General features: G+C 62.7%; 50 protein-coding genes, 1 tRNA gene and 1 riboswitch (1 of these 52 running past the window's edge). Of the genes, 24 read left to right on the top strand and 27 right to left on the bottom strand.

Features of this window, described 5'->3' with window-relative positions; all coding sequences use genetic code 11:
* The 3 genes from RA19_RS14955 to RA19_RS14945 form a co-directional block, all read right to left on the bottom strand.
* Window positions 1–29: the 5' end (the start) of a DUF6525 family protein gene (locus tag RA19_RS14955; protein WP_039163981.1), read on the bottom strand. 241 nt of this gene lie to the left of the window's left edge; only the first 29 of its 270 coding nucleotides appear in the window; it begins with the start codon at window positions 27–29; the stop codon falls past the left edge of the window.
* A complete protein-coding gene (locus RA19_RS14950) occupies window positions 22–1224 on the bottom strand; it encodes a GTP-binding protein (RefSeq protein ID WP_039163980.1) in 1203 nt (400 codons plus the stop codon). Before RA19_RS14950 ends, RA19_RS14955 begins: the two co-directional genes overlap by 8 nt.
* A gap of 214 nt (window positions 1225–1438) precedes the next feature.
* A complete protein-coding gene (locus tag RA19_RS14945; RefSeq protein ID WP_039163977.1) occupies window positions 1439–2284 on the bottom strand; it encodes a LysR family transcriptional regulator in 846 nt (281 codons plus the stop codon).
* 125 nt (window positions 2285–2409) lie between these two features.
* Between RA19_RS14945 and RA19_RS14940 the strand changes: the two genes are divergently transcribed.
* Window positions 2410–3876 (top strand): sulfatase-like hydrolase/transferase, encoded by a 1467-nt coding sequence (locus RA19_RS14940; RefSeq protein ID WP_039163976.1) that lies wholly within the window; start codon window positions 2410–2412, stop codon window positions 3874–3876.
* A 53-nt stretch (window positions 3877–3929) separates the two neighbouring features.
* Window positions 3930–4322, top strand: coding sequence for a hypothetical protein (locus RA19_RS14935; RefSeq protein ID WP_039163975.1), 393 nt, complete (start codon window positions 3930–3932; stop codon window positions 4320–4322).
* Between the two features lie 10 nt (window positions 4323–4332).
* Here the strand turns inward: RA19_RS14935 and RA19_RS14930 are convergent, their stop codons facing one another.
* From RA19_RS14930 to RA19_RS14890, 9 genes are all read right to left on the bottom strand, one after another.
* Window positions 4333–5085, bottom strand: coding sequence for an amino acid ABC transporter ATP-binding protein (locus RA19_RS14930; protein WP_039163974.1), 753 nt, complete (start codon window positions 5083–5085; stop codon window positions 4333–4335).
* The gene (locus RA19_RS14925; RefSeq protein ID WP_039163973.1) at window positions 5082–6365 is read right to left on the bottom strand and encodes a Coenzyme F420 hydrogenase/dehydrogenase, beta subunit C-terminal domain; all 1284 of its coding nucleotides are present in this window, start codon (window positions 6363–6365) and stop codon (window positions 5082–5084) included. The genes RA19_RS14930 and RA19_RS14925 overlap by 4 nt, the downstream gene beginning before the upstream one ends.
* Before the next feature lie 61 nt (window positions 6366–6426).
* Window positions 6427–7218, bottom strand: coding sequence for a substrate-binding periplasmic protein (locus tag RA19_RS14920; protein ID WP_039163971.1), 792 nt, complete (start codon window positions 7216–7218; stop codon window positions 6427–6429).
* A gap of 49 nt (window positions 7219–7267) precedes the next feature.
* Window positions 7268–7927, bottom strand: a complete 660-nt coding sequence (locus tag RA19_RS14915; protein WP_039163969.1) for an amino acid ABC transporter permease — start codon at window positions 7925–7927, stop codon at window positions 7268–7270.
* Complete coding sequence (locus RA19_RS14910) at window positions 7924–8613, bottom strand: amino acid ABC transporter permease (protein WP_039163967.1); 690 nt, start codon at window positions 8611–8613, stop codon at window positions 7924–7926. The genes RA19_RS14915 and RA19_RS14910 overlap by 4 nt, the downstream gene beginning before the upstream one ends.
* Window positions 8610–9371 (bottom strand): aspartate racemase/maleate isomerase family protein, encoded by a 762-nt coding sequence (locus RA19_RS14905; RefSeq protein WP_052261813.1) that lies wholly within the window; start codon window positions 9369–9371, stop codon window positions 8610–8612. Before RA19_RS14905 ends, RA19_RS14910 begins: the two co-directional genes overlap by 4 nt.
* A gap of 27 nt (window positions 9372–9398) precedes the next feature.
* Window positions 9399–10841 (bottom strand): aldehyde dehydrogenase family protein, encoded by a 1443-nt coding sequence (locus tag RA19_RS14900; protein WP_039163966.1) that lies wholly within the window; start codon window positions 10839–10841, stop codon window positions 9399–9401.
* A gap of 3 nt (window positions 10842–10844) precedes the next feature.
* Window positions 10845–11870: a succinylglutamate desuccinylase/aspartoacylase family protein gene (locus tag RA19_RS14895; RefSeq protein ID WP_039163964.1), complete on the bottom strand. Its 1026-nt coding sequence runs from the start codon at window positions 11868–11870 to the stop codon at window positions 10845–10847.
* 12 nt (window positions 11871–11882) lie between these two features.
* The gene (locus RA19_RS14890; RefSeq protein ID WP_052261812.1) at window positions 11883–13085 is read right to left on the bottom strand and encodes an aminotransferase-like domain-containing protein; all 1203 of its coding nucleotides are present in this window, start codon (window positions 13083–13085) and stop codon (window positions 11883–11885) included.
* Window positions 13086–13187: 102 nt separating this feature from the next.
* Here RA19_RS14890 and RA19_RS14885 point away from each other — a divergent pair, with 102 nt between their 5' ends.
* The 14 genes from RA19_RS14885 (at window position 13188) to RA19_RS14820 (ending at window position 28674) form a co-directional block, all read left to right on the top strand.
* The gene (locus tag RA19_RS14885; RefSeq protein WP_039163961.1) at window positions 13188–14360 is read left to right on the top strand and encodes a M24 family metallopeptidase; all 1173 of its coding nucleotides are present in this window, start codon (window positions 13188–13190) and stop codon (window positions 14358–14360) included.
* Between the two features lie 55 nt (window positions 14361–14415).
* Window positions 14416–15174 (top strand): maleate cis-trans isomerase family protein, encoded by a 759-nt coding sequence (locus RA19_RS14880; protein WP_039163959.1) that lies wholly within the window; start codon window positions 14416–14418, stop codon window positions 15172–15174.
* A 132-nt stretch (window positions 15175–15306) separates the two neighbouring features.
* On the top strand, window positions 15307–15972 hold the full coding sequence (locus tag RA19_RS14875; protein WP_039163957.1) for a GntR family transcriptional regulator: 666 nt from the start codon (window positions 15307–15309) through the stop codon (window positions 15970–15972).
* Between the two features lie 109 nt (window positions 15973–16081).
* Window positions 16082–17722, top strand: coding sequence for a choline dehydrogenase (locus tag RA19_RS14870; protein WP_039163954.1), 1641 nt, complete (start codon window positions 16082–16084; stop codon window positions 17720–17722).
* A 103-nt stretch (window positions 17723–17825) separates the two neighbouring features.
* Window positions 17826–19565 carry a helix-turn-helix domain-containing protein gene (locus RA19_RS14865; protein ID WP_039163952.1) on the top strand — a complete coding sequence of 580 codons (1740 nt, stop codon included), beginning with the start codon at window positions 17826–17828 and terminating at the stop codon, window positions 19563–19565.
* Window positions 19566–19661: 96 nt separating this feature from the next.
* The gene (locus tag RA19_RS14860; RefSeq protein ID WP_193748280.1) at window positions 19662–20657 is read left to right on the top strand and encodes a flavin reductase; all 996 of its coding nucleotides are present in this window, start codon (window positions 19662–19664) and stop codon (window positions 20655–20657) included.
* A complete protein-coding gene (locus RA19_RS14855; RefSeq protein ID WP_039163949.1) occupies window positions 20654–22162 on the top strand; it encodes an aldehyde dehydrogenase in 1509 nt (502 codons plus the stop codon). The genes RA19_RS14860 and RA19_RS14855 overlap by 4 nt, the downstream gene beginning before the upstream one ends.
* A 10-nt stretch (window positions 22163–22172) precedes the next feature.
* Entirely contained in the window at window positions 22173–23222 is a 1050-nt protein-coding gene (locus RA19_RS14850; protein WP_039163947.1) for an LLM class flavin-dependent oxidoreductase, read from the top strand.
* A gap of 51 nt (window positions 23223–23273) precedes the next feature.
* On the top strand, window positions 23274–24350 hold the full coding sequence (locus RA19_RS14845; RefSeq protein ID WP_052261810.1) for an ABC transporter substrate-binding protein: 1077 nt from the start codon (window positions 23274–23276) through the stop codon (window positions 24348–24350).
* Window positions 24351–24560: 210 nt separating this feature from the next.
* Entirely contained in the window at window positions 24561–25385 is an 825-nt protein-coding gene (locus RA19_RS14840) for an ABC transporter permease (protein ID WP_039163945.1), read from the top strand.
* A complete protein-coding gene (locus RA19_RS14835) occupies window positions 25385–26188 on the top strand; it encodes an ABC transporter permease (protein WP_039163943.1) in 804 nt (267 codons plus the stop codon). Before RA19_RS14840 ends, RA19_RS14835 begins: the two co-directional genes overlap by 1 nt.
* A 17-nt stretch (window positions 26189–26205) precedes the next feature.
* Entirely contained in the window at window positions 26206–27279 is a 1074-nt protein-coding gene (locus RA19_RS14830; protein ID WP_039163941.1) for an ABC transporter ATP-binding protein, read from the top strand.
* A complete protein-coding gene (locus RA19_RS14825) occupies window positions 27272–28081 on the top strand; it encodes an alpha/beta fold hydrolase (protein WP_039163939.1) in 810 nt (269 codons plus the stop codon). Before RA19_RS14830 ends, RA19_RS14825 begins: the two co-directional genes overlap by 8 nt.
* The gene (locus RA19_RS14820; protein WP_039163937.1) at window positions 28078–28674 is read left to right on the top strand and encodes an amino acid synthesis family protein; all 597 of its coding nucleotides are present in this window, start codon (window positions 28078–28080) and stop codon (window positions 28672–28674) included. The genes RA19_RS14825 and RA19_RS14820 overlap by 4 nt, the downstream gene beginning before the upstream one ends.
* A 66-nt stretch (window positions 28675–28740) precedes the next feature.
* On the opposite strand, the gene RA19_RS14815 is transcribed toward RA19_RS14820, so the two are convergent.
* The 7 genes from RA19_RS14815 to RA19_RS14785 form a co-directional block, all read right to left on the bottom strand.
* Window positions 28741–31938 carry a 2Fe-2S iron-sulfur cluster-binding protein gene (locus RA19_RS14815; protein ID WP_039163934.1) on the bottom strand — a complete coding sequence of 1066 codons (3198 nt, stop codon included), beginning with the start codon at window positions 31936–31938 and terminating at the stop codon, window positions 28741–28743.
* Between the two features lie 17 nt (window positions 31939–31955).
* Complete coding sequence (locus tag RA19_RS14810; RefSeq protein ID WP_039163932.1) at window positions 31956–32408, bottom strand: MarR family winged helix-turn-helix transcriptional regulator; 453 nt, start codon at window positions 32406–32408, stop codon at window positions 31956–31958.
* A gap of 68 nt (window positions 32409–32476) precedes the next feature.
* Window positions 32477–33490 carry a FecCD family ABC transporter permease gene (locus RA19_RS14805; RefSeq protein ID WP_039163930.1) on the bottom strand — a complete coding sequence of 338 codons (1014 nt, stop codon included), beginning with the start codon at window positions 33488–33490 and terminating at the stop codon, window positions 32477–32479.
* A gap of 1 nt (window position 33491) precedes the next feature.
* Window positions 33492–34436, bottom strand: coding sequence for an ABC transporter substrate-binding protein (locus RA19_RS14800; RefSeq protein WP_039163927.1), 945 nt, complete (start codon window positions 34434–34436; stop codon window positions 33492–33494).
* A gap of 16 nt (window positions 34437–34452) precedes the next feature.
* Window positions 34453–35241, bottom strand: a complete 789-nt coding sequence (locus RA19_RS14795; RefSeq protein ID WP_039163924.1) for an ABC transporter ATP-binding protein — start codon at window positions 35239–35241, stop codon at window positions 34453–34455.
* Entirely contained in the window at window positions 35238–35594 is a 357-nt protein-coding gene (locus RA19_RS14790; RefSeq protein WP_039163918.1) for a DUF1636 family protein, read from the bottom strand. The genes RA19_RS14795 and RA19_RS14790 overlap by 4 nt, the downstream gene beginning before the upstream one ends.
* Window positions 35595–35696: 102 nt before the next feature.
* Window positions 35697–35914: riboswitch (cobalamin riboswitch) on the bottom strand.
* 32 nt (window positions 35915–35946) lie between these two features.
* Window positions 35947–36603 (bottom strand): GntR family transcriptional regulator, encoded by a 657-nt coding sequence (locus RA19_RS14785; RefSeq protein WP_039163916.1) that lies wholly within the window; start codon window positions 36601–36603, stop codon window positions 35947–35949.
* A 180-nt stretch (window positions 36604–36783) separates the two neighbouring features.
* Here RA19_RS14785 and RA19_RS14780 point away from each other — a divergent pair, with 180 nt between their 5' ends.
* From RA19_RS14780 to RA19_RS14755, 6 genes are all read left to right on the top strand, one after another.
* On the top strand, window positions 36784–38226 hold the full coding sequence (locus tag RA19_RS14780; protein ID WP_039163915.1) for an NCS1 family nucleobase:cation symporter-1: 1443 nt from the start codon (window positions 36784–36786) through the stop codon (window positions 38224–38226).
* A 369-nt stretch (window positions 38227–38595) separates the two neighbouring features.
* Window positions 38596–41460: a LamG-like jellyroll fold domain-containing protein gene (locus tag RA19_RS14775; RefSeq protein ID WP_039163913.1), complete on the top strand. Its 2865-nt coding sequence runs from the start codon at window positions 38596–38598 to the stop codon at window positions 41458–41460.
* A gap of 790 nt (window positions 41461–42250) precedes the next feature.
* Window positions 42251–42877: a MotA/TolQ/ExbB proton channel family protein gene (locus tag RA19_RS14770; RefSeq protein WP_446720288.1), complete on the top strand. Its 627-nt coding sequence runs from the start codon at window positions 42251–42253 to the stop codon at window positions 42875–42877.
* Between the two features lie 4 nt (window positions 42878–42881).
* Window positions 42882–43259, top strand: coding sequence for an ExbD/TolR family protein (locus RA19_RS14765; protein WP_039163909.1), 378 nt, complete (start codon window positions 42882–42884; stop codon window positions 43257–43259).
* Window positions 43260–43269: 10 nt separating this feature from the next.
* Window positions 43270–43653: an ExbD/TolR family protein gene (locus tag RA19_RS14760; RefSeq protein WP_039163907.1), complete on the top strand. Its 384-nt coding sequence runs from the start codon at window positions 43270–43272 to the stop codon at window positions 43651–43653.
* Entirely contained in the window at window positions 43650–44501 is an 852-nt protein-coding gene (locus RA19_RS14755; protein WP_039163905.1) for an energy transducer TonB, read from the top strand. The genes RA19_RS14760 and RA19_RS14755 overlap by 4 nt, the downstream gene beginning before the upstream one ends.
* Window positions 44502–44943: 442 nt before the next feature.
* On the opposite strand, the gene RA19_RS14750 is transcribed toward RA19_RS14755, so the two are convergent.
* On the bottom strand, window positions 44944–46464 hold the full coding sequence (locus RA19_RS14750; RefSeq protein ID WP_052261808.1) for an HAL/PAL/TAL family ammonia-lyase: 1521 nt from the start codon (window positions 46462–46464) through the stop codon (window positions 44944–44946).
* A gap of 278 nt (window positions 46465–46742) precedes the next feature.
* Between RA19_RS14750 and RA19_RS14745 the strand changes: the two genes are divergently transcribed.
* Both RA19_RS14745 and RA19_RS14740 read left to right on the top strand, forming a co-directional pair.
* Window positions 46743–47426: a UTRA domain-containing protein gene (locus RA19_RS14745; RefSeq protein ID WP_241479075.1), complete on the top strand. Its 684-nt coding sequence runs from the start codon at window positions 46743–46745 to the stop codon at window positions 47424–47426.
* 40 nt (window positions 47427–47466) lie between these two features.
* Window positions 47467–48411, top strand: coding sequence for a LysR family transcriptional regulator (locus tag RA19_RS14740; protein ID WP_039163902.1), 945 nt, complete (start codon window positions 47467–47469; stop codon window positions 48409–48411).
* A 2-nt stretch (window positions 48412–48413) separates the two neighbouring features.
* Here RA19_RS14740 and glmS read toward each other — a convergent pair whose 3' ends face one another.
* From glmS to RA19_RS14700, 7 genes are all read right to left on the bottom strand, one after another.
* Window positions 48414–48935: a methylaspartate mutase subunit S gene (gene glmS, locus RA19_RS14735; protein ID WP_052261807.1), complete on the bottom strand. Its 522-nt coding sequence runs from the start codon at window positions 48933–48935 to the stop codon at window positions 48414–48416.
* A gap of 349 nt (window positions 48936–49284) precedes the next feature.
* A complete protein-coding gene (locus RA19_RS14730) occupies window positions 49285–50793 on the bottom strand; it encodes a peptidoglycan-binding domain-containing protein (protein WP_039163901.1) in 1509 nt (502 codons plus the stop codon).
* Between the two features lie 410 nt (window positions 50794–51203).
* Window positions 51204–52766 (bottom strand): methyl-accepting chemotaxis protein, encoded by a 1563-nt coding sequence (locus RA19_RS14725; RefSeq protein WP_039163900.1) that lies wholly within the window; start codon window positions 52764–52766, stop codon window positions 51204–51206.
* Entirely contained in the window at window positions 52754–53053 is a 300-nt protein-coding gene (locus RA19_RS14720) for a hypothetical protein (RefSeq protein WP_039163899.1), read from the bottom strand. The genes RA19_RS14725 and RA19_RS14720 overlap by 13 nt, the downstream gene beginning before the upstream one ends.
* Window positions 53054–53547: 494 nt before the next feature.
* Window positions 53548–54933 carry an insulinase family protein gene (locus RA19_RS14715; RefSeq protein WP_241479074.1) on the bottom strand — a complete coding sequence of 462 codons (1386 nt, stop codon included), beginning with the start codon at window positions 54931–54933 and terminating at the stop codon, window positions 53548–53550.
* Window position 54934: 1 nt separating this feature from the next.
* Window positions 54935–56224 carry a M16 family metallopeptidase gene (locus RA19_RS14710; RefSeq protein ID WP_039163897.1) on the bottom strand — a complete coding sequence of 430 codons (1290 nt, stop codon included), beginning with the start codon at window positions 56222–56224 and terminating at the stop codon, window positions 54935–54937.
* A gap of 715 nt (window positions 56225–56939) precedes the next feature.
* Window positions 56940–57016 (bottom strand) — tRNA-Met (locus RA19_RS14700).
* Window positions 57017–57068: the final 52 nt, after the last annotated feature.

The raw sequence follows: 57068 nt of genomic DNA, 5'->3' as shown, positions 1-57068 counted from the left end.
AGGTTGCGGCGCGCCCGGCGGTCAGCCATTGCGGCGCCAGCTGGGGAACGGGTCGTCCAGATCAGCCCAGGCCGGGTCGAAGCCCTTGGCCGTTTCCGGCATCAGGCAGGCATCCAGGCGCGCGGCAGTGGCTTCTTTGTCGAGACCTGCGCCGATGAACACAAGCTCCTGGCGGCGGTCGCCCCAGGTCTCGTCCCAATTCTGCAGAAACTCGCGCCGGGCCTCGGGATGGCTGGGCCAGCGTTCGGTTGGCACTGCCGCCCACCACAGCCCAAGCGGGCGGACCGAGGAGATTGCACCGGCAAGGGAAAACTCAGCAGCCCATTCCGGGCGGGTGGCCATCCAGAAATGGCCCTTGGCGCGGATCACGCCCGGCAGGTCGCCATTCAGCAGCGCATGGATCCTGGCCGGATCGAACGGGCGTTTGGCGCGGTAAACGAAGGAAGAGATGCCGTATTCCTCGGTTTCGGGCACATGGTGTTCAAACCCGTAAAGCTCTTTTGCCCAGAGCGGGTGCTCGTGGGCCTTGTCAAAGTCAAAGCGGCCGGTGTCGAAGATGCGGTCCCCGTCCACCTCGGAGAAGTCGGCCTGGATTACCTCGGCATCCGGATTCAGCGCCTTGATGACCAGCATCGCGGCCTCGGTCTGGGCCGGCCCCGCCTCACTCACCTTGTTCAGGATGATGACGTTGGAAAACTCGATCTGATCGGTCAGCAGGTTGACCAGGGTGCGGTCGTCCTCCTCGCCCAGGCTTTCGCCGCGGTCGCTGAGGAAATCGTGGCTGGAGAAGTCCTTGAGCAGGTTCACCGCATCCACCACAGTCACCATGGTATCAAGGCGGGCAACGTCCGAGAGGCTCTGCCCTTCGGCATCGCGGAAATCAAAGGTTGCCGCCACCGGCAGCGGCTCGGCAATGCCGGTGCTTTCGATCAGGAGGTAGTCGAAGCGGCCCTCGGCGGCGAGGCGGCGTACCTCTTGCAGCAGATCGTCGCGCAGGGTGCAGCAGATGCAGCCGTTGGTCATCTCCACCAGCTTCTCGTCCTGGCGCGACAATTCGGCCTCGCCCCGCACCAGATCAGCGTCGATGTTCACCTCGCTCATGTCGTTGACGATCACCGCCACCCTGCGGCCTGCGCGATTGTTCAGGACATGGTTCAAGAGCGTGGTTTTGCCGGCTCCAAGAAAGCCGGAAAGCACCGTTACCGGCAGCCTGCTGTCTGACATGCGGATCTCCATTTATGTTATATCATAACATTTTCTTTAACGGAGATAGCAGCCAGCCTGCCCGCCTGCAAGACGGAAACCGGCGGCCTGCCCCTTCCCGGGCATCCGCTTGTGCTGCCACCTTTGGAAGTTTGAGTATTTTCAGAAAGATGAAACGGTACAGATCTTTCTTCTAACCGAAAAATCTCACTGTAGCGGCCGCGCCTGGGCGCACTCAATCCTTAACGGAGGACACCTCGGCAGAGATCCAATCGCAAAAAGCTTCGGCGGCAGCGCTGGGGCGGTCTTTCAATTGCAGCCAGTAGGCCCGCTTGGAAGCTGCCACGCCTGCTTCATCCGCAAGAAGCCGTCCGGCCTGCACGTCCTTGCGGACCAGGAAGGACGGACACAGGGTCCAGCCGAGGCCGTCGGCGGCCAGGCTGACTGCAGCGTGCACGCTGTCCACTTCGAAGACTTGACGGGCCGTGGAGGCCGCAAAGCGCGGGGTCTTGAGCCAGTCCTCGAACAGGCTTTCCTGGCCGCTGATGCGGATCACAGGCAGCTGCCCCTCTTCCGGGCAGCCCGGTGCCCGAACCGCGGTCATTTCGCAGTGCACGATGGCCTTGGCGGGGGCCGGCTGCACCGGGCCGCCCAGGAAAATCTCGGCATCCGGGTCGTAGCCGTGCCGCTCCGGCCGCCAGAGTGCGGTACGGGTTTCCACCTGGATTTCAGGATGGAGGGCGTGGAACCTGGGGAGATTGGGGATCAGCCAGCGCAGGGCAAAACTGGCGTTGCAAAGGATGCGCAAACGGCTGCCCTGTGGCTGCTGGTAGCGTTTCAGCGCGTTGCTGATCTGCTCCAGCCCAGGGGACACATCGCTGTAAAGCTGCGCGCCGGAGGCGGTGAGAGACATCCCGCGCGGCTCGCGGGTGAACAGCTGCAGTTTCAGGTGGGTTTCCAGCGCCTGCATCTGCTGGCTGAGCGCGGCTTGGGTCAGCCCGACCTCCTGCGCAGCCAGGGTCATGTTGCCGAGCCGCGCCACGGCTTCGAAATTGTGCAGCCACTTCAGAGGTGTCGCCATGCCAAGCCATAATTTTTCTTATCGAAGAGTAGAAAATTTATCTATTGGATTGCGGCGCGGATTTCCAGAACAGTGTGGCCTGCCGTCCTGGCCATGGTGGTGCGGGCGCCGAATAGGAGGACCCGATGAGCGAGCAGCCGAATTTCCTGGTCATTATTTCAGACGAGCACCGCAAGGATGCGATGGGCTGCGCGGGCCATCCGATTGTGAAGACGCCGAACCTGGATGCGCTGGCGGCGCGGGGCACGATGTTCACCTCGGCCTATACGCCGTCGCCGATGTGCGTGCCGACACGGGCGGCGCTGGCCACCGGCGACTGGGTGCACAAGACCGGCCATTGGGACAGTGCCACGCCTTATGCCGGGGAGCCGCAGAGCTGGATGCATGCGCTGCGCGAGGCGGGCCGCGAGGTGGCCTCGATCGGCAAGCTGCATTTCCGTTCGAACGAAGATGACAACGGGTTCTCTGAGGAGATCGTGCCGATGCATGTGGTGGGCGGCGTCGGCTGGGCCATCGGATTGCTGCGGGAGAACCCGCCGCCCTACGACTCGGCGGCGGAACTGGCGGGCGATGTCGGCACCGGCTCCAGCACCTATACCGACTATGATCTTGCCATCACTGAAGCGGCCGAGGCTTGGCTGACCGATCCCAAGCGGAAGGAACAGCCCTGGGCGGGATTTGTCTCGCTGGTCAGCCCGCACTACCCCCTCACCTGCCCTGAGGAGTGGTACAACTTGTACGACCCGGCCGAGATGGACCTGCCGGTCGGCTATGGCGAAGGGCTGCCGGATCATGAGGAGCTGCGCAACATCGCTGAGTTCTTCAATTACGATGAGTATTTCGACGAACAGAAGATGCGCGAGGCCAAGGCGGCTTACTATGGGCTCACGTCTTTCATGGATCACTGCGTGGGCCGGGTGATTGCTGCATTGGAGGCCAGCGGCCAGCTGGAGAATACCGTGATCCTCTATGTCTCGGACCATGGCGACATGATGGGGGACCAGGGGTTCTGGACCAAGCAGGTGATGTATGAGGCCAGCGCCGGGGTGCCGATGATTGCCGCGGGGCCAGGCGTGCCGGAAGGGCAGAAGGTGGCGACTTGCACCAATCTGACCGATGTTGCCGCCACCGCAAAGGAGGTTTGCGGGCTCGCGGAGGACACCGGCCTGCCCGGTGTTTCCCTGCGTTCAATTGCCAATGCGCCGTATGACGCGACCCGCTCCGGCTTCAGCGAATACCATGACGGCGGCTCGAAAACCGGCGCCTTCATGGTGCGCTGGGGCAAGTGGAAATATGTCTATTACGCCGGGATGCAGCCGCAGCTGTTTGACCTGGAGACCGACTCGCATGAGCAGGTGAACCGGGCAATGGACGGGGTGAACGACCCGGAGATCAAGGCGGCGCTGACCGAGGGCGAGCGGCGGCTGCAAGCGATCTGCGACCCGGAAAAGGTGAACGCCCGCGCCTTTGCCGATCAGCGCCGCAGGATCGCGGAACTGGGCGGCGAAGAAGCCTGCCGCACCGCTTATGTGTTCAACCACACACCGACACCCTCGGAGCAGGACAAGATGCGCGAGGGATCGCCGCTCTGACCCTTGCCGTGCACCCGGCCCTTTCTTAGGGTCGCAGCAGGGAGAGGCATGCGATGACACTGGAAGAGGCAATTGCAACCCAGCCGCAATGGGGGCAGATCTGGCTGAACGTGCTGTTTGTCGGCGGCTTCATCCTGCCGCTGGCGCTGCTGATCTGGAAACCCAGCCGAATTGCCGGCGCGGTGACCGTGGCTGTCAGCCTTGCAGCCGCAGGCGGGGTTTACTGGATTTACGGCCAGCTCGGCTATGTCCGGCTGCTGGGGCTGCCGCATGTGCTTTTGTGGACGCCGCTGGTGATCTGGCTCTGGCGCCAGCGCAAGCGGCCGGACATGCCCGCCTGGCCCCGGCGTATCCTGCTGGCAGTCTGCGCCGTGCTCGCGGTTTCGCTGGCGTTTGATTACACCGATACGGCCCGCTACCTGCTGGGCGAGCGTCAGCCGTTCTGAGCGGCACCGGTCAATGGCCTAGGATCTGGCTCAGGAAGGCCTGCGTGCGCGGGTTTTGCGGGTTGCCGAAGAATTCCTGCGGCGGGTTCTGCTCGACGATCTCGCCCTGATCCATAAAGATCACCCGGTCGGCGACCTGACGGGCAAATCCCATCTCGTGGGTGACACAGAGCATCGTCATCCCCTCTTCCGCCAGTTCCACCATGGTGTCCAGAACTTCCTTGATCATCTCCGGGTCCAAGGCCGAAGTCGGTTCATCAAACAGCATGATCCGCGGCTTCATGCACAAGGAGCGTGCGATTGCCACCCGCTGCTGCTGGCCGCCTGACAGCTGGCCGGGGTATTTGTCTGCTTGGTCTGGGATGCGCACCTTTTTCAGGAAGTGCATCGCCACCTCCTCGGCCTCGGCCTTCTTCATCTTGCGAGCCCACATCGGCGCCAGGGTGCAGTTTTCCAGGATCGTCATATGCGGGAACAGATTGAAGTGCTGAAAGCACATGCCGACTTCGGAACGGATCTTGTCGATGTTCTTGGTGTCACTGGTAAGCTCGGTACCGTCGACGATGATCTGGCCGTTCTGATGCTCTTCCAGCCGGTTGATGCAGCGGATCAGGGTGGATTTGCCCGACCCGGACGGACCGGCGATTACGATCCGTTCGCCTTGGGAGACGGTCAGGCTGATGTTCTTCAGCACGTGAAAGGAGCCGTAGAATTTGTCCATGTTGCGGATCTCGATGACCGCTTCGGGGGTTCGGGTGCTCATTGGGTTTCTCCGGGCTTGAGGGCGTCCGCATCACGGGCAGGCGGTTCGCTGAGGCGGCCTGCATGGCTGCGCTGGCGGCTTCCGCGGGCGGCGGCGAGGTTGTCTGAAAGGGGCTGAGTGCGGGCCAGCGCTTCCAGGCGCAGCCCCTCGACGTGAGGGATGCGGTGGCCTGCGGCACGCATGCCGGCAAAGCGGGCCCAAAGCGCCTGTTTCTTGCGGACCTGATGCGGCTGGGTGTCGTCCATATCGCGAATGTCCAAGGCCCGGGTGATGGTCAGGTTGCCGTCTTCCACCGCCCCGGCCACCAGTGCCTCGCCCGCTTTGGACCGGATCAGGATGGAGTTGAAACCCGCGTCCTCGCCAACCGGCGCCCCGCCGGGCCAGTAATCCGCCGCGGCCACATCGGCGCTTTCACCAATCGCGTCGGGGCAGATCTTGCAGCGGGGCTGGATGCACCATTTGCCCTCATCCGCCCACAGCTCCAGGTAACTGCGCTCCTCGGCGTGGCCGTCGGCGAATTCAATCCGGGCGCGGCCCGGGTTGCCGTAGCCGCGGTAGCGGAACAGGGTGACGTCGTCTTCGCTGTAGCCAAGCTCCTGCACCAGATCGCGGGACTTGCGGAACTCCGGGGCGCCGCCGCAGACCATGGCCAGCATGGCTTTGCACTGCTGATCAACCCGCGCGTCCTCGCGGGCATAGAGCCTGAGCGCCGTCACGTCGCAGGGCTTGCCGATGAAGGCAAAGGGCTCGCCCGTGTCCAGCGCCGCGCGGATTGCGGCCAGCGGGGTTGCCGGGCCGTAGCGGGAGCCTGCGGCCTGGATCACCTCGCCCTCGGTGCGCGACATCACGGTTTCGCTGCGCATCGGGCGCTCTTCAGAGGCGCGCACCTGCAGGATGTACTTCACTTGGCCGCTTTCCAGCAGTTGTTTCGCCAAGGCTGTCAGCACCCCGCCTGAGGCGGCGCGGTAGCGGATGTCCTTGTCGCTGGCATGGGCCAGCTGAACCTGCCGGTACGGTCCCCAGACCGGATCTATTTCTGCGCCCTCGGTTTCCGCCAATTCATCCCGGCCAATCACATGAGTGCCCGGGCAGGTCCGGGTGATGGCTTGCCAACCTTCGGCAACAATCTCCGCCTGCTGCAGCGGGCGCTCGCGCCCCTCTGGCGTGGTGACGAATTGCACCGCCTCCGGCCCGGCAATTGCCTGGCACAGGCCGCAGCCGACGCAGAGGCCGCTTTCAACGATGTCAGAGAGTGTTTGGGGCTGGGATGCGCAGGCCATTGGGGTCTTCCATCAGGATAACGGCTGCGGCAGCAATGCCGCAGCCAGAGGGGCCGTCAGATCAGTCCTGAAAATTGTCGATCCACTTGCTTTCCATCTCGCCCGACAGGCCGGTAGCATTGGCGGAGCGCACCCAGGTGTTAAGGAACTCCAGCAAGTGGGTGTCGCCCGGGCGCACCGCATAGGAGAAGCCCTGCGCCTCGATACCGCGGCCGTTTTCGATGATGTGCAGCGGCGCGTCCGGGTTACTGGCGATGTAGAGCTTGATGTTGAGCTCGGAGGCAATCAGCGCGTCGGCGCGGCCGCCGGCCACTTCCAGAACGGTTGCGGCCAGGCCTTCAGCCACCATCGGGCGGGTTTCGGCGTTGGGAAATTCTTCCTTGGCTACCGCTTCATCAGCAGTACCGGCCAGCACCACGATGGATTTGCCCGCGCTGTTCAGCTCGTCCCAGGTGGCGATATCCGAGCGGGAGTTGCCCAGCACCACCTGGCGGGTCTGGTAGTAGGGGTCGGTGAACATCACCTTCACCGCGCGCTCGGGCGTTGCGAACATGTCGACAAAGGCCACGTCCCAGCGGTCGCCTTCCAGGCCCGGAATCAGGGTCGACCAGGTGGCGTCGACGATCTCCAGCTCGACGCCCATGGCTTCGGCCATCCTGCCCGCCATGTCGACATTGTAGCCGCGCCATTCGCCCGAGGCTGCATCCTTCCACTGGAACGGCAGCGAGTCCGCCATGCCGACGCGCAGCACGCCGTCCGACTGAATGCCGTCCATGGTGGTCTGGGCCGCAGCGGCGCTAGTCATGGCCAGGGCCGCAACCGCAGCGGCCTTGAGGGTGTTGAGCAGTTTCATTGTGGTGTCCTCCCTTGGAAACTGTTGGTTTTGGGTTTGCGGGGGCCCGTCAGGCGCGGGCATCCCGTTTGCGCTCCAGCCGCCGGGCCAGCAGCGTGACCGGGAAGATCATGCAGAAATAGGCGATGGCGACGGAGGTGAAGAACTCGTTGTATTTGAAGGTCTGACCGCCCAGCACATTGGCCTGATAGGCGAGTTCGCCCACCGAGATGGCGGCCAGGAGGCTGGTCATTTTCATCAGCTCGGTAACGAAGTTGACGATGGTGGGCAGCACCAGTTTCAGCGCTTGCGGCAGCAGCACCTTGTACCAGCGGGCGATTAAGCCGAGGCCCAGCGCCTGGGCGGCCTCGTTCTGGCCCTTGGGCAGGGCGACGATGCCCGCACGGAAGATCTCGCCCAGGAAGGCGCCCGCCACCAGCGAGATGGCGATGGTGCCCGAGGTGAAGGCAGACATGCGGATGCCCAGCACCAGTGGCATCGCCAGGTAGACCCAGAAGATCAGCGCCATTTCCGGCACCGTGCGGAAGATATGGGCGTAGATCCGGGCGGGCAGCCGCAGGGCGCGGTTGGTCTGCAGGTTGCCCGCGCAGACCACGCCGCCAATCACCGAGCCGATCAGCAGCGACAGCACCAGCACCAGCGCCGTGTTCATCGCGCCCTGGGCAAGGATGTCGATATTGTCGGCCAGAATGCCCCAATCGAAGATCATGACTTGCTCCTTTGCGGGCCGTATTTGCGTTCCACCCAGTCGGCGCCGAAGGCTAGAACCGAGCCCATCACCAGGTAGATCAGCGCCGCGGCGGTGATCAGCTCGACCGGTTTGAAGGTGGAGTTGGCGATGCGGGTGGCGACGCGCATCAGGTCGTCCACGGCCAGGATCGAGAGGATGGCGGTGGCCTTGAAGATGTTGATGATCATGTTGGCCAGCGGCGGGATCATCACCCGCAGCGCCTGCGGCAGCACCACCTTTACCCATACCGGGAACCAATGCAGGCCCAGCGCGCTGGCGGCCTCCCACTGGCCTTTGGGGACCGAGTTGATACCGGCCCGGGCGATCTCGCAGAAATAGGCGGTGACGTTGAGGGTCAGCGCAATCAGGCCGGAGGTGAGCGGCGTGGTGTTGATGCCGGTGGCCAGCGGCAGCACGAAGTGGATCCAGGTGAGCTGCACCAATAGCGGCGTGTTGCGGAAGAACTCCACATAAGCCAGCACCAGGTAGCGCACGCCGCGGTATTTCGAGCGGATCACGATGGCCAGCAGGATGCCCAGCAGCAGCCCAACTACTGAGGCGATAAAGGCGAGATAGAGGCTGGTGGCGGCGCCATCGAGCAGCTGCCAGCGGTATTTCCAGGGTATGGAGAAATCCAGCGAGGCGAGATAGTTGAAATCGATCATAGGATCTTTCCCTCCGGGCAAGTCTGGAAGCGATGAAAGGGCGGCAAGCGGGTCAGCGGCGCAGCCCGGCCGATCAGCGCGGCGCCTTCAAAGACGCAGGCCTGATTGACGGTCAGCACCGGCTGACCGGCCGCAGCCTCCAGCTCGCCGATCAGCGTCAGCGAGTTGACGGCGGTGTCCGGGATCAGCAATGCGCCGCCTTTGAGCCGGCCGGTTTCGGCATAGCGGCGGCATTCCTCTGTCAGCGGCAGATTGGCCGAGGCGGTGGCGCCGGGCGAATGCAGCATCCGCATGGAGGCCACCTTCAGCCCTGCATCCCGCAGGCAGCTGCGGAAGATTTCCGAGACGTCTTCGGGGTACGGGCTCAGCACATCGACGGTTTGGAACCCCAGCCGCAGCGCTGCGGAAATCAGCGCCAGGGTGCCGCTGGTGACCGGGCAGCCAATCTGGCGGCGAAGGCTGCGGCGCTGCTGCAGGCTCCACTCCAGCCCGCCGATGAAACTGCCGGAGGTGCAGGCCCAGACCACCGCCTGCGCCCCCTGATCTGAGAGGTGCGCGCCAGCCTCGGCGATGCTGTCCACTTCGCCTACGCCTTTCAGCGCCTCAACCGAGTGGCCCGCGGGGCCTTTCGAGGAGCCAACGCTGTAGCTCAGCCCCGCACAGCCCGCGGCGCGGGTCAGCGCGGCGCTGCTGGCCATTTCGAACCGCTCCAGCGCGTCGCCGGTATCGGGCCAGACAAATCCGATCTGTGCTTGCATGGTCTCTCCTCCCAGATCACGCATGGCTCAGACCGCTTGCGGTTCTGCGGGAGGCACCGCCACCAGGCGCGGGAACAGGTATTCACGCATCGCCGAGGCGCCCCCGACGGTGCCGAGGCCCGAGGATTTGATGCCGCCGAACGGCGTGTCGATGAAGGCGGTGACCATCTGATTGGCGCCCACTGAACCAACTTCCAGCCGCTGGGCAACGGCCAGGGCTCCGGATGTGTCCGGCCCTTGCACATAGCCGCTGAGGCCGATGTTGCAGGTGTTTACCCGGGCGATGACTTCGTCGAGATCGTCATAAGGGCGGATACAGGCGATGGGGCCGAAGATCTCTTCGCGCATGCCAAGGGCATCCTCAGGCACATCCGCCAGCACCGTGGGTTTCCAGAAGAAACCAGTTTCGGAGGGGCGGGTCTGGCCGGTGAGCATGGTGGCGCCGCGCTGCAGCGCGTCCGCCACGATTTCCGCCATCCAGGTGCTGCGGCGCTCGTTGGCCATCGGGCCGACGTCCACGCCATCCGCAATGCCATCCCCGACGGTCAGGCTTTCGGCATAGTCCACCACCGCACGGGTGAAACCGTCGTACTGCGCCCGGTTCACATAGATCCGGTTCGGCGCGGTGCAGACCTGGCCTGCGTTCCAGAAGCGTTTACCGGCATAGGCCTTGGCCGCGGTTTCAATGTCCGCGCCGGGCAGCACGATGGCGGGGGCGTTGCCGCCCAGCTCCAGGGTGCAGCGTTTCAGCTGGCCCCCTGCCCTGGCGGCCAGCGCCCTGCCGACGGAAACCGAGCCGGTATAGCTCACATGGGCAATGGCCGGGTCGTCCACCAGCTGATCCGACAGCTGCGAGGAGCGACCCGTCACCAGGTTGATCAGCCCCGGCGGCAGGTCCAGTTCGTCCATCGCCTGGAAGAATGCTGCCACGCAGCCCGGCGCGTCGCGGTTGGCCAGCACCACCGAGGCGCAGCCTGCCGCCAGCGACGGCGCCATGTGCGAAACCACCGCTTCGACCGGGAAGTTCCAGGTGTTGATGATCAGCACCGGTCCTTTGGCGGTTTCGCGGATGTGCCGGTCGGCGCCGCCTGGCACCACGTAATTGAACTCATACGTCTCTGCCGTATCGGCGTAGAAACGGAAGATTGCGGCGCAGCCGTCAAGTTCTTCGCGGGCCTCGGGCAGCGGCTTGCCCTGTTCCCGGGTCAAGGCCCGGGCGATGGGTTCGCGGTGCTCCAGCAGTTTTACTGCCATCATCTGCAGGGCGGCAGCGCGGTCCCGGGGAGCGCGTTGGGACCACGCCTGGTGCGCCCGCCTCGCGGCAGCCGCAGCCGCGGCGGCATCTTCCGCCGTGGCGCAGGTTAGCGCGGCGCAATCCGCACCGGTGGCCGGGTTCAGCACCGGCAGCACCTCCCGGCCATCGCCAGCCAGGAAAACACCATCGATATACAGGGGATGCACCGCGCTCATTGATCAGCCCTCGTAATCGCTGAGGGTGAAGAACAGGGTGTCGCCGACCTCGCACAGTGCTGGCGTGCGCTTGCAGAAGACCACGCCGCCTTTCTTGAAATGCAGCTCGGCCGGGTCTTTCCACGGCGCCTTCAGGTTCCAGATGTAGCCCGCGAGCTGGCCGTCCTCGACCACATCGCCCAGGTTCACCACTGGCTCGAACATGCCGTCCTCATAGGCGAAGATGTAGTTGTCGCCGGACTGCATGCCCTTGAGCGCCACCTTGTGCTCGGGGTCGGGCAAGGCCATGGCTGCCGGCAGAATACCCATCTCGCGCAGGCAGCGCTTCGTGCCGTTGAAAGCGAAGTCGCGGATCCAGGGGCGGATTTTGCCGGCGCCGCCGAGCTCGGTCGAGAGATACATGATCTCGCGCCGCGCGGTGGCAGAGGAGAAAGTGGTTTCGGTCACCCGGTCGCCGACGATGCCCAAGGGCGCGCCGAACAGCTCCAGGAATTTCATCTGCAGCGCGTCCTTTTCCGGATCACCGATCAGCCGGATCTTGACCGAAGGGTGGTGGTCGATGGATTTGCCGGCCGAGTGCAGGTCAAACACCGCGTCGACCTTGGGCAGCAGCCGGTTCACCACCCACCAGCAGATCATCTGCGTCGGGCTGCCATTCTGCACGCCGGGGAACATCCGGTTGAGGTTCGCTTCGCCGCTTTCATCCAGCGGCGAAGTGCGCTTGCCCGCATAAAAGGCCGGGGCGTTCAGGGCGGGCAGGAAGATGATCTGGCCTTTCACGTCCTCAACATTCAGGTCGCGGAACAAGCCGGTGGTGACCGAGACGCCCTCGTATTCATCGCCATGGTTGGCGCCGACGACAACGGCAACCGGGCCGTCGCCGTTTTTGATCGACATGATCGGCACTGGCTGCCAGCCATAGGCGGAGCGGTCCGAGGAGAACTGGATGCGCACGTAACCGGTGTGCTTGCCCTCGGCCTCCAGGTCGATTTCGCAGACAGGTTCGTTGCTGACGATGGGGGTTGCCATGGTGTCCGCTCCTTAAGCCTGCGATTTGTACTGGGTGTAGGCGGCGCCGAGGTTTTTGATCCCCTCGGTGATCAGCTCGGGCGAGACAAAGCTGTAGGCCATGCGCAGGAAGTTCGTCGGCCCGGCCTCGGCAAAGCAGAGGCGGCCGGTTGACACCTCGACGCCGTGTTCGATGCCCAGCTCAGCAACCCGTTCGGCGTCAGAGCCCTCGGGCAGTTCGGCCCAGAGGAAATAGCCGCCGTTGGGGCGCCGGATTTTGGCGTCGGGCAGGTATTTGGCAAAGGCATCCATCATCGCGTCACGGTGGACGCGCATCTCTGCGGTGACCTCGTCGATGTGGTACTGCATCTTGTTTGAGCGCATCAGGTCGACAACGATCCGTTGCGCCATCGGGTTGCAGCCGCCGTCGGCCTTTTGCATCGCCATGCGCCGGATGATGCCGGCATCGCCGATCGCCCAGCCCAGCCGCAGGCCCGGCGCCAGGATCTTGGAGACGGTGCCCAGCGACACCACGACGCCGGCATCATCCAGCGCTTTCAGCGGCGGGATCGCCTCGCCTTCAAAGCGGATGCGGCGGTAGGGGTCGTCTTCCAGGATGATGAAGTTGTATTCCTTGGCCAGTTCGATCAGGCGCTGGCGGCGGGCCAGCGACATGGTGATGCCGGTCGGATTGTGGAAGTCGGGGATGTCGAACAACAGCTTGGGCATCCGCTCGCCATTGGCGCGCAGGCGCTTGAGGTTTTCCTCCAGCTCATCGGTGTTCATGCCCTCATCGTCCTGGCTGATGCCCAGGAAGTTGACGCCGTGGCTGCGCATGATCTGCAGCGCGGTCATGTAAGAGGGATTGGCGACGATCATCCGGTCGCCCGGCTCCAGATACACCCGGCAGGCCAGGTCCAGCGCATTTTTGGCGCCATAGGTGACCAGCACATTGTCGACGCCGATCTCGACACCGTCTTCTTTGACGAAATCGACGATGGCTTCGCGCAAGTCCGGCAGCCCCATCAGCGGGCCGTATTGCATGGATTCGCTGATGAAGTCGCTGGCCGCCACCGAGGCCTCGCGCACCACATCGGGCAGGCAGGGCGGATAGGCCAGGCCGGAGCTCAGCACCGTCACCCCCGGCGGGTGGTCATAGATCGATTTGCCAATGATTTCCGCGCGCCGCGCATAGCGCTGACCCAAATCCAATGTGCCCATGGTGTTGGCGGACATGTGCTTGCCTTTCCGTTCGAGGTCCAAATGGCCCCTTGTCAATTATCATATATGATTTATTGTTTATCAAATATGATGAGTCAAGGTGATGGAGAAAATTTAATGACACCGGCTTTCCCGGACTTTCCGAAGGACGAGTATGAAGCGCGCTGGAACACCGCCCGCGCGCATATGGCCAAGCATGATCTGGATGCGCTTTGGATTACTGAGCGGCTGAACTACGAGTATTTTTCGGGGCACCGTTCGGCGCAGAACCCGATCGACAAGATCCGGTCCTACATGTTCATCCTGCCCAAGGACGACGATCCAATTCTGATCACCATGCCCTTTGAAGTGGCGCAGGTGGTGACCACCACCTGGATCCAGCAGGACCGGATCGAGGTGATGGGCGGGCTCACTGGCCATGTGGAATTTGTCTCGAACGTGCTGAAGAAGCGCGGCCTGGCCCATGCCCGGATCGGTACCGAGATGGGCCGCGAGCAGTACCTTGGCATGAACTACAAGGGCTTCAACGAGGTGATCGCCTCGCTGCCCGAGGCAGAGTTCATTGACGCAGCACAGGTGATTCTGGATACGCGGCTGATCAAATCCGCGCGCGAGATCGAATACCTGCGTCAGTCGGCCCGGCTGAACGCGCAGACCCAGCAGGACATCCTGCCGCAGATCGAGGCCGGGATGACCGAAAACGAGGTCGCCCGCATCCTGCGCACCGAGCTGTTCAACAAGGGGGCCGAGACGCTGACCCTCTTGTCGGTGATCTCCGGCGTTGCGCCCGAGGGCGCTTCGGGCATGATCCTGTCGCCCACCGACAAGGTGATCCAGAAGGGCGAAGCGCTTGGCTTTGACGTCGGCGTCACCATCAAAGGCTATACCTCCGACCTGGCCCGCACCTTCTGCATCGGACAGCCTTCGGACGAGATGGCCGAGTTCTACGACTGGATGATGCAGCTGCGCCGCAAGGCAGATGCCTGCCTGAAGCCCGGCAAGAGCCCGGCCGAGCTGATCGACGTGGTCGAGCAGGAGCTGGCCGCGCGCGGCATGAAGACTTCAGGGGTGGGCCGGGTCGGCCATGGCGTCGGCTTTGAGACCACCGAATACCCGTCTCTGGCGGCGTTTGAGGACATCCAGTTCGCGCCGGGCATGGTGTTTGCCTGCAACCCGAACTTCTCGAACGAGTTTGGCTTCATCAATGCCGAGGACAACTGGGTGATCACCGAGGACGGCGCCGATCTTTTGTCCGATCCGATGGCAGACCTGCAGATGCGGGCAATCTGATACCCTTCCCTCACTGGCCCGGCTGCGGCCGGGCCGCTTTCTCGACGGAGGACACATGAGCGCATATCACAGGCCGCCGCAGGGCTATGCCTTGGACCACGGGCAGGGGCGCTGCCGCATCGGGCTTTTGGCGCTGACCAACGACTATGTGGTCGAGCGGGACATGATGTCGATGCGCCCGGACGATGACCAGGTGCATCTGTTTGTGGCGCGGGTGCAGTTTGAAGGTGAATGCGATCCCGAAAGCCTGGCTGCCATGGCCGGGCGGCTGACTGCGGCCACCGATACCATCCTGCCCGGCGGGCGGCTGGATTCGGTGATCTACAGCTGCACCTCCGGCACCGCGACGATTGGCGCGGATAAAGTGGCGCAATGTATCAACGCCTCCCGCCCCGAAGCCGCCTGCATCACCCCGATTACCGCGGCCCATGCGGCGTTTGAAGCATTGGGAATGAAGAAAATCGCCGTGCTGACACCCTACACGGATGAGGTGACGGCCACTACGGTTGCCGCGCTGGAGGCTGGCGGGGTGGAGGCGGTGAAAGTCACCTGCCTCGGCATCGAGGTGTCGGACGACATCAGCGCGGTCACCCCGGAGTCGATCCGCGCGGCGGCGCTATTTGCCGCGGATGAAGGGGCGGACGGGCTGTTCATCTCCTGCACCGACTTCCGCGCCGCGCAGGAGATCGAGGCGATTGAGGCGGCCACCGGCAAGCCGGTAGTCACCGCCAATCAGGCGACCTTCTGGCAGGCCATCCACCAGGGCGGCTACACGCAGGCAATTCCGGGCTATGGCCGCCTGCTGCGGCAGTAGCACATGCAAATCACACGCCCAGGGCATGGGCAAAAGGCGGAGAACGTGACAAAAGACATTGCAGCAGCAACAGAAACCAGCGCCGGGCGGGTGCCGATACGCACCCCTTCCCCGGCTGCGCAAGGGAAGCAGATGGAACGGCCTGTACTTGATCTGGGCGATGTGCCCCGCCTCATCTACACCCGCCTGAAGGACCGGATCCTGTCGGGCGAGCTGGCGGCGGGCGAGCAGGTCAAGATCCAGGATGTGGCTGACGAGGTCGGCGCCAGCGCGGTGCCGGTGCGCGAGGCGATCCGGATGCTGGCGAGCGAAGGCCTGATGGAGCTCCGCCCGCGCCGCAGCCCGATTGTGGCGCCGCTGGAGCTGTCCGAGATCCTCGACATCGCCCATATCCGCATGGCACTGGAACCCTATGTGCTGGGCCTGGCCTTGCCGCATCACACCGCCGAGACACTGGCCGAGTGCAAGGCGCTGATCCGCAAGGATGTACTCTCCGAGAGCTTTGCCGAGAAAGTGGTATTGAACCGGCAGTTCCACCTGGCGCTGCTGGCGCCGGCCAATCAGCCCCGGGCGCTGAAGCTGATCGACGACCAGTACGAAAGCATCGCCCGCTTTGCCCAGATGCTGGTGATGCGCGGGGTGGCCGATCTGCGCGGCCATCCGCATGTCGAGCATGAGGACATCATCGCCACCATTGAGGCCGGTGACGGCACACGGGCGGTGGAGATGCTGCGCAGCCACATCGGCCATGCCGCCGAGCGGATCGAGCAGGAGCTGAACAAGCTCGCCAGAAGTTAACCCGCGTCCAGGCCCCGCCTGTTCTGCTGCGCGCCCCGTCACCGGCGGCGCCCGGAACAGCTGTGCCTGCGTATCCGCCCCGCCTCAGGCGCGGGCCAGAGGAAAGACCATGACCGCATATGACTATATCGTCGTCGGAGCCGGCAGCGCAGGCGCCATCATCGCCGCGCGCCTGGCCGAGGACCCCGGCCTTTCGGTGCTACTGCTGGAGGCCGGGCCAAGGGACACGAGCCCCTTGTTCCACATCCCCGCGGCGATGCGGTACGCCTATAACGCGCCGCGCTACAACTGGAATTACGAGACCGAGCCGGAGCCTTTCATGAACCGCCGCCGCCTGGTGCAGCCGCGCGGCAAGGTGCTGGGCGGCTCCTCCTCCATCAACGGCCAGCTCTATCTGCGCGGCCACCCGCTGGACTACGAAGGCTGGGCCGATGCGGGGGCCAAGGGCTGGTCCTACGCCGAGGTGCTGCCCTATTTCAAACGGCTGGAAACAAGGGTGGACAACGGGTCCGAATACAAAGGTTCCGAAGGCGCCATCCGCGCGTCGGTGGCGGAGCTGGGGCCGCTGGAGCACGCTTTCATCAAGGCAGGTGAGCAGGCAGGCTACAGGCTGACCGACGATGTGAACGGCAGTCAGCAGGACGGCTTCGGGCATTTCCCCAAGAACGTCGCCGAGGGGCGCCGCTCTTCCACCGCGAAATGCTACCTGCGCAATGCGCCGAAGAACCTGCATATCATCACCGGCGCCCATGCCCGCCGCGTCCTGATCGAAGACCGCCGCGCCACCGGCATTGAATATGAGCACCGCGGCGGCGCTGTCACTGCCACGGCCCGGCGCGAGGTGGTGCTGAGCGGCGGCGCCTTCAACTCGCCGATGCTGCTGATGCAATCCGGGATCGGCCCTGCGGCGCATCTGCGGGCTCTGGGCATCACAGTGCTGCACCACCTGCCCGGCGTCGGCGAAAACCTGATGGACCACCCGCTGACCTCGATCCAGGCGGCCTGTACCCAGCCAGTGACGCTTTACAAACACCTGAATCTGCTGAGCCAGGCCAAGGGCACGCTGGATTGGCTGCTGACCCGCAAGGGGCTGCTGGCAAACAACCATTTCGACGCGGTCTCCTTCATCCGCTCAAAGGCCGGGGTGAAGTTTCCCAACCTGCAGATCGCGCTGTTTGCCATCGCGGTGGCCGAAGGCTCGGCGGATTTTGTGCAGGAGCACGCCTTCCAGCTGCAGATCTCCAACCAGCGGCCGCTGAGCCGCGGCTATGTGCGGCTGTCGGCGGCGGACCCGCACGCCAAGCCGCTGATCCGCTTCAACATGCTGGAGCACCCGCAGGATTTGGAGGAGCTGGTGGCCGGCTTCCACCTGGGCCGCGAGCTGCTGCAGCAGCCGGCGCTGACTGCCTTTACCGGCCGCGAGCTGTCGCCCGGGGCGGATGTGCAGAATGACGAACAGATTGCCGCGTGGCTGCGGGAGACCTGCCATAGCTCCTATCACCCCTGCGGCACCTGCAAGATGGGAATTGATGACTTGGCCGTGGTCGACCCCGAATGCCGGGTGCGCGGGATTGACGGGCTGCGGGTGGCGGATGCCTCGGTGATGCCGGTTATCCCTTCGGCCAACCTCAACTGCCCGACGATGATGATTGGCGAGAAGGCGGCGGACATGATTGCCGGCAAGGCACCGCTGCCGCCGTCGAACCTGCCCTATTTTGTCGACCCGGCTTGGGAGACAGCGCAACGCTGAAAAACGGGGCCAGTATTTTGCACTCGCATTGCGGGGCCGATTTTTCCAAAGTGAAGCCCTGCCCCAATCCGAACCGGAGCCCTCCTTGCCGCCGCCTGCCCCATTGAACCCTGCCGCCTCCTTCCGCAACATCTCGGCGCTGGCGCGTTTCATCGACGAAAGCCAGGACGCCGAGGAGACCTATCTGCTGCTGACCCGCGGCGTCTGCGCCCATTCGCAATGGGACCTGAGCAGCATTCAGGTGCTGGACCCCGAGGCCGGGCTGGCGATCCCGGTGGTGCGGCATGACCCCTTCAACAAAAGCGATCTGAGCAATTTCCCCGGCTGGGATGCGCGCTACAGTCCGGTGGGCAGGGTGCTGGAGGAAGGCGAGCCGCTTATCCTGGAAGACGCCGCCGCACAGGATGAGTTCCCTGGCTTCCGCGAGGATGCCCAGCGCCGCAGCTACCACACCACGGTGATGATCCCGCTGGAGGTGCGCGATGCGCAGCGGCGCCAGATGGTCTATTCGGTCGCCTCGCGGCAGATCATCGGCGTCGATGAGACCGATCTCAGCTTTCTGCAATGCGTGGCCGAGCTGGTGACCATCGCGGTGCGCAAGATGCGCAAGCTGGAGGAGCAGCAGAAACAAGCCGCGCGGATGCGGGCCATTCTCGAGAACATGACCGCTTCGCTGACCAAGACGCTGGATACCGAGGCCGCGGGTACCCTGGCCGCAGGACTCAGCAGCCTGTTTCCAGCGGGTTGGCTGGCGGTGGATCTGACATCGGGGCGCGGGCTGTTCGACCCGGAGGTGCCGCCGCCGGTTGCGCTGGCCTCGGCACGGCGGGTGCCGGAGGATTTGATTTCCGCCGCAATTTCCGCGCGCGGGCTGGCCAGCGGCACGGTGATGGATCTGACGGTGGCGGGCTCCACCATCCGCGCCGAGGTGAGCCCCTTGCAGATCGACGGCAGCCATGTGGGAGCGCTGTTTTTCTTTCGCACCGAGCCGCTCAGCGATCACGAGCGCATCGCGGCGCAGGCCGGGCGGCTGGCGCTGTCGTCTTTCATCCTGCGCAGTTTCATCGAATTCAAATCGCGCCGGGTCACCGCGCGGCGGCTGCTGTCGCGGCTGTTCAGCGGCGACTGGCGCGACCGCGAGGAGATGCTGGACGAGGCGCATAGGCTCGATTTCGACCTGCAGGCGCCGCTGCGGCTGGTGGTGCTGCGGCTGCCCGGCGGCAGCGTTGACGACGGAACCCACAGCTTCATCCTGCGCAGCGCGCAATCGGTGTTCGGGGCCTCGGTCTCCTGCTTGCTGGATGGCGATCTGATGCTGCTGCTGGATGACCGCGCCGGTGAGGCAGTGCGGCAGCAGGGGCTGTTCCTGTCCCGCATCCGCTCGCTGCTGCCCGAAGGCACGGCGCTGGTGATGTCGGAGAAGGTGGAGGTGTTCGAGGACCTGCCAAAGGCGCGGGAGACATGCGCCAACACGCTGGAGGTGGCGCAATCGATGCAGGCTTCCGGCTGGGTGACGCCAGTGAACGTGGGGGAGTTTCCGGCGCTGATGGCCTCGGCCGAGATGGTCAAGGTCGAGGCCTATCTCGGCAGCGTGCTGCCTGAGGTGCTGAATGGCACCGGGCGTAAGGCGCAGGTGGCGGCAGAGACCATCGAGACTTTCCTGAAGACCGGGCGGCGGTATCAGGAGGCGGCGGATGCCTTGGGAATCCATGTCTCTACCTTACGCTACCGGCTGGAGCAGCTGAGCGATCAGCACGGGTTAGATTTCGACGATTCGGACAAGTGTTTCGAGCTGGACCTGGCAATCCGGCTGCGAAGGCTGCGTGATTCCTATGAACCGTAGGAAAAATACTTCCTGACCTAGATCAAACCGCCGGAGGACCGCGGGCGCTTTCCACTCCTAATCTGTGTGCAACAGAACCAGGAATGGACCGGACCCGTGAGCACTTTGGCCACAGACAGCGAAGACAGGCGGCGGCAGCTGCGGCAGGCGTTTGGCAGTTTTGCCACCGGCGTCACCGTGGTGACGGCGCGGGATGCAGACGGCAATCCGATCGGCTTCACCGCCAATTCCTTTACCTCGGTATCCCTGGAGCCCCCCCTGCTCCTGGTGTGCCTCGCCAAGACCTCTTCCAACATTGGCCATTTCTCCCGGGCCAGCCGCTTTGCGGTCAATATTCTTGGCGAGGCACAGAAGGATGTGTCGAACCGGTTTGCCTCGAAAGTGGAGGACCGGTTTGCAGAGACCAACTGGCGCGAAGGTGCTGAGGGCACACCGCTGATCGAGGAGGCTGTGGCCTGGTTCGATTGCACCACCGACAATCTGGTGGATGCGGGCGATCATGTGATCCTGATCGGGCAGATCGAGGATTTCGGCCAGACCGACGGGCGGCCGCTGGCCTATTTGCGCGGCCATTACCTGGACCTCGGCCTGGCCGAAGAGGCCGCCGACTCCGTCTCGCATCATGGCGGCGTGCGGGTGGGCTGCGTGCTGGACCGCGGCGGCGAGGTGCTGCTGCGCAAGACACCGGACGGCTGGTCGCTGCCGATGGGCGATGTCTGCGCGGGCTTCCGCGAGGGGCGCGCGGCGCTGGAGAAATCGCTGGCGGGGCAAGGCATCGCGGCGGAGCTGGGCTTTCTCTACTCGGTCTTTGATGCGCCCTCGGGCAATGCCACCTGGCTGATCTTCCAGGGCGATATGGAGTTTGGCGCTGCGGAGGGCGATCTGCGCCTGTTCCCGGTGGACAGCCTGCCCCTGCAAGAGGTGGCGGTGCCGCAGGTGCGCTCGATCCTGCGCCGGTTCCAGAGCGAATACGCCCAGGCGCGGTTCGGACTGTATGTCGACGGCTCCTCCAGCGCCGGGCAGATCAACCCGATTGAGCGCAGCGCCACCCCCTGGACCAAATTCATCACCGATCAGGAGAGCGCCAAGTGACAGCTTTCACCGTAGATACCCTTAGCGACACCTGCCTGCCGGTTTACATCGGCGGCGAATACATGGCTTCGGCCGGGACGCCGATCGACAGCTATGACCCGGCAACCGGCGAGGTCTGGTGCCAGGTGCCCGATTGCACCGATGCCGAAGTGGACGCTGCCGTCAAAGCCGCCAATGCGGCGATGCAAAACCCTGCCTGGCGCGACATGACGCAGAGCCAGCGCGGATCGCTGATGCTGAAGCTCGCGGATCTGCTGGACGCGCATGTGGAGCGGCTGGCCGAGGTCGAGACCAAGGACAACGGCAAGCTGCTGCGCGAGATGCGGGCGCTGAGCCAGGCGCTGCCGGTCGCCCTGCGCTATTTCGCGGGCATGGCCGACAAGATCGAGGGCACCACGATCCCGGTCAACAAGCCGGACATGCTGAATTTCACCGTGCGCGAGCCGCTGGGTGTGGTGGCGGTGATCATCCCCTGGAACTCGCCGCTGTTCATGATGATGCGGGCGCTGGCGCCCTGCCTTGCCTGCGGCAATGCGGTGGTGGTGAAACCGTCGGAACATGCCTCGGCCGGCGCGATTGCCTTTGCCGGGCTGATGAAGGAAGCGGGCTTCCCCGACGGGGTGTTCAATGTGGTGACCGGGCTGGGACATACCGCGGGCAATGCGCTGATCACCCATCCCGGCGTCAACAAGATCGACTTCACCGGAGGCCCCGCAACCGGCAAGGTGATCGCCAAGGGTGCGGCGGAGCAGCTGACCCCGGCGGCGCTGGAACTGGGCGGCAAGTCGCCTCATGTGGTCTGCGACGATGCCGATCTGGATGCCGCCGCCAATGGCGTGGTGGCGGGGATCTTTGCCGCTGCCGGGCAGACCTGCGTGGCGGGCTCGCGCTGTTTCATCCAGGAAAGCATCTATGACGAGGTGGTTGCCAAGATTATCGCCAAGGCCAAGGCAATCAACATCGGCGATCCGCGCCGGGATGACGTGCAGCTGGGACCGCTGGCGCTGTGGAGCCAGGTGGAGAAGGTCGAAGACTTCACCCAAAGCGCCCAGGCCGAAGGTGCAACGCTGGCCTTTGGCGGCGGCCGGCCCGAGGGGCTGGGTGGCGGCTGGTTTGTCGAGCCCACGATTTTCACCAATGTGACCAATAACATGCGCATAGCCCGGGAAGAGATATTCGGCCCGGTGCTCGCCATCCTGAAATTCCGCGACGACGATGACCTTATGAAGCAGGCCAACGACAGCGACTTCGCGCTGGCCTCGGGCATCTGGACGCAGAACATCCAACGCGCGCTGCGCTTCATGCGCAGGATCGAGGCCGGCATGGTCTGGATCAACACCTACCGCAGCCCCTCTGTCATGTCCCCCTCCGGCGGGCACAAGGACTCGGGCTACGGCAAACACAACGGCTTTGCCGCCATCGAAGAGTTCAGCCGCATCAAGACAGTCGTGATCGACTATTCCGGCGCCCAGCAGGACGCCTTTGTGATGCGCGTCAACAAATAGGATTGTTCCCATGAAGTTCTCCATTGTCGTCAACATGGCGCGGTTCGACACCTCCAAGGGCATGGATCAGGTCGCCGCGGAAGCGCTGGATCTGGTGAAGATCGCCGACCAGGGCGGGTTCGATATCGTCTGGACCGCCGAGCATCACACGATTGAGCTGACCATCTCGCCCAACCCGTTCCAGCTCTTGTCCCATTGGGGCAACCACACCAAGAACGTGCGGCTGGGCACCGGGGTTGTGGCGGCGCCCTACTGGAACCCGATCCGGCTGGCAGGCGAGGCGGCGCTGTGCGATATCCTCACCGGCGGACGGCTGGAGCTGGGGCTGGGGCGCGGCGCCTATCAGTATGAGTTCGATCGCATGGCCGGCGGCATGCCGCAGGGCGAAGGCGGGCGGTATCTGCGCGAGATCATCCCGGCGGTGCAGCGGCTGTGGGAGGGCGATTATGCCCATGAGGGCGAGATCTGGAACTTCCCCTCGGTCGCCTGTGTGCCGAAACCGCTGGGCAAGGCGCCCAGCATGTGGGTGGCGGCGCGCGACCAGAACACCTTTGAATTTGCGCTGAAGAACAACTGCAACGTGATGTCCACTGCCCTGCGCAAGGATTTTGCCGAGGTTGAGGATTTGGAGACCAAGTTCCGCGCGGCCAAAGAAGCGGCCGGCAACCCGGCGGGCCTCACCCACGCCACCATGCGGGTGTGCTGTGTTTATGACGATCCGTCGGTGCTGGATACAGCCGTCTCTTCGGTGGTGAACTTCGGCCGCAACTTCGAGAACCTGTTCAAGAACGCAGGCACCGTGCAAAACGGCTTCCCGGAGCCGGTGGATTTCGACACCGTCGCCGCGCGCGGCGAGTACCAGCCGGAAAACCTCAAGGAAAACCTGCTGTTCGGCACACCGGACGAGATCATCGCCAAGCTGGAGCGCTATCAGGCCATCGGCATCGACCACATCATGATCGGTCCCACCTTTGGGCTGCCGCATGAGGTTGCCCAGCGCACGGTCGAGTTGTTCGCCGACCGCGTCATCCCGCATTTCCGCGCCCAGAAAGCCGCATAAAGACGGTTCCGGCGCGTCACGCACACTACAGTCTACCTTAGGGAGGAAAAAATGACTGAACGCAAAACCGGGGCGGGCTTCAGCCGCCGCACATTCCTGACAACATCCCTGGCCGCGGGCGTTTCCGCTGCCGCATTGGCCGCCGGCACCGGCCGGGCCATGGCCGCGGCGGACCTTTCGGGCCGCGAGATGGTCTTTGCCAGTTGGGGCGGCAGCTATCAGGCGGCGCAGGAGGCCGCCTATTGCAACCCGTTCATGGAGAAGAGCGGCGCCGTGGTAATCCAGGACGGCCCGATGAGCGGCTCGAAACTGCGCACCATGGTCGAAGGCGGCCAGCCGATCTGGGATGTGGTCGATGTGACCGACACCTTCCTGTTCGCTAATGAGGAACTGTTCGAGGATCTCGACTTTGGTATCGTCGATGCCAGCGCGCTGGATCAAGCCTATGTGCATCAGAAAGGCATCGGCTGCATCGTCTGGTCCTACAACATCGCCTTCAACACTGACGTGGTGGGCAAAAACACCCCGCAGAGCTGGGCCGATGTGTTCGACGTCGAGAAGTTCCCGGGCAAGCGCGCCCTGCGCGACCGCGCTTATCCGATGATGGAAATCGCCCTGATGGCGGACGGTGTTGCGCCCGAGGACCTGTATCCGCTGGACATCGAGCGCGCCTACCGCAAGCTGGATACCATCAAGGATCACGTGATCTGGTACAAATCGAACTCTGCCGCGCAGCAGCTGTTTGTGGATGGCGAGGTTGGCGTCGGCGTGCTGCTCAATGGCCGGACCTTTGATGTGAACAAGAAGGGCGCGCCGGTTGACCTTACCTGGAACCAGAACATCCGCTCGATCGACTATCTGGTGATCCCCAAGGGCGCACCGAATGCCGAAGTGGCGCAGCACTTCATGAATGCCACGGTGGATGCGGACAACCAGGCGCTGATGGCCAACACGCTGGCCTATGCACCGGTGAACCCGGCCGCCTTTGACAAGGTCGAGGCCGATGTTGTGCCCTGGCTCGCCACCACACCGGAGAACGCGGAAAAGGGCTTCTTGATAGACGCGGCCTACTGGCGGGACAACCTCGGCCCGCTGACCGAGCGCTGGAATGAGTGGAAGCTGAGCTGATCGACTTGCACGTTTTGGTTTAGCCCTGAAACAGGCGCTCTGAAATTGGGCAACCAATGTCAGCGCCTGACCTTGGGGAGGCGTGTAGCGCCTTCCCGTCAAACCAATGGTTTGCCTCCGGCAAAACGGGAAGGTCAGGCGCTGCCCGGCGTGCCGCCGGGCGATTCAGCCATATAATTAAACCCTCTAAACAACTGGAGGCGCTGTGCAATGACGGCGGGAAACCGTACTCTCTGGCTCTTGATACCGGCAGTTCTGCTGATCGGGGTCTGTTTCCTTTACCCGGTCAGCTGGCTGTTGCAGCGCAGCGTCTCCGAACCTGTCTGGGGGCTGCAGAACTACATCACCATTTTCTCCAAGAGCATCTATCTGGGTGTGCTTTGGAACACGATTGCGATTGCCGGGGCGACCACGATCCTTTGCGCGCTGATCGGCTTCCCGGTGGCTTATTCGATGGTCCATGCCCGGCCCTGGATCCGCAAGCTGCTGATCTTTGTGGTGCTGATCCCGTTCTGGACCTCGATCCTGGTGCGCAGCTTTGCCTGGCTGGTGATCCTTCAGCGCGGCGGCATCATCAATGACATCCTGGTTGGCATCGGCATGATCGCCGAGCCTTTGGACATCGTTTACAACCGCTTTGGCGTGCTGTTGGGCATGGTGCAGGTGCTGCTGCCCTTCATGGTGTTCCCGCTCTACTCGGTGATGGCGCGGATTGACGGCTCCTTCTTCCGGGCTGCCACCAACCTGGGTGCAACACCGATCAGAGCATTCTTCCGGGTCTACCTACCTCTCTGCCTGCCAGGGCTCGGTACCGGGGCGATGCTCGTCTTCATCATCGCGCTTGGGTACTTCATCACCCCTGCCCTCTTGGGCGGCCGCGGCGACACCATGATCGCGCAGCTGATCTTTGAACGCATCGACGAGTTTGGCGACTGGCCCTTGGCCTCGGCGCTCGCGATTGTGCTGCTGATCGGCACCGGGCTGCTGTTTGCGATCATCAAGGGCGTGTCGAAACTGCGCCGGGGGCGGATCTGATGTTCTATTCTGCAAAGTTCTGGGGCGGCCTGCGTGGCATCATCAACGTGATGCTGGTGGTCTATATGCTGGCGCCCCTGGTGATCATCTTTGTGATCTCCTTCAGCTCAGCGCTCTATCTGACCTTCCCGCCGCCCGGCCTGTCGCTTCAGTGGTACGAAAAGATGTTCAGCAACCCGACCTGGACCCGGACACTGGTGACCTCTCTCAAGATCATGGTGCCGGCCGCAATTGCCGCCACCGTGCTGGGCACCGCCGCCGCCCTGGCCTTAAGCCGGATGGAGAGCAAATGGGCGCTGGCGGTTCGTGCTGTGCTGATGGCGCCGCTGGTGGTGCCGGTGATCATCACCGCCGCCGCGATCTTTGGCGTGTTCCGGATCTGGGGGCTGTATGGCTCGCTCTGGGGGCTGATCCTGGCCCATGTGATCCTGACCCTGCCCTACGTGCTGTCGACGGTCAGCGCCAACCTGGCGGTCTTCGACAAGCGGCTGGAGGATGCCGCCGCCAACTGCGGCGCCCCGCCCTGGATCGCCTTCCGCAGAGTGACGCTGCCGCTGATCTCGCCTTCGGTGATGTCGGGGATGCTGTTTGCCATGGTGATCTCCTTTGACGAGCTGGTGGTGTCGCTGTTCCTGTCCACGCCGCGGGTGCGCCCGGTGACAGTGCAGATGTGGTCCAACATCAAGGGCGACACAGACCCCACCATTGCCGCCATTGCCACCGTGCTGTTCCTGTTTTCCCTGCTTGCGCTGCTGGCGGACGGCATCGCCCGCCGCCGCTCGGGCCGCGAGCCCGGCCTGTAGACCCTGAGGATACGCAAATGACTGAACCTCTTTTGAAACTCGCCGGTCTCGGCAAAGCCTATGGCCAGGTTGACGCCGCCAAGGACATCAATCTGGATGTGGCCGACGGGGAGTTCGTGACCTTCCTGGGACCGTCCGGCTCGGGCAAGACCACAACCCTGATGATGGTTGCGGGCTTCACCGAGCCCACAGCAGGCGGCATCAGCCTAAATGGCCAGCCACTGGACCCGATCCCGGTCTGGAAGCGCGACATCGGCATGGTGTTCCAGCACTACGCGCTGTTCCCCCATATGACCGTGGCGCAGAACATCGCCTTTCCGCTGGAGATGCGCGGGGTGGCCAAAGGCGACCGCCGCAAGCGGGCCGAGGAGGCGATGGAGATGGTGGGCCTCGCCGGTTTCGGCAGCCGCCTGCCCAAGGAGCTGTCGGGCGGCCAGCAGCAGCGGGTGGCGCTGGCGCGGGCCATGGTGTTCAAGCCGCGGCTCCTGCTGATGGATGAGCCGCTGGGCGCGCTCGACAAGAAGCTGCGCGAGCACATGCAGCTGGAGATCATGCATCTGCACAAGAACATGGGCACCACGGTGCTTTATGTGACCCACGACCAGGAAGAAGCGCTGGTGATGTCCGACCGGATTGCCGTCTTCAGCAATGGCCGGATCGAGCAGGTCGGCTCGCCGCGCGAGCTCTATGAGGCGCCGCAGACCAAATTTGTCGCGGATTTCATTGGTGAGACCAATTTCATCGCGGGCAAGGCTCAGGGCTGCAACGGCGCCGGCGCTTCGGTGCGGGGACTGAATGGCCAGCTTGGCGCGCCTTTGCAAGAAGGCGCCGACGCAGTACTGGCGGTGCGGCCGGAGCGGCTGAAGGTGATGAACGGCGCCGGTGCTGCGGGCGGCAACACGCTGACCGGCACCGTGAAGGAGCTGATTTACCTCGGCCAGTCCCGCAAGGCGATCATCGCGCTGGAAGACGGCACCGAAGTGGCAGCCTTGGAACAGGCCGCACAGGCCGAGGCCACGGCGCTTGAGATGGGCAGCCAGGCCACTCTCAGTTTCCGGGCGGAAGATGCCAGGATCCTAGCCGATGTTTGAACGCTCCGCCGATGTGGCGCTGAACTTCCGCGACGAAGGTACGGGCGATCCGGTGCTGCTGATCCATGGTGTCGGCTCGGATCTGGAGAGCTGGGACGGGGTGCTGTCGCACTTGTCGCCGGACCGCCGCTACATCCGCTTTGACCTGCGCGGGCATGGGCAATCCCGGCGCACGCCGGGGTCCTACACGCTTCAGGGCTTGGCTGAAGACGCCGTCGCGCTGCTGGATCATCTGGGCGTGGAGACTGCCTCGGTCATAGGCTTCTCGCTGGGCGGGCTTATCGCTCAACAGATTGCGCTGAGCCACCCAGAGCGGCTGCGCTGCGTCACGCTGGTCTCTTCTGTCGGCGGCCGGACGCCCGAAGAACAGGCCCGCGTTAACGAGCGCACCGAGACCCTGGCCCGCGACGGCGCCCTGACCCATTTGGCCAATGCTGTGGACCGCTGGTTCACACCGGAGTTTGTGGCACAGCACCCCGAGGTGCTGGAAGCGCGGCGGCAGAAGTCGCTGAAAAACGACCCCGATTGCTACGTTGCCGCCTACCGGGTGCTGGCGGGCAATGATCTTGGCGCCAAGCTGCACAAGGTCACCGCGCCTGCACTGGTGATGACCGGCGAAAACGACATCGGCTCCTCACCGCGGATGTCGGAGTTCATGGCCGCACAGATCCCCGATGCCCGCCTGCACATCCTGCCGCGGCTGAAGCACTCGGTGCTGCTGGAGGCGCCGGATCAGGTCGCAGCACTCATAGACCCCTTCCTTGCTGCCCACGGCGGCCTAACAGAAAAGACCAAGACATGACCCCAGAAGTCCGCAAATACGTTGCCTGGATCGAAGACATCCTGATCGAGGGCCACAAGCCTGCCAACCCGCCCCTGCGCATGGCCGCGGTGGCGGCGGTGCTGAAGAACCCCTGGTCGGGGCGCTTTGTCGAGGACCTGACCCCGGAAATCCACGCCTTTGCCCCGGTGCTGGGCGAGGAGATGGTGAACCGGCTGATGCCGCTGGTGGGCGGCGGGGACAAGGTGCAGGCTTTCGGCAAATCCGGCATCGTCGGCGTCAACGGCGAGGTTGAGCACGCCTCGGCCCTGATCCACACCCTGCGCTTCGGCAACTTCCTGCGCGATTCTGTGCAAAGCAGCGAGTTCATTCCGTTCTCGAACAAGCGCGGCGGCCCGGGCAACTCGATCACCATGCCGCTGAAGCACATCACCGAGGGCGGCGCCCGGTCGCATTTCCTAACGGTGGAGTTCAACATCCCCGACGCGCCGGGTCCGGACGAGGTGCTGATCGCCATCGGCGTTGCCACCGGCGGGCGGCCGCATCACCGGATCGGCGATCGCTTCCAGGACATGAAAGACCTGGGCCACGATCAGTCCGAACGCCCGGCCTAAAGCTTGGCACCGCCCGGCGCCGGGGTTTCCCCCCGGCGCTAGGCCCCTCTCTCCGGTCCTGCGGGATTACAGATCGATCTCCAGCACCCCGTCCGGCTGCAAGGCGCGGGACTGGCACAGGATGATTTCTTCTTCGCGCTGCTTGTTGGAGAGCACGAAATCGCGGTGTTCGGCCTCACCCGAAATCAGCCCGCATTTGCAGACGCCGCAGATGCCGTCAGAGCATTTCACGTCCACATGAAATCCCTGCTCCAGCAAAACGTCTGCTGCGGTCTTTTCAGCGGGCACGATGATCTCGCGGCCCGACTTTGCCAGCTTCAGGGTGAAAGCGTGGTTCTCGTATTCCGGCTGCTCGGGAACCGAGAAATACTCCATATGCCGAGTCTCTTCCGGGAAGCCGTTTTCGCGGGCGGTATCAAGCACCGCCTGCATGTAGGCGTCCGGCCCGCAGGTGTAGACATGGCTGCCAGGCGCGTATTTCAACACCTGTTTCAGGTCGGCGCGGGAGCCCTGATCGGAGAAATGAAGATGCACTTTCTCAGTCCACGGAACGGTCTTCAGGTCTTCGAGAAACCCCGCATTTGACTTTTTCGAACAAGAGTAGCGGAATTCGAAGTCCTTGCCCAAGGCATGCAGCCGGTGCGCCATGGCGATCATCGGCGTCACCCCGATGCCGCCGCCCATGAGGTAGGTTTTGGCGGCATCCTCCTGCAGCGGGAAGTGATTGATGGGCTTGGAGATGAACACCATCCGGCCTTCTTCGAAAATCCGGTGCATGAGCTTGGAGCCGCCCCGCCCCTCCTCTTCCCGCAGCACCGCGATCTGGTATTTCGAACGGTCGGCGGGGTCGCCAGAGAGCGAGTACTGGCGGAAGAACTCAGGTGCCACAACCACATCGATATGGGCGCCCGCGGCGGCCGGGGGCAGCGGGGAGCCGTCCGGCAAAGAGAACTCGTATTTGGTGACGCTGTCCGTCATGTGCTCGACTTTCGACAGGCGTATCCGCATCACCGGTGCGTCGCCCTGATCGGCGGTATAGATGTGTTCGGGGGGCAGGCCTGCAGTGCGGCGGCGCTTGTGCTCCTGGGCCGTGATCATGTTCTGGTAGGCTGCAATCCCAGCCTCCCGGTCCATCGGGGCGGGCCAGGCGTAGGGCGGCGGCGCCAGCGGAGCCGGGTAGACCGCCAGGGTCTGGTCCTCGAACTTCAAGTCCAGGTCCTTGGACAGCTTGCGGTCATTTACAGGGTGCGGAGAAGGGTCATAGGGGCCCTCGTCCACCATTTCGAGATCCCACCACCATTTCTTGGCCTTGTTGACCTCACCGTTGCCCAGCGCGTCATCGAGTTTTGCCAGCGCCTTGGCGCTGCCCGGCAGGTTCATCGCGGCCCAGCGGAACGGCGCCTCGGCAAACAGGCCCTCAAGGTTCCAGGGGCAGGTCTTCATGCAGCGGCCGCACATGGCGCCGCCGGGGGTGCCGACCCGGTAGGTGGTGCATTTCTGGCTGTCGGACTTCCAGATCTCGTAGCCGTTGAACATCAGTTTCGGCCCAGCGGTTATGGCACCCGAAGGGCATTCGCGGGCGCATTTGTTGCAGGCTTCGCAGAAGCGCTGCAGGCCAAAGTCCACAGGCAGATCGCAGGTCATCGGCAGGTTGGTGGTGACGGCGCCGGACTTCAGCCGGGGGCCGAGGAAGGGGTTCAGGATCACCTCGCCGATGCGGGAGACCTCGCCGAGGCCCGAGAGCAGCAGCAGCGGCGGCTGCAGCACCTCGCCGTCCATCACCGAATGCACCCGGGCGGTGTAGCCGAGGTTGCGGATCTGCTGCGCGATCACCCCGCCCAGCAGCGAGAACCGCAGGTAGGCGCGCATCGACTGGGCGCAGGCGATCCAGTCATCGCCGGAGGCGCCCTCCATGGTTTCGTGGCCCTGGTCGATGATCATGCTGATCGCGTTTTCGTGGTACGGGGCCAGCGGCGCGCCCGCCGCGTCGTGCGAGTAATAGGCCCAGTCCGGGCAGCGCGAGATGCCCACCGCATCGCAACCGAGGAAATAGGCGGCGGCCTTGATATTGACGGCGTTACGGGCGGCATCCGCGGCGCTGGGGTCGATCTGCGGGGCGGCCTCGCCGTCCTGCAGCAGGACAAAGGCCGCAAGCGAGGGGCGGAAAGCAAAGGAGGCCGATGACTTGCGGACGTAGTTGCCGTTTTTGGCGGCTTCCTGCGGGCCTTTGCCCATGTCGCCAAACAGGGCACGGGCGAACATGTCGGCACGCTTGGGCACCCGGGCGACGTTGGGCTCATCGATGTAAGTGGTTGGGTCGGAGACGCGTTTCAGGGTTTCATACGGATGCGGGCCGTCCATGAAGCGGCGTTTGGCATAGGGATCGCGGTTTGCGGCGCTTTTGGCATGGGTGCCAAGGCCAAGGCGGTATTTCAGGCCCGGCGCCTGACCTGGAACCAGCGGCAGGTCCGGCGCCAGCTCCAGCGTGGTGGTGATCGCGGCGATGCCAAAGCGGCTGCCAAGGAACGGGTTGGTAAGCGTGCCGTTCTCATAGGTTGCAAGGCCTGCCTGCACCGCCAGCTTGCCCAGATGCACGTCGGTAGCGGCGCCGGTGTGGGCCCGGGCCTCCCAGCCCAGCAGGCGGATGTAGTTGGCAAGTGTCACCACGGTTTCCGCGGCGCGCAGGCAGGCGCGCTGATCCTGCGCATCGGCGAGCCAATCGGTGCCTTCCTCCCCGGCCTCGGGGTCGCGGGGAAACTCATAGACGAAGACCAGGGCGTGCGGGTGGTGGCGGCAGCTGGCCGGCGGCGCCTTCATCGCTTCGCGCAGGGAAGCCAGCACCACGTCGATACCAGAGGCAAAGGTCTGGGTCTGCTTGGAGCGCAGGGTTTCGGCCAGCGCATCCACATCCGGGTTGACCAGCGGCGCGTCCAGCCAGGCGGAATGCGGCACCGCGCAAGTGCCGGCCAGCGAGGCGTCGCAGTAATAGCCGAAGGCCTTGAGGTGGTCGGCGCGCTCCTGCGGATCTGCAGGAATGGCGGCGCGTTCTTTCTTCACCAGCCCCTCGCGGGTCGCATCCAGCATCGCCTGGTAATCGCGCATCGCGTTGACGATGGACAAGGGCGCCCCGGGGCGGCGGAAGGGGATCTGCTGCAGCAGCGGGATTTCATCCAGACCTGCGGGTTCTGCCTGGCGTGCGAGGGTTTCCAGCGGGTACGGGCCCAGGTGCACCGGCCGGTTGCGGTAGGAAAACAGTTTACCCATGGTCTGGCCTTTGCAGATTAAAGTTTCGGGACGGTGCGCGGCTCGTCCTGCAGCAGCTTGTCGGCGGACTGGCGCAGCTGCTTCAGTTCGGCTCCGGTGAGCTTGGCTTCAAAATGGGCGGCGTTTTCCTGCGCAATCGGCAGCACCGCCTCCAAATCGGCCCGGCCCTTGGCGGTCAGCTCCACCCGGATCGAGCGGCCGTCTCTTTCGCCGCCGCTGCGCAGGATGAAGCCGCGCTCCTCCATCTGCCGAAGGGTGCGGGAGGTGGCGGTGCGGTCGATGCCGATAAAGGCGGCGATTTCCGACGGTGTGTGAAGCCCTTCCAGGCCCGCCGCCAGCAGCACGCACCACATCGGGCGGGTGAGGCCGTATTCGGCGATGCGCTGCTCGAAGCGGCGTTCGATCACCCGGGCCAGCATGGTGATCTGATAGCCTAGGGAGTGGTGAAGGCGGAAACGGGACTCGGTCATGGTAATTGACAATGTCAACTATATTGCCAGGAAAAGCCAGCCCTGATTTTCATGGGCCGGATTGCCAATCAGCGGCCGTGTTTACGGGTTCCCAGCAGCAGAAGGAAGACAAAGGCCGAGCCGACAGAGGTTGTCACAATGCCCACCGGCAGCTCCTGCGGGGCCAGCAGGAGGCGGGAGAGGATGTCGGAGCCGGTGAGCAGGATGGCGCCGGCCAGCGCCGCCATTGGCAGCAGGCGCCGGTGCAAAGGACCGGCCAGGCCGCGGGCGATATGGGGCACCATCAGGCCGACAAAGCCGATGACACCGGCAACCGAAACAAAGGCAGCCGTGGACAGAGCTGCGGCCAGAAACATGCGAAAACGCAGGGACTTGACGGGCACACCAAGGCTGGCTGCTGTGATGTCGCCCGCCAGCAGCGCGTCCAGCCAGCGGCTGCGCCAAATCGCATAGGCAAGGATCAGGCCCAGGCCTGCAGCAACCAGCGGCAGGGTTTCCCAGCGCGCCAGGCCGAGGCCTCCGAGCATCCAGAAGATCACCGAATGAGCGGCACGGTTGTCGCCGGAAAAGATCAGGTAGTTGGTGACGGCTGCAAACAGAAAGGAGACAGCAAGCCCCGCCAGGATCAGCTTTTCCGGGGCGCTGGTCTGCAAAGCCTGAACCAGCGCCAATACGATGCCTGACGCGACCAGCCCGCCGCAGAAGGCGGCCAGCGGCAAGGTCCAGATGCCCAGCACGTCGCCGGTGACGGTGATCACCAGAACTGCGCCCGCGGCAGCGCCGGAGGAGAGGCCGAACAGGAACGGATCGGCCAGATCATTGCGGGTGGTGGTCTGCAGCACAGCGCCAACCAGCCCCAGGCCGGCGCCGATCAGCGCCGCAAACAGCGCCCGCGGCAGGCGCAAATCAAAGATGATCCGGTGCATCGGCTCTGGCTCAGCAGCACTGAAGCCAAGACCGGAGGCAATCGCGATGAAGACCTCCCCCACCGGTACATCGGTAGTGCCGTATAGCACCGACAGCAGAAGGAGAGCGGCCAGAACGGCCGCCCCCAATGTCAACGACAGGCCGAAACGGCCCATATCAGAACAGATCCGGGTGCATTGCCTTGGCGATCTTTTCGATCGCAGCAATGTTTGCCGGCCCAGGGGTCAGCTCTTCATAGCGCAGGCCAACCCAGCGGGCGTTCTTGACTGCGTCAGTGTGGGCCATCACCGGGTGCTCCTGCAGGAACTTAAAGGTGTCCTCGGCGCCGTTGCCGTTCTGGTAGTCCAAGAGAACCAGGAATTCCGGGTTGGCGGCGGCAACCGCTTCCCAGGAGGTGCGGCCCCAGCTGGTGTCGAGACCGTGGGTGACGCTCTCGCCGCCTGCCGCTGCGATCATTGCGTCCGGAATGGCGAATTTGCCGGCGGTGAAAGGCGCATCCGCCGGGCCGTCCAGCATGAAGACGCGGGGCTTAGGCAGGTCCGCGGTCTTGGCTTCGATGGCTGCCAGCTGCTCTTGCCAGCCGGCCACCAGAGCTTCGGCCTTGTCCTCGACATGCATCACCTGGCCCAGGCGCAGCACGTCATTGAACAAGAGGTCCATGCTTGCGGCGGGGCGCTCTTTGTCCAGATGCACGCAGCTTTCGGTCAGCACCATGGTCTTGATGCCGAAAGGCGCCAGTGTGTCCGGGGTCACGTCGCCGCCGGGCTTCATGCCGTAGTACCAGCCGGCAAAGAACAGGTCGGCCTTGGCCGCCACCAGGTTCTCAATGGTCGGATACTTGGGCGCCAGTTCCGGGATATCGCCGCGCGCCGCATCGAACTCGGGGCTGGTCTTATACCAGCCGGTGATGCCGGTGACACCGACCATCTTGTCCTGCAGGCCCAGGGCAAAGGCCATTTCGGACATGTTGATGTCATGCACCACGAGGCGTTCGGGCTGGGTCTCGAATTCCAGCGGTGCGCCGCAGTTGTCGACCGTCACCCCGGCAGCAGCACCGGTGGCCAGGCTGGCTGCAACGGCAGCCGTCCAGATCAGTTTCATTTCACGTCTCCATCAGTCAGAATTGAATTTGGGATTTCCGGATATCGAGGGCGGGGATCATCCGCCCTTCATGAGGCAAGCGCAGGTAGCTGACACCAAAGGTGTCCTGCACGCTTTCAGGTGTCAGCACCTCGGCAGCCGGCCCAAAGGCGGTGAGGCGGGTGGCCTTCATCAGCGCCGCATGGGTGGCGAACTCGGGGATCATCACCAGATCATGCACCACCATCACCACGGTGACCCCCAGCGAGGCGACCAGCGACAGCATCCGCCCCTTTGCGTCCGGGTCCAGGTGGTTGGTCGGCTCATCCAGCACCAGAAGGGCAGGCTCCTGCGCCAGAGCGCGGGCAATATGGGCGCGCTGGCGCTCGCCGCCGGAGAGCTGGGCCATTGGCTTGCCGGCCTTATGCGCCAGGCCGGTGAGATCAAGAATGCGGGCCAGCGCCGCGGCATCCTGCTCAGCCGGGCGCGTCCGGGCCAGCGGCATCTGCCCCAGCGCCACATAGTCGCGCAAGAGCAGCCGCCCGTCGGGTGCGGACTGCTGGCTAACAATGGCGATCATCCGGGCACGTTCCCCGGCCTTCATCTGCCGCAGGCTCTGCCCGCCGACCAGCACATCGCCAAGCGCCAGCGGCTCGATCCCGGACAGGAGGTTCAACAATGTTGACTTGCCTGCTCCGTTGGGACCGGCGATGGCAAGAACGGCGCCCTTGTCCAGATCGAAGGAGACATCGCTTACCAGAGCGTCGCCGTTCAGCGCGTAATATTCCAGGCCGCGCACGCTGAGGAAAGGCTGCGAAGCGGTCATGGCGCGGCCTCCGCCTTGATCCGCGGCAGCCGGGCCAGGGTCTTGTCAAAAAGCTGGGCCGGGCGTTCGCTGGCATTGGTCCATCCGGTTTCGCTTGCCAGGTACTGGTGCGCAAAGCGGGCCAGTGCTTCGGTGTCCGCCGGGGACTGGATGCCGCCAAAGAGGTATTGGGCTTTGCCCTCAGCCTGAAAGCCCACCGTCACCGGCCGGCCGCAACCGGCCATGCAATCAACAGCCCGCAGCGCAAAGCGCCCGGGGATGCGGTCCGAGAGGGCTGCGCGCAGCCGGCTGGCTTCAGCCGCCCCTTTGCAAGCGGCGCAAATCAGAAGAGTGTGGTCACGAAATTCCAGCATGATCCGCCTCGCACAATTGCGCGCGCGGAGAGAAGCTGTCAGTCATGCGGGCACAGGTAACACGTGCCATAGAAGCCTCCTTCCAGGACGCCCCGCCCCGGGTTGGTTGAACATCTGATGGCAGGTCTCCTGACTCGCGGGTCGAGGCTTTGCTGCGCCTTCCCGCCCTTCTGTGGGGCAGTGGCGTGTGGCAGCATTGCTCTCCGCACACAGTTGCGGGGGCAGTCACGGAATTGGCGCCTGATGGCTACACCTCACCGTGTTCCCTTTTCATCTCCCCGAAAGTGGCCCCGGGGAAAACCATCACCGCCTTGTAAAAAACCTGCTGCTGCCGTGTCAAGCGCGCGCAGCCTCAGGCCACGCCCCACCAGCGCAGGGTCTGCTCGCAATGGTGGCGGATCGCGTCTGCCGCGGCTTGCGCATCGCAGCTTTCCAGGGCCTCGATCACTGCCAAGTGCTCTTCCATGGCAGAGACAATGCGGACTTGCAGGAAGGGGCGCGCGTTCTGAATGATCGCAATACGCATCCGGTTGGCGTTATAGGCTGCCGAGAGCTGGGCGTTTTCCAATCCCGCCGCCAGGAAATCATGCAGCGAGAGATCGACCTGAATGGCCTGCGGCGGCAGATCGCTGCCGGCATTGCTGCGGGCGGCCTCCAGCATTTGCAGATGCCGCTCCTTCAAGGCCTCCAGACCGGCGTAGCTGCCGCCGGCAACCCGGCGCCGCGCGCCTTCCTGATCCAGCACCATGCGGAAGTCGAGACAGTCGCGGATGATGTCCGGGCTTGCTTCCATCACCTGAATTCCGCGTTTCGGCAGGGTGATCAAAAGCCCCTGGGAACTGGCCTGCTTCACCGCTTCGCGCACCGCGGCCAGCGGAAAATCCAGCAGCGTCACAAGCTGCGGCATCGACAGGAACTGCCCGGCCCGCAGCGCCCCGCTTCGAAGGGCGGCCCATAGCGCGTCCCGGGCCTGATCCGCCAAAAGCTGAACATCCTGCGCCTTGCTCATTGCCTGCTCTCCTGCCGTCATTTCACGCACCTGCCTTAAGGTGCTATCTGAAATTCTTTATAGTCTATTTTATAGAATACCTCGTAACATGTTAGGTGCAAGCTCAATTTCGGCACGAATTGGCGGCCCGCCCGCAGCAGGCCCCGCAAATGCCATCCAAGGGGCTTTAGGGAGGAAAACATGACCGCAACTGATGAAATGCACGTGCACCACGGGGGGACAATGGACCCCGAGGGCAATGCGCTGAACCCCGTCGGCAGCGACGAGAAAACCTGGGGGTGGTTCGCCATCTTCAACATCTGGGCCAATGATGTGCAGTCGCTGTTCGGCTATTCACTAGTGGCGTCGCTGTTCATTTCCTACGGCGTCGGCGGCTGGACCGCCTTTGCCGCGCTGATCGCGGCCGGGCTCTTTGTGATGTGGATGGTGAACCTGTCCGGCGCCGCAGGCGAGAAATACGGCATTCCCTACCCGGTCCTGGCCCGTGCCAGCCTCGGCACCCAAGGCGCCAAGCTGCCGGCAGTGCTTCGGGCCACGGTGGCGGTGTTCTGGTACGGGGTGCAGGTCTACTTTGCATCCACTGCGCTGGCGCTGCTGATCCGTTCGGTCACCGGCCTCAGCGGCGGCACCGAGATCCTCGGCCTTACCGGCATCGACTGGCTGTCCTTCGTGATCGTCTGGGGCTTTCACATCGTGATCTTCTGGCGCGGCATGGGCTGGGTGGAGACCTTCCTGAACATTGCCGGCCCCTTCGTCTATCTGGTGATGATTGGTTTGGTCATCGTGCTTTGGCAGCGTTCGGACGGGCAGTTGCTGGAGGCGACCGCCACCATCTTTGCCAACCCTGAAGGCACCGTCTGGACTGAGATCAAAGGCTTCGTCGCCATTGTCGGCACCATGGTCGCCTATTTCGCGGCGGTGATGATCAACTTCAGCGACTTCTCGCGTTATGCCAAGGACAAGCAAGCCATGGTCCTGGGCAACCTGGCCGGGCTGCCATTCAACATGATCCTGTTTTCGGCGCTGGCGCTGCTGACCACCGGCGGTGCGGCCGTGGTCTTTGGCGAGGAGATCATCAACCCGACCGAGATCGTCGAACGCACCGACAGCGTTCTTCTCGGCATCATCGCTGCGATCACCTTCTTTGCTGCCACTGTCGGCATCAACCTGGTGGCCAACTTCATCCCCGCGGTGAACGGCATCGCCAGCCTGGCGCCGGAGAAGATCAGCTTCCGCAAGGCCGGACTGATCACGTCGCTGTTTGCCCTGGTGATCGGCGGCTTCTGGAACAGCTTCATCAGTCAGTTCGGCATCAGCGGCTTTGTCAACACCCTGGGCGCGACGCTGGCTCCGGTCTTTGGCATCATGATCGTGGACTACTACCTGCTGCGCAAAGAACAGCTGAGCGAGGACGACCTCTATAACATGGAAGGCGGCATCTACCACTATGACAACGGCTGGAACGGCGCCGCAGTGAAGGCCTTCGGGCTGGCGGCGGTCTTCTCGGTTGCCACAGTTTGGGTTCCATGGCTTGGCTTCCTGTCCGGCTACAGCTGGGTGATCGGCGCTGTTCTCGGCGGGGTGATATACCGCGCACTGGCGAAAACCCCGATCAAAACCTGACGATACCACCGTATCCGACCCGCTGAGATCCAGGCCGGTGAAGGTTGCACTTCACCGGCCTTTTTGGCTGCACTCAGGCAGGGCAAATCACCCCGCCACTGTTTCGCCGCAAGATCGCGCGCCATGGGGCGCAAATCTGCACATTCCAGCCGGCCGCGCCCGGTTTCCGCCCTATTGCGGCCACATTCAGCCCGCGGGCAGCCCGGACACGCCCGGGCATTAACCGTAATTTCAACTCCTTACAGGAGACGCGCAAGATCTTGCTTACGCCAGGGAAAGGTTTGGATTGCCCAAGTCTGGCCACGATAGACTCGGGATCGAGCAGTAACTTTTCCGAGAACATAAGCCATAGCAAGGAGGACCCTAAGCGTGGCAGGCACAAGCTTTCCGGACCCGGTATTTTCGAATCTGAATACGCGGGAATATACAGGCGCCCAGGAAGATCTTCTGGATATCGGCCATACAGAAACCCTTGCAGCGGCTGCCGGCACGATCTCGCTGAGCTTTTCGCTGGACCGTCTTCCTGGCGAGGTGGCGCTGGTGTCGAAAGACGGCAGCGGCGCGGGCGACGGCGATTTCACCCTGTGGGTCAAGGACGGCACCCTGGTGGCCACCCAGTCCGGCGGCGGTGAGACTGAATATCTGAAAGTTCCGGATCTGGTGTTGTCCGCCGGGCAGACCTACCACATCTCGCTGTCCTTCGGCCCAGACGGGCTGATGATCTGGCTCGACGGCGCATTGGCCGCGGCCGAGCCGGGCTTCAAGCAGGGCCTGGAAGGCAACACCCATGCGCTGGTGATCGGCGGCTCCCGCGCCTGGCGCAGCAGCCAGGACGACGACGCCCATTCGCTGTTCAAGGGCACCATCGGCGACGTCCGCGTCTTCGACCGCCAGCTTGGCGAAAACATGCAGATCGCCCTGGCCGACGACGCCCTGCCAGGCCTTGCCCAGGACGCCAAAGCGGCCGCCGCAATGGCGGATCTGGCCCCGGCCTTCGGCCAGCTGCACGGCGCCAGCGACACCTTCCTGGAGATCCTGCAGGACTATGGCGTCAGCCACCACGGCCACCTCGGCCGCAGCCTCAACATGATCACCCGCTACGGCGGCGACAACAGCGTCAGCGGCACCAGCGGCGATGACGGCATCGACGGCGGCGGCGGCGACGACCGGATCAAGGGCAAGGCCGGCGATGACGTGCTGCAGGGCGGCTATGGCAACGACACGCTGCTGGGCAGCTACGGCGACGATGTGCTGGACGGCGGCCACGGCGAGGACGTCCTGAAGGGCGGCGGCGGCAACGATCTGCTGATCAGCCGCGCCGACGGCCGCGAGGGCGCCGTCTGGTACGACCCGGACCGCGACGAGGGCGACCCGGAGAACGAGCTGACCGACGGCAAGCTCTACCCCGATCAGCCGGTGCCGGGCGATGATCTTCTGGTCGGCGGCAGCGGCGCGGACATCTTTTACTTCCAGACGCTTATCAACGCCAAGGAGCGCTATATCGAGAAGCACACCCGCGATGACGGCACCATCAACTGGCACGGGGTTGCGGGCGAGAACGACAAGATCCACGACCACTGGGTCGACATTCTGGGCCATGACGTGGTGCAGGACTTCAGCCGCGCCGAGGGCGACCGCATTGTCATTGAGGGCCACACCACCGAGATCGCCTCGATCACCTATGGCGATGCCAACGGCGACGGGGTGATGGACCACTCGGTGATCGCGCTGTACTCGGACCAGGGCAAGAACGGCGGCGCCCACAACGACGACCGCCTGGGCACCATCACCGTCTACGGCGATCTGGTGAAGCGCTCCGACATCGAGCACACCGCCGCCCCCGCCTATGGCATCGTCAAGAGCATCGCCGACCTCGACGAGGCCCTCGCCCCCAAACACACCGCCGAGGACACCGGTGACATAACCGTACCGGATGCCGCCCTGCCCGGCCTGGCGGCCCTGGGCCTGGAAACCGAGGAAACGCCAGTGTTTGCGGCGGCTGGAGACCACGAATTTGCAGCGGAGGAGCGGTCGGCCTATGTCTTTGGCCACAGCAGCGACCTGGCACTTTCCAGCGGCACAATTGCCTTCCGGTTTTCTGCCAACAGCCTGTCCAGCTATCAGACCCTGATCTCCAAGGATGCGTCGGGCAATGGCGATGGCGGCCATCTCTCAGTCTATATCAGCGAATCCGGAGAGCTGATCGTGCGGCTGCAGGACGCGGAAAATTCTCATTATTTCACGGCCAAAAACGCGGTGGTGCCGGGCCAGGAGTATGACTTCAGCCTCAGCTTTGGCGCAGGCGGCGTCGAAATCTACCTGGACGGCGCCCGGATCGCTTATGACACAGAGCTGTCTTATGACTGGACCGGCAACAGTGAAGCGCTGATTGCAGGGGCATCCGGGTGGAGCAACACCCCAGGTGAAACCGACCGGATCCACAGCTATTTCGATGGCACGATCAGCGATATTGCGGTCTTTGATCAGGCTCTGACCGCAGGGCAGCTGTTCGGCGATGATGCACGGGACAACTATGCCTATTTCAGCGGCCGGTCGGACACTTTCCTGTTCACCCGCAGCAGCGGCGAAATTGTTGTCACCAAGGACGGCGCATCAACCCATTTGACACCGGAAATCGAGTTTGCCGCCTTCGGTAACGTAACAGTGCGGAAGACGGATATTCAGTTCGGGTCCAGAAGCAGCGATGACCTGCGCGGCAGCGATGGTGCTGACGTGCTGATTGCCCTGGGCGGCAACGACAAGGTCTACGGCAAGGACAATGATGACCTGCTCAAGGGCGGATACGGCGATGACAGCCTGTATGGCGGCGACGGCACCGACAGGCTGCTTGGCCAGTCAGGGGATGACATGCTGGCCGGCGGCAGCAGCAGGGACTACCTGTACGGCGGTAACGGCCACGACAGGCTTTATGGTGAAGACGGCAACGACTGGCTGTATGGCGGGCTCGGAGACGACCGGCTTTACGGGCACACATGGAATGGCTCTGGCGATGCTGGGAAAGACCGTGCGGTCTTTGATGGCAACTTCGAGGACTTCAGTTTCGAGAGCTACACCTATTATGACTCCAACCGCGGCGCGGATGTCACCAGGCTGACGGTGACGGACGCCGCCAGCGGCGGTGCCGACGGCTTCTATGAAGGCAGCGATCAGCTGCTGGATATCGACCTGCTTGTTTTTGCCGACCAAACGGTTGCCTTTGACGATCTGATCTGAGCCTGGCGTCAATTGCATGCGATCCCCGGGCCTGTTTTGGGCCCGGGGATTACTCCCGCCCGCGGCGGTTTGAGCACCAGGCCGCAGCGGGCCGGGCTGCCTTTGCAGTGCGATCACGCGCTGCCTCCAGTTGCAACAGAATTCTTGACAAAACCCATAAGGCTTCTTACGCGTTCCTGAACGTTTCAGAAACGTTTCCAGCCAGGCGCTCCGGATCTGTTGTCCGGCGGCTGTCCAGCCCTTGCATTTGAACCCTGCGTTTTCCGGCGGAAAGCGCGGCAGGCTGGAGAGAACCCGTGCAGCGGCGGCACCCCTATTTTACCCTTGCCCCAAAAGCAGAAGAATTTCTGTCCCCAACCCCTTGGGCTGCCATGGCTTGTTCCGGCAATAACGCCGGTGCCCGGTCAAGACAAACGTTTCCATGCGCAGTCAGACCCGGCCAAGCGCTGCAACGGCAGCGCTCCGCTCCCCAACCTTGCAATGCCCCAGCGGCATGGAGCTCCCCATGATCTTTCGACTTTCTGCGGCGCTTGCCGCACTGCTGATAACCTGCGGCCTGGCAACCGCCCAGGAAACACCGGCCGCACCAGTCCCCTCCCTGCAGCAGACGCCACCTGCTGCCGGGGCCAGTGCCGCCGCCCCAGAGCTGGTGCCAGAAAGCGGTATTGAAATTTCCAGACCGCAAACGCTTCCGGCAGATAAGGCGCTGCCTGTTCAGGAAACACCTGCGGCTCCGCTTTCAGGTCAGGAAGAGCTGGTACAGGCTGCCAGCGATGCCTCTGCCAAGGCTATGAAATTCCTTCAGGACGGGGGCCCTTCGATCTGGGCCATTGCAGCCTTGTCGGTGATTACCATGGCATTGATCCTGTGGAAAATCTGGCGGCTTGCCCTGATTGGCGCCTGGTCGCGCGGCAAGGCGGGCCGGGCTGTCGGCATCTATGAGCGCGGCGATCCCGCCGCTGCTTTGGCCATTGTTCAGGGCCGTGCCGGCATCCGCTCCAAAGTGGTTGCAACTGCGCTCCGCACCGCCGCATCGCTGCCCGAGGAGCGCGCCCGGGAAGAAACTGCCCGGGTGGCCAAACTGCATCTTGCCAGTGCCGGCTCCGGCCTAGGGGCACTGGAGCTGATTGCAACGATTGCGCCGCTGCTGGGGCTGCTTGGCACTGTTCTCGGCATGATCGCCGCTTTCCAGGCCCTGCAGGCGGCCGGTTCCAAGGCCGATCCCGCGCTGCTGGCAGGCGGCATCTGGGAAGCCCTGCTGACAACCGCTGCCGGCATGGCCGTGGCAATCCCCGCTTCTGCCGCGCTGACCTGGTTCGAGGCTGTCATCGGCCGCATCCGCCGCGACATCGAAGACAGCGCCACCCGCATCTTTGTCGCCAATGAACCGCAGCAGCTGAAACTGGCAGCCGAGTAGGCGCATGGACCTCACCCTGCCTTCAAAACCCCGGCGGAAACCCAGCCTCACACCCATGATTGATGTGGTTTTCCTGCTCCTGGTGTTCTTCATGCTGGCCTCGCGGTTCGGCGCCGATGCGGTACTGCAGCTGCCGCTGGCCGGCCAGGGCGGCAGCTATACCGGCCCGCCGCGCCTTGTCGGCATCGGTGCCGCCAATCTTGACGTGAACGGTGTGCCGGTGGCGGACAGCAACCTGACCCAGGCGCTGGCGCCGCTGATGGAAACGCCTGGCGACATGCTGATCCTGCGCGGCCGCGACGGTGCCGACCTGCAGCGCATCAGCGATGTGACCGGGCTGCTGCGGCAGGCCGGGTTCACCAATTTCGTGCTGGTGGAGTGAGGAAGCCGCCATGGACCTGACCGATCCGCCCCGCCGCCCGCGCGGTGAATCCATCGTGCCGATGATCAATGTGGTTTTTCTGCTGTTGATCTTCTTTCTGATGACCTCCCGCTTGTCGCAGCCGGAACCGTTCGAAGTGACACCGCCGGATGCTGCCTTCGAAGCCGAACCGGACGCAGAACTGGTGCTTTTTGTTGATGGCAAAGGCAGGATGCATTTCGAAGGTGCCGAGGGCAAAGCCGCCATCGCCAAGCTGGCGGCCGCCGGCAAAGCGGGCGCACCGGTGCGGTTGCGCGCCGATGCCGGGCTGGAGGCCAAAACACTGGCAGGCATCCTGCGCCAGCTGGCGGCAGCCGGGCTGTCGCATGCCGAATTGGTGGTGCGCCAGCCATGAAACGTGCTGCTGAACTCACCGTGTTTGCGGGCCTCGCGGCCCTGATCCATATCGCATTGTTTGTGCGGGCGCCCGAGTCCGGCGTGCAATCCAGCGGTTCCGGCGGCGAGGCCTTGGTGTCGATTCAAGCATCAAACACAACTGTGGCCGAGATGGTTGAAGCCTGGGAGCGTCCCCGGCACATGCCGACGCAGATTGAAGCGGAACCGGCCAAGCTCCTGTCCGGGACGGCCTCTCCGCTCCTGCCGGAGATCGAACTGGTCCAGGCTCCGCGGACTGCGGTGCAAATCGCTCTCTCCAAGCCTGAAGAGACCGATGTACTGAACGTGGATGCAGCCCCGCCCGCGCCTCCGGAACCGGAGCCCGCGCCGGCCTCAAAACCAGAGCCGGAACCGACACCTGAACCGCAGGCCAGACCGGAGCCGGCGCCGCAGCTGGAAACCCCAAAGGCGGCGCAGACGTCGCCAGGGCAAGGGGAACAGCGGGCTGCCGGGTCTGGCGGCGGGTCCAGCGCGGGCCAGGCAGGCAGCGCATCCGAGGCCACTGCCAACTCAGGCCGCCAGACAAAGCTTCGAAATGTCTGGGGAGCCAAGATCCGTGCCCGGGTTGAGCGCCGCAAAAAGTATCCCTCCGGCGCGACCGGGAAAGGCACGGTTGTCGTCCGTATCACCGTTTCGCGGGCCGGTCAGCTCATACGCAGCCGGATTGCAAAGTCCTCCGGAAACGCCACCTTTGATCAGGCGGCTTTGAAAGCAATTGCCCGGGCCGGGACGTTCCCGGCGGCGCCCAAAAAGCTGCAGTCCGCCCAGATCACGGTGAATTTGCCCATCACTTTCTCAAAACGATAGGCAACAGAAACCGGTCTTGCGGCGAATGGCCCGCTTTCAGAGCAAGCGGGCCGTAGCACTTCGCAACCAGATGGCTGCATCAAACAGGCGTTCCGGCCGACCGTGCAGATACTGCCTCCCGCCCGAGCAGCCACAGCGGCCTATGAAATCAACGAAGACGTTTCTACCACTTTCCTGGGCGGCGCATTGAACACCGGCGCAAACCTGTTCTTCACCCGGAGGAAGGCCACCAGGTAGAAATGCCCGACGGATCGGGCAATCCGTTTGACCGGCACACCTTGAATGCGAGCGAACCCGCGCCTTTGGCCTTGCGATTTCCGCAGAGGCGGAAGTGTTCGGGCTGACCTTCTGGACGGGGCCGCCGTGTCGCTGAACTGGTGGCTGGTTGCAGTGCCGCCGCCAGCCCGGGCCTGGATGCGCAACAAGCGCCTGCTCCGAAACCTCAACAGTCTGGCGGCCGCTGCGCCGCCAGCATTGCGCTGATCTGCTCCATATCCTGGCTCAGAGGACGGTCGTCCGCATAAAGCGGAACCCTGGCGCGGACGGCGTCATAGACCTGGCGCAGGCGGTGCGACCCGCAGGGCTTGGCGGATAGGTCCCGCGCCTGGGCGCCGCACAGCAGTTCGATGGCGAGGATCATCCTGGTGTTGCGGATAATTCGCAGGGATTTTTCCGCTGCTGGCGTGGCGTGGGTCAGCATATCTTCCTGCAGCGCCGAGGTGATGCCGCCGGCCAGCGAGGCTGGAACGGCGAGCATCCGGTTTTCCCCCTTTAAGCCCGCAGCAGTGTACTGCGCGATCATGAAACCCGAGCCGCGCCCGGCCTCGGCGCCCAGAAAAGCAGGCAGGCCGCTGACCAGCGGGTTGACCAGCCGGTCGACCCGGCGCTCGGCAATAGCGCCCAGCTGCGCTGCAATGATTGCCAGCCGGTCGCTGGCAAAGGCCACCGACGCCCCAACCGCATTGGCCTGGCTGTAAACCTCCGGGCGTTCCGGCGAGCCTGCAACCGCGGGGTTGTCAGAGACATAGCGCAGCTCCTGCGTCAGAACGTCGCCGATCTGGTCCAGTTCATCGCGGATGGCGCCGTGAACCTGCGGAATGGCGCGCAGGCTAAGCGGGTCCTGGGTGCTGAAGCTTCCGGCGTCGGGCGCATTCATACCGTCCAGCCAGCGCTGCATGTTTTCGGCGGTGCCCCGCACGCCGGAAGTGTCCCGGAACATCTGGCTGCTGCCATGAAAGGTCATTTCCTGCCGCGCCAGCACCTCATAGCTAAAGGCCCCGGCGGCATCCCCCCACTCCACCAGATCGCGCAGCCGCGCCAGCGCCAGCGAGGCCAGCCCGGTGCCGCAAACCGTGCCGTTCACCAGGCTCAGGCCTTCCTTGGCCCCCAGCACCAGCGGCTTGCGGTCAAGCCGCCTCAGCGCTTCGGCACCGGAGACCCGCACACCGTCCAGCAGCGCTTCACCCGCACCGATCAGCACCAACCCGATTGCCGCGGTGTGAGTGAGGTAGCCCACCGAGCCGCGCGACGGCACCACCGGTGTCACCCCGCCGTTCAGCAAGGCCAGCATGGTCTCAACCGCCTGCCAGGAGATCCCGGACTTGCCCAGCGCAAAGTTGTTGATCTGCGTCGCCATGATCGCCCGCACCCCTTCGGCTTCAAGAGGCTCGCCGACGCCGCAGGCATGGCTGAACAGGATGTTGCGGGACAACGCCGATTGATCCTCAGGGCTGATGATCACATCACACAGGGCGCCAACACCGGTGTTAATCCCATAGCCGCGCACCTCTCCTGCCACCAGGCCTTCGACAATCCGGCGGGCATAGCGGATCCGCTGCTCCACAGCGTCCGACAACTGAAGTCTCGCGCCGCGGGCAACCGCAACGACCTGCTCCGGGCTGAGCGGCTGGTCGAGCAGAACCGGCTGCGTCGAAAATTGCGCCGATGCGGGATCAATCTTCATTCTGGAGCTCCTGATGCAAACAGAAAGGCGGAGGGCGGCAGTACAGGCCGGTTGGAAGAGCGGAACTGTTCATAAATGTCCAGTAATGCTCGTAAACATTTATGTCTACACTTAACTGAATAAATCACACCCGTTCGGCCCGATTGGCAGGGATCCACGGTCGACGCTTTGACCTTTGCTTCATATGTGCTTCCCTGGCTGCCCGTTATGTGTATTTTTATACCCAATAAAATTTTTTAATGACCCTGAGAGGCAGAATGGCAGCGGCGCGCGAAAACATGAGCTACCGGGATATCAAGCAGGTGGTTGTTGACCGCATCCAAAACCGGATCTGGGCGCCGGACAGCCTGCTGCCGAGCGAGACCGAGCTCGCGGAAGAGTTTTCAAGCACCCGCACCACCGTGAACCGGGCGCTGCGGGAACTGGCCGAGGAAGGCTATCTTGAACGCAAGCGGAAGGCCGGCACCAGAGTGCTGAACGCACCGGTCCGCAAAGCCCAGTTCTCGATCCCGCTGGTCCGGGACGAGATTGCCGAAACCGGTGCAAGCTACCGGTATTCGCTGGTTGAGCAGACCCTGCTGGCGGCGCCGGACTGGCTGGCAGCACGGCTTGAGCTGACCCAGGGCCGGCAGGTGCTGCATATCAGATGTATGCATTACGCCGACAATGCGCCCTTTCAGTACGAGGTGCGCTGGATCATCCCGGAAAGCATTCCGGAGGTGCTGGAGGCCGATTTCACGCAGTCCGGTCCCAATGACTGGCTGGTGCAGAAAGTGCCGTTCACAAATCTCGAGATCAGCTTCATGGCCACTAAGGCCGACCAGGCCATTGCCGAATTCTTGGACGCACCGGCCGGAGATCCTGTGTTTACCGCGGAACGGATCACCTGGCTGCGCGGCGCGCCGGTCACTCTGGCCAAGCTGTACTTTGCACCGGGCTACCGGATGACCACGCATATTTGACGCCGCTGCAGGACCCGGACGGAACGGAAACACCAGCCGAATGACAGAGCCCGCTTCAGCAATCACCATCCGGCAGCTGCAGATCTTCCTGTCTGCGCTGGAGCATCAGAGCTTTGTGCAGGCAGCAGAGCATCTCGGAATGTCTCCGCCGGCGGTATCGATGCAGATGAGCAAGCTGGGCGACTCGCTCGGGGTGAAGCTGTTTGAGAAGCAGGGCCGCAGCGTCCAGCCCACCGAAGCAGCGCATCAGCTGCTGCCTTTTGCCCAGCGCATCCAGGCCACGCTGGACGAGGCGGTGGAGGAGATCAGTGCCAAGCAGCAGCAGCGGGACAACTGCGTCCGGGTGGCAATGGTGTCAACCTCGCGCCACTTCGGCCCGCAGTTGCTGCGTGATTTCCAATCCGCCTGTCCCGACGTCAGGGTTGAGATGCAAATCGCCAACCGCAAAGGCGTATTGGACATGCTGGAGAGCCGCGAGGCAGACCTGGCCATCATGGGCCGGACGCCCAAACGGTTCGAAGTGGACGCCTTTGCCTTTGCCAAGCACCCCTATGTTCTGGTCAGCCACCCTGATCACCCGCTGGCGCGCTCAACCAGGATCTCCAGAATGGACTTGGTGCCGCACCGGTTTCTTGCGCGGGAAACCGGTTCCGGCACCCGCATGGTGCATGACCACTTTTTCAGCAGCGCAGGCCTGGACCTGCCAAAGGCGCAGGAGATGGACAGCAACGCCAACATCAAACAGGCCGTGATGGCGGACCTGGGGCTTGCCTTTCTGTCTGCCCATACGATCGCCCTTGAGCACGCAGCGGGCAAGCTGTGCGTCCTGGAGGCGGAGGGGATGCCGGAAAACCGCGAATGGTACATCCTGCACCCCAGAGGCATACGGCTGGGCCAGGCCTCGTTGCAGTTTCGCGAATTCGTGCGCCGCAAGGGGCCCGGGTTCATGAAACGCTTTTTTGCCGGCACGCCCTTCGCGCTTTAGGCTCAGCCATACATATGGGCAAAGGCCTGGCTGAGGCCGGCCGGGCTTGCCCGCTCCGGCAGACGCGCCGGACCCGCGATGCGCCCCTTCAGAAAGCGCCGTTTGCGGCGGATGTCTTCTTTCAGCTGTTCCGCCACCAGAGCCAGGGACACCAGAGGCGGAAACACCCGGTCATATCCCATTGCCCGGAACCGTTGCTCCACATCAGGAAACTGCGCGCTTGCAGCCATCAGATTGCCACCGGCGTAAAGCGTGATCCCCTTCAGGCCGTTTTCATCGCACAGCGCCCGCAGACCGCGGCACATTGGCTCCCCGAACCCGTAGTTCGAGGAAATCAGGATCGCGTCCGCTCCATTTTGCTTTGCCACGGAAACAAGCTTTTCCTTACTGGCCGCGCCCTCCAAGCTGGTCACCCGGATGCCGTTCTGTTCCAGCCGCCGGCGGATGACACCGCAACCGATAACAGGGCAGTCATCGCCGCTAACCCCAAGAACTGCATTGAAATTTTCGTGCCAACCCGTCATTGGCCTGCCCCTTTGCGTGGATGCGAACTGTATATGTGTACGGCTAATGAGGCGCCCGGATTCATTCAATTGAATTCACTTGTATACCGCAAAAGATAAGTCAAACTTACTGGTTTTAAGCAATACAGCACCTTTTGCCGTCAGGCAGAAAGGGAGCAGCTAACGGCCTCTGCTGCTGCACAGCGCGGGCAGCTAGCAAAGGCCAAACCGCCAGTAGCGCCCTGCAGCCAAATGAACCCCACGAAGAATTGCCCCCGGCAAAACCATGATGAAGACGAGTGGCAACACGGCCGCCGTCCGGGCGGCCTGACCGGGTGGACAGGCGCCAATCCTGCGTAAGCTGATGCGCCTAGGCTGCCTTCAAGGTTTTCTTGCCAGCCTTGGCCGCAGCCGCTGCGGCAGCCTGCGCCGGTTTGCCCATCGAAATGAGCTCCGAGACTTTTTTCTGGAACGCCTGCGGCGACATCGGCCCTTTCCAGCTGCTATAGACAACCTCCAGCACGTTATCGAGCTGCTTGGCCAGCTGGTCATTGATCGCCTTTTCCATTAGCTCCCGGGTGCGCTTGTCGATCTGGCTGATGTGGAACGTCTGGCCTTTCGACTGTTTGGACAGCTCTTTCAGTGCCAAATCCCAAATCCGCTGCTTGTCCTTAGGACTCAGATGGTCGGCGGCTTTCTTGGCAAACCCTTCGATCACCTTGCCCAGCGGCCCCAAGGCAATGCCGGCCAGGAAATTGTTGGCCACATTGTCGAAGAACTTGTCCATGGTCATCTTCTTGTCGCCCTTGAAAGCCTTGGCCACATCTTTGACCGCCCCTTCCAGGGCCTTCTTGCCGCCTTCGGTGATCAGAAACATCACCGCCTTCTTGAGCGCGGTCTTGGACAGAAGCTTGAACCCGGCTTGGGCCGCCAGGCGCGGCAGCAGCTTGGCCGCCAGTGCCTCGACCATATGCTTGCCGCCGCCGCCGCCCTTGGCAATCAGCCCCAGAATGGCACCGGCCCCGGTGTCGATCAGCACGTTAGAGATGGCGCCGCCGACACTCCAGTCCTTGGCGCCTGCCCCCCATTTTCCAACCTCAGTGGCAGAGCTTTCAACCATCGCCACCCCGCCGCCGCCGATCACAGCCGAGGCAACCACCCCGGTACCGAGGCTTGACGCGGCAACGGGGGCTGCCATCACCGCCACAAAGGTGAAAGAAGCGGTCTTGGTGAATTTCAATCCGGTCACCCAGTTTTCACCACCGCCGATCATTTTCGCCCGGTAGGCCCGCATCGCATCCAGTGTGCCGTTCACCCTCTTTTCGCATTTTGGGTAGATCGCCTGGAACTTTGCCAGGTTCTTGCTCTTCACCGCCGCCTGGCACTGTTCAAACGCTTTGCGGGCTTTGGCCACCTCGGACCGCTTTGGCATCTCGGCACCGCTGGTGGTCTCGATGCAGAAGCTGACAAACCATTGTTCGCTGTTCAGATCGTAGAAGTAATCCCAAAGCGACTCCAGCGAAGACACCGCCATGCGCATTTCCCGCAGCGGCCCGCGCTCCAGCTCCATGACAATCTTCTTGAGCTGCGCCTGATACTCGCGCTCGGTCAGCCCGACCCACTTGCCGTTCTGCTTGAAAAAACGGGTGGGCTGTTCCTTTTCCACAGCGCCGGTTTTCTCGGCCCGGGCAATAACCGCAGCGGTTTCGCTGTCGACCTCGCCAGTGGCCTTCAGCCCGGCCTTCTTCTGCAACGCCTTCAAAGCAGCCTGTGTCTTGGGTCCGATAATGCCGTCGACTTCAAGCGGCGGTTTCGGATTCACCTTCTCATTCAGCAGGGACTGAAGCTTCTTTGCCCGGGCCGGTGCCATGCGCGCCATCGTTGAACTCCAAACAAAATGCCAGCGCAGCCGGGACAGGCCCGCCAGCACGGTTACAGAAAAATACCGGGGTGTTCAGCGGGCCGCGCAATCGGCTGCTTTGCAATTGTCCGCTCGGGGCGAAGCACAACCAGAAAATTAAGCAACGAATTCAAAAACACCATTGCGGGAAACTGTAGCAAACAATCCGCTCACCTGAAAACTCGGGGTTTCAATACCACCCCAGATGCCTGTCCCGCTGCCGCCACCGCCCGGAACGCAGCAAAACCCCGCCTCAGCGGCGGGGTCAATCTTTTGGAAAAAATGAAAGATTAAGGAAAATCGGCCTTCGACCCGGCCTTGGCGCCTGACGGCAATCAGCCGCCGGGCACACACCCGGCGGCGGCTGGTTCCAACGGCGCGCCCCGGTTTCAGGCAGCAGCCGAGGTCAAGGCCTGCAACGGCGCTGCGGTCTCGAACTGTGCCATCAGCTCCGTCAGCTTTTGCGAATCCGAGTGCAGCATGTGCCCGGCAGCAGTTGCCTCTTCCACCATGGCGGCGTTTTGCTGGGTGACTTGATCAAGCTGGCTCACCCCCATATTGATTTCGCTCAACCCGGTCGACTGCTCGGCGGCCCCCTCGGCGATGTTGGAAACAAGCCCCGAGATATGGTTCACCCGCTCCACGATCTTTTCGATCGCTTCGCCGGCCTTGCCAACCAGATCCACGCCATGGCCGACATGCTGAGAGCTTTCGCCGATCAGGGTTTTGATCTCGGTGGCCGCGTCCGCCGAACGCTGCGCAAGCGCCCGGACTTCCGAAGCAACCACGGCAAAGCCTTTGCCCGCCTCTCCGGCGCGCGCCGCTTCGACGCCTGCATTCAGGGCCAGGAGGTTTGTCTGGAAGGCGATGTCATCAATCACGCTGATAATCCGCGCAATCTGCGACGACGACTCCTCGATCGCCCCCATCGCAGACACCGCATCCTTCACGATTTCGCCGCTGTTTTCAGCCTCAAGCCGGGCCTCGTCCATCGTGTTTTCCACGCTCTTTGCCCCATCGGCCGCCGACTTCACAGATGCTGTCAGCTCCTCCAGAGCCGCCGCGGTCTGCTCCAATGTTGCTGCCTGGCTCTCAGTCCTGTTGGACAGCTCATCAGAAGCCCGGCTGATTTCGGTGGCACCATTGTTGATGCTGCCGGTCGCGGCCAGAACCTGGTCAATGGTTCCCTTGAGCGTATCCACCGTGGAGTTGAAGCTGTCTTGCAGCTGCGCATATTCCGGCGGGAAGGTCTCCTCGATCCGGCAATCAAGCCGCCCGTCAGCCAGTTCGCGCAAATGCTCGCCAACAACGCCAACCACACGTTCGGCGTCTTTCCTGCTTTGCGTCGCCTGGGCCTCGGCCCGCTCCGCCGCATCCGTCTGATCTCTTGCAGCCTGCTGCTGCAGCTTGAGCGCGGCATCTGCCGCCAGACTCTTGTGCAGGCTGATCAGCAAAACTCCCGTTTCCAGCAGCACGACCGAGGCATGCAGGATTGTCCGTTGCAAATTCTCCATCAAACCACCGCCCGGATACACAAGGCCCGGCAGCAGGAGGCTAAAAGAGATATGATGCAAGGCCACCAGCACCGTTGCAAAGACCAGTGCCCGCGGATTGGCCAGCGTCGACACGATCGCAAGGGCAGCAAAGAACATCATATGCGCATCAAGCTGCCAAGCATGGCCGCTGAGCGAGGCTGTGAACAGGATGCAATGGCCGATGAAACAGAAGCTCAGAAGATAGTCCCGGGCCGCCTCCGGCAGCTTCTGGGAGACAAATGCCAGCGCGCCCAGCAGCAGGCTCAGCCCTGCAAAAAGCCACCAGGCATCTGAACCGTTCAGGTAAAAGGCCGCAAGGGCGGGCAGCGGCATCAGCAGCCAGCTGGAAATCTGCTGGACCCGCCGTTCAGTTGCTGCGGTGTCAGTTTGCGGCCCGGAAGCCGTCAGTTTGCGCATAGTTCCAAAACCTTTCTTCCATCGACAACAATCCACGCGCCCTGCCGGTAAAGCCGGTCGAGGCTGTGCGGAGTTTCCAGCAGCACCAAAGCGCCCATCGGGGCACGTTCCGGAGCAATTTCCTGCACCCCGGCTTGTGCCGCGACCTCGGCTGCGCTCTTCCCCCAGGGAGACGCAATGACCAGCGCTACCTCGCCCGCTTGCGGCGGCGGCTGGGCAATCAGCATCAGCACCGGCGAGCAAAGCACGGCGGCTGCAGCTGCAAGAATCAGAAGCACATTTTGCATGCCCCCCTCCTTCACAGCAGGTTTTGACGGAAATTTGTTTTGAAAGTCTTTATAGGCTCCTTCGCGTCCCCAGGACGGTTCCCTCTGAAGGGTTCCCGGAGCTTCTGAGCCGATCTTTGTTCGTCATCCGGACTGACCACCAGCCCGGCCCAAGCGGAATGGCTTGTTCGCGCTTCGCCGGCCTTTGTTCCATCCGAACGATGCTTCCGGCGAGAGCGGGCGACAGAGCAGAACACTGTGCGGCCGCCTGGTTCCTACGGGCCAGCTACGTGGCCGCCTTGATTTTTCAGGAAAACCGTTCCGGCGGCTTGCAAAGAGAGGCTGCCGAGGCAAACCGCACAGAAAACATGAGGATGCAGGACCGGCCTACCTTAGGATTGCCTGTGTCGCGGATGGCGGCATCAGAAGTTCGATGCAGGACAGTTTCCAATCTCAACTCTGAAACGCAGCGCCGCCGGTTGCTGCTGCCATCACAGTGAAGTCTATTGCACCTTTTAATTTTCGCCATTCGAAAGCATATCAAGGCAGAAACTAAGAGGTGTATTCTCAGGCAGCGCGCAGTAGCCTTTTGACTTCAATGCTTCCGTCGGCGCCATGCCCCCTCCTATTAGAACGAGGAGAAAATCCTCCAATGGCGGCAAATGCGCATCCGAGTTTGTAATCACCTCAGTGAGAGAGGCCGTTTCGAGGGCCTCGAACACCGGAAGCCTCACGTCGCCACGAACACCATCGGGATACTCGTGAAGATATTGTAGTGCGCCCCAAGCGGGAGCAGTAAAAAAGTTGTGGACATACCTTCTGTTCAATATCTCATGCTTGAGGGCCAGCCTTTCGCTTTCAATGTTTCCAGAGCGCGCATTTTCATAAATATCCCTGATTTCTTCATAGATCTCAGGCCACCTAACCGCTTCAACAGTTGCGCTCAGCGAAATAATTGCCCTGTTCTTTTCCATGACAATGAAGTCAGAGCCCGGGTCGTAAGACGCACGCATTTCCTGACGAATTATCCGAAACATTTCTGAATCCTGGCCGGCGCCTATGTAGTTCAGAAGAAGGTTAGCTCCTATCTGATCCCGTTCATTTTCAAACTCCTCGGCTTTGACGAGTTGGATAAGCATTTCAGTTGTTTCAGGGTCCTCATAGTAAATCGTGCCCGGTGGCAGTGCAAAAGGCCGCTTTTCTGCTCCAGTCAGTGCCTCTGCCCATTTTGCAAAGGAGAACTTCCACTCCGCTTCGGCACTAGGGAGTTTTTTAATGAGTTTACCAGCACGGCGCTCTGCTTCTTGATTTCCTGATCTCAGGATGACCTGACTGGGCCGGCCAAACCGAAACTCATCGCCGCTCTCGTCATTGCGGGCATCATCTGGTTCAAACTCGATAAACTCGGCGACTTCACTCAAGACATTTTCCGGCTCTCTTGTTCTAACAGACAGCCCGGGGGTAATTCTTTGAACCTCCCTGGCGTACCAGCCACTTGAGTACTCAGGCTCCAGCAAAAGATTTTCGAGATGTACAAGTGTCTCCGGGAAGACTTCGTCCGGAGCTGTGACGGTCAGCATCAAGTTTCGGCCACTTGAACTGACGTTTTGCCTGATCCCCTTCAACCCCAGGAATTCATGGATTTTATAAGGAGAGCGGCTGGATGTTCCACCTGACACCACACTCGAAAGACCCGCCTTCAATGCAGTGACGCGATCCTGTGCCAGGCGGTCAATTGGCCAGACAAGTGTTATCGACGAGAGACCGTTGCGAAGAGGAGTCAGGTAGACAACTTTGGTATCTTCAGCCGTTGCGACGAGTTCCGCCCGGGATGCCTGCGCCCCGAGCAAACCGAAAACCAAGAGAAGAGCGGTGAGAAACCTGCCTTTGAATGCTTGCATTTTAGTCTGCTTTTTTTGCCAAAATGACTGACGTTGCAGATGGCTTCACAACCGTTGCCGCAAACTCAATTACCTCCTGATCCGACGTGTCGCGTATCATGTCAGAGAATACTGAAGGGCTGACAGGTGGGAAGCCATCTGCTGCCACATTTTGCAGGAACCAAAGAAATTCCGAGGATCGGCGCGTCGCATCTTGTGCGCTTACCATCTGCTTCTGGCGGGCCTGATTGATCTCGTTGTTGCTGATGGGTTCAATCAGCAAGTCAGCCAAAACCTTCTTCAGCCTGGTGTGCGCCGCATCCAAGCTGAACCCCGGCATCAGCTGAACATCCAGTGTAAGTTCAAGATCAGCATTTTTTGTAAAGCTCCAGCCCATTTTAGCTCCGAGAAACCTTTGATCCTCGAAATACAGGGCATTATGCAGCCTGCTGGTCAAAATTTCAGTTGCGATAAAGAAAGCCCCCTGCATATCGATGCTGGTAAGCTTTTCTTCAAAGTCCACGAATTTAGCAAACTGCACTGTATCAAGGGCCAGCCTGTTCGATTCAACGCGTTCGACGGACCTAAGTGAACGGGCTGGTTTCTCATCCAACCAAGGTTTTCGAGGAACCGAGGAGGATTTTGTGTCGCCGAAGAAGCGGGCAACTAGTTTTGCGGCCTTGTCCGGGTCAATCTTTCCTGACACGATTAGAGTGGCATTTGAGGGGACATAGTGCTCTTTGTGAAACTGATAAGCCTTTTCGAGATTCAATCCAGGCAAGTCCTCAATCGCATTATTGGCACGGCCACGCAGAGTTCCATACAGATTTTGAAGAGCAATCCGCTTTAACCAGCGACGTGGAGAGCGTCTTTCGCGAAACAGTGTTTCACGCTGAACGATGTCAATTTCACTTTCCGCAAAACCTTCTGGCAAACTCGGCGTGTCAAGAATTGCCCGGGACAGCCGCAATAGGGTTTCAATGTCAGAAGGCACGCCGGAATTAGTGTAGACAGTAGATACGTCGTAGGTTGTAGCATTCAAATCGCGCACTCGGGGTTTTCTAAGCACGGCAGCATCTGAGGACAAAGCAGCTAGATGTTCTGTCAAATGAGCCGTGCCAGATGGTTCCGGATCATCATACGCTCCTGAAAGAACGATCAGCTGCACGTCTACGCGATCGAAGTCCTCTACGGGAACAACATAGGCGGCATGCAACCCGCCCTTTTCCTCAAGCGGAATAATGCTTTGCGCTTGAACTTTTCCACCAAAGAGCAAGAAAGCAAGCGATAAAAATACCCAGGCTGCGCGCATCAAAAGCCTTTTCTACCTGTCACCTTAAAAATAAGTGAAAATCCGCCTTTGGGCGCCTTTCGAATGTGACCTTGGTTAGCAGAGAACTTCTGCGATGCTGGTTGCTTTTTCAAGCAACCCGTCGACAACATGCCGAAGTGTGCTTGATCAGTCCCACTAGTGTGGTCCGGTTCGACTATTAGAGCAGGATGGGCCTTTGTCCCGTCAGAACGATGGAATCCAGTGCGGGCAGGAGATAGCCTGAGCGCTGCTCATTCCTGCTTATGCAGGGGCTGCGATGCCCCACTCAACCAGCGAACAATTCCCGTAAACGGCTCATCCCCACTGGCTCGCCGCCGCCAGCGCAAAAGGCTTCAAAATCGTCCGGCGCATCAAAGACCGGAATCGTCTGCTTTTGGGGTGTCGATGCTGCGACCGGGCACATTCCGGTAAGATCTATGTTTTAATGAACAGCCACCCGAGCCTGTCGTCCCGGTACCGGGAGCTGATCGGGGACCTGGCCGGGTCCCTGAATGCGCCGGAGGTGAAGCGGGAGGCGACAGCATCGCTGCGGGCGCTGATTTCGGAGGTGCGGATGGTTCCTGACGCTGACGCGCCGGGCGGTCATCAGCTTAAACTTGTTGGGGAATTGGCCGGGATCATGGCTTTGGATCAGCCTGAATCGAAGAAGCCCCCAAAGGGGCTTTGTCGTCGTGTTCTACTTCACAAGTAGAGCTGGTTGCGGGAGCAGGATTTGAACCTGCGACCTTCAGGTTATGAGCCTGACGAGCTACCTGGCTGCTCCATCCCGCGACGCTTTATTCGGCCTGCGGCGCGGAGCGCAGCTTTCGGCCTGGGATTTCCC

Source organism: Leisingera sp. ANG-M1 (assembly GCF_000813745.1).
In the GTDB taxonomy this organism is placed as follows: domain Bacteria; phylum Pseudomonadota; class Alphaproteobacteria; order Rhodobacterales; family Rhodobacteraceae; genus Leisingera.
This window is presented reverse-complemented; position numbering and strand designations above follow the sequence as displayed.

Excerpts from the sequence above, each read along its gene's own strand:
- RA19_RS14785 (WP_039163916.1), bottom strand. The coding sequence starts at position 36,603 with ATGAGCAAGGCGCAGGATGTTCAGCTTTTGGCGGATCAGGCCCGGGAC.
- RA19_RS14925 (WP_039163973.1), bottom strand. The coding sequence starts at position 6,365 with ATGGCCTGCGCATCCCAGCCCCAAACACTCTCTGACATCGTTGAAAGC.
- RA19_RS14815 (WP_039163934.1), bottom strand. The coding sequence starts at position 31,938 with ATGGGTAAACTGTTTTCCTACCGCAACCGGCCGGTGCACCTGGGCCCG.
- RA19_RS14845 (WP_052261810.1), top strand. The coding sequence starts at position 23,274 with ATGACTGAACGCAAAACCGGGGCGGGCTTCAGCCGCCGCACATTCCTG.
- RA19_RS14805 (WP_039163930.1), bottom strand. The coding sequence starts at position 33,490 with ATGGGCCGTTTCGGCCTGTCGTTGACATTGGGGGCGGCCGTTCTGGCC.
- RA19_RS14875 (WP_039163957.1), top strand. The coding sequence starts at position 15,307 with ATGGAACGGCCTGTACTTGATCTGGGCGATGTGCCCCGCCTCATCTAC.
- RA19_RS14830 (WP_039163941.1), top strand. The coding sequence starts at position 26,206 with ATGACTGAACCTCTTTTGAAACTCGCCGGTCTCGGCAAAGCCTATGGC.
- RA19_RS14730 (WP_039163901.1), bottom strand. The coding sequence starts at position 50,793 with ATGGCGCGCATGGCACCGGCCCGGGCAAAGAAGCTTCAGTCCCTGCTG.
- RA19_RS14850 (WP_039163947.1), top strand. The coding sequence starts at position 22,173 with ATGAAGTTCTCCATTGTCGTCAACATGGCGCGGTTCGACACCTCCAAG.
- RA19_RS14765 (WP_039163909.1), top strand. The coding sequence starts at position 42,882 with ATGGACCTCACCCTGCCTTCAAAACCCCGGCGGAAACCCAGCCTCACA.
- RA19_RS14950 (WP_039163980.1), bottom strand. The coding sequence starts at position 1,224 with ATGTCAGACAGCAGGCTGCCGGTAACGGTGCTTTCCGGCTTTCTTGGA.
- RA19_RS14795 (WP_039163924.1), bottom strand. The coding sequence starts at position 35,241 with ATGACCGCTTCGCAGCCTTTCCTCAGCGTGCGCGGCCTGGAATATTAC.
- RA19_RS14915 (WP_039163969.1), bottom strand. The coding sequence starts at position 7,927 with ATGATCTTCGATTGGGGCATTCTGGCCGACAATATCGACATCCTTGCC.
- RA19_RS14760 (WP_039163907.1), top strand. The coding sequence starts at position 43,270 with ATGGACCTGACCGATCCGCCCCGCCGCCCGCGCGGTGAATCCATCGTG.
- RA19_RS14715 (WP_241479074.1), bottom strand. The coding sequence starts at position 54,933 with ATGCAAGCATTCAAAGGCAGGTTTCTCACCGCTCTTCTCTTGGTTTTC.
- RA19_RS14920 (WP_039163971.1), bottom strand. The coding sequence starts at position 7,218 with ATGAAACTGCTCAACACCCTCAAGGCCGCTGCGGTTGCGGCCCTGGCC.
- RA19_RS14740 (WP_039163902.1), top strand. The coding sequence starts at position 47,467 with ATGACAGAGCCCGCTTCAGCAATCACCATCCGGCAGCTGCAGATCTTC.
- RA19_RS14750 (WP_052261808.1), bottom strand. The coding sequence starts at position 46,464 with ATGAAGATTGATCCCGCATCGGCGCAATTTTCGACGCAGCCGGTTCTG.
- RA19_RS14720 (WP_039163899.1), bottom strand. The coding sequence starts at position 53,053 with ATGCAAAATGTGCTTCTGATTCTTGCAGCTGCAGCCGCCGTGCTTTGC.
- RA19_RS14780 (WP_039163915.1), top strand. The coding sequence starts at position 36,784 with ATGACCGCAACTGATGAAATGCACGTGCACCACGGGGGGACAATGGAC.
- RA19_RS14885 (WP_039163961.1), top strand. The coding sequence starts at position 13,188 with ATGACACCGGCTTTCCCGGACTTTCCGAAGGACGAGTATGAAGCGCGC.
- RA19_RS14770 (WP_446720288.1), top strand. The coding sequence starts at position 42,251 with ATGAAATTCCTTCAGGACGGGGGCCCTTCGATCTGGGCCATTGCAGCC.
- RA19_RS14790 (WP_039163918.1), bottom strand. The coding sequence starts at position 35,594 with ATGCTGGAATTTCGTGACCACACTCTTCTGATTTGCGCCGCTTGCAAA.
- RA19_RS14910 (WP_039163967.1), bottom strand. The coding sequence starts at position 8,613 with ATGATCGATTTCAACTATCTCGCCTCGCTGGATTTCTCCATACCCTGG.
- RA19_RS14745 (WP_241479075.1), top strand. The coding sequence starts at position 46,743 with ATGAGCTACCGGGATATCAAGCAGGTGGTTGTTGACCGCATCCAAAAC.
- RA19_RS14755 (WP_039163905.1), top strand. The coding sequence starts at position 43,650 with ATGAAACGTGCTGCTGAACTCACCGTGTTTGCGGGCCTCGCGGCCCTG.
- RA19_RS14900 (WP_039163966.1), bottom strand. The coding sequence starts at position 10,841 with ATGAGCGCGGTGCATCCCCTGTATATCGATGGTGTTTTCCTGGCTGGC.
- RA19_RS14870 (WP_039163954.1), top strand. The coding sequence starts at position 16,082 with ATGACCGCATATGACTATATCGTCGTCGGAGCCGGCAGCGCAGGCGCC.
- RA19_RS14840 (WP_039163945.1), top strand. The coding sequence starts at position 24,561 with ATGACGGCGGGAAACCGTACTCTCTGGCTCTTGATACCGGCAGTTCTG.
- RA19_RS14880 (WP_039163959.1), top strand. The coding sequence starts at position 14,416 with ATGAGCGCATATCACAGGCCGCCGCAGGGCTATGCCTTGGACCACGGG.
- RA19_RS14890 (WP_052261812.1), bottom strand. The coding sequence starts at position 13,085 with ATGTCCGCCAACACCATGGGCACATTGGATTTGGGTCAGCGCTATGCG.
- RA19_RS14835 (WP_039163943.1), top strand. The coding sequence starts at position 25,385 with ATGTTCTATTCTGCAAAGTTCTGGGGCGGCCTGCGTGGCATCATCAAC.
- RA19_RS14725 (WP_039163900.1), bottom strand. The coding sequence starts at position 52,766 with ATGCGCAAACTGACGGCTTCCGGGCCGCAAACTGACACCGCAGCAACT.
- RA19_RS14945 (WP_039163977.1), bottom strand. The coding sequence starts at position 2,284 with ATGGCGACACCTCTGAAGTGGCTGCACAATTTCGAAGCCGTGGCGCGG.
- RA19_RS14810 (WP_039163932.1), bottom strand. The coding sequence starts at position 32,408 with ATGACCGAGTCCCGTTTCCGCCTTCACCACTCCCTAGGCTATCAGATC.
- RA19_RS14800 (WP_039163927.1), bottom strand. The coding sequence starts at position 34,436 with ATGAAACTGATCTGGACGGCTGCCGTTGCAGCCAGCCTGGCCACCGGT.
- RA19_RS14895 (WP_039163964.1), bottom strand. The coding sequence starts at position 11,870 with ATGGCAACCCCCATCGTCAGCAACGAACCTGTCTGCGAAATCGACCTG.
- RA19_RS14710 (WP_039163897.1), bottom strand. The coding sequence starts at position 56,224 with ATGCGCGCAGCCTGGGTATTTTTATCGCTTGCTTTCTTGCTCTTTGGT.
- RA19_RS14935 (WP_039163975.1), top strand. The coding sequence starts at position 3,930 with ATGACACTGGAAGAGGCAATTGCAACCCAGCCGCAATGGGGGCAGATC.
- RA19_RS14820 (WP_039163937.1), top strand. The coding sequence starts at position 28,078 with ATGACCCCAGAAGTCCGCAAATACGTTGCCTGGATCGAAGACATCCTG.
- RA19_RS14825 (WP_039163939.1), top strand. The coding sequence starts at position 27,272 with ATGTTTGAACGCTCCGCCGATGTGGCGCTGAACTTCCGCGACGAAGGT.
- RA19_RS14930 (WP_039163974.1), bottom strand. The coding sequence starts at position 5,085 with ATGAGCACCCGAACCCCCGAAGCGGTCATCGAGATCCGCAACATGGAC.
- RA19_RS14940 (WP_039163976.1), top strand. The coding sequence starts at position 2,410 with ATGAGCGAGCAGCCGAATTTCCTGGTCATTATTTCAGACGAGCACCGC.
- RA19_RS14905 (WP_052261813.1), bottom strand. The coding sequence starts at position 9,371 with ATGCAAGCACAGATCGGATTTGTCTGGCCCGATACCGGCGACGCGCTG.
- glmS (WP_052261807.1), bottom strand. The coding sequence starts at position 48,935 with ATGACGGGTTGGCACGAAAATTTCAATGCAGTTCTTGGGGTTAGCGGC.